We start from the raw sequence: 57,671 nt of genomic DNA, 5'->3' as shown, positions 1-57,671 counted from the left end.
GGCAACAAATGAGCAATCCTTCATGAAATCAAGAAGGTCAGAGGCTACGTCTCGAAATAAAGGAGCATCGGACACATCCTCATCACTGATTCCCGTTAATTCTTGTATAAAAGGACTTATTAGTTGTTCAGGATTTATAAATGTCATATATCGGTCCACAATTTGGTCATTTATGATTTTTACTGCACCAATCTGGATAATCCGATCTCCTCTAGTGGGAGAATGACCTGTTGTTTCTAGATCAAGTACCACGTATTGCTTACTCATCTTTCCACCTCTATCTTACCGTACACATCTTTTGTTAGAACTGTTTCTTTTCTTCGGCTAATTTGCCAAGATGCTGTAAGGATCTTCTTACATGCGGATCATGGGGATGTTCCTTTAAAAGTCGTTTGAAAATGGGCCAGGCCAACCTGAGCTGATCATTTAATGCTAGGTTCCAAGCGAGTCCATGGAGGACCAACACCTCTTCTGCACCTAAATCAATTGCCTTCTCGTAGCATGTAATAGCTAGCTCAAAGAAACCGTACCACTCACTCATTAATGCAAGACGAATAATGTCCTCAGAAGTGGTGTACATATTGAGCGCATTTTCCCATAACTGTTTGGCATGTTCATACTGACTTAAGCGAGCACGGACCAACCCATGAAAACACAACGCTTCAGCATCTTGCTGTACATGTTTCGTATATTGTTCAAAGTGTTCTGCTGATACGTCCATTGCACCTATTAAATAATAACATACACCTAAATTATACACGACATCAGAAGTGGGCGTGAGGGATTTTGCTTGCTCAAATAATCCTGCAGCGCGATCAATCTGATGATTGACCGTGTAATAGCAACCTAATCCCGCAAAGCTAAAATGCCTTACACTCTCATCCTTAGCTGTTTGAATTAGGTACATAAACTGTTCAACCGTTTTGTTCGTTGAGCCATTCATTAAATACGCATAGGCAAGAAACAAACGTCTCCATTCTTCATTCATGCCTTCAGCCTGCTCTTGTTCTAATGAGAGTACGGCTCGTTTTAACTGATTCTGTTCAAAATAAACTGTACCCATCGACTGATAACCATCTAGGCTTGGCTCATCAGCTAGATGTTCTTTAATAAGCGCTAGCTTCTCATCCATAACTGACCACAAATCCAAAACCTTTGCCGACTTTTGCTCTAATTTATTTAATTCGATCCAAACATGGTTCGTTTCACCTTTTTCAATCAATGTACAAATTTCTTTGTAAGCATCTTGCCAATCCGTCATCCATTTGTCCATAAGAAAACCCCTCTCCTCTTGTTTTACTCAGTTTGCATCGGGAGAAGGGTTTTATGCGCTTTATAAGACGGTATAAGCTGGTTCTGTACCAAGCAATTGCTTAACTGTATTATCTTCGTTCATAATCGCTACTTTTGGTTTGAAATCAACTGCTTCCTTGGCATCCATCATGGCATAAGCAATCACAATAATCGTGTCACCAGGTTGAACTAACCGAGCAGCAGCTCCGTTCACGCACATCTGTCCGCTACCTGATTCCCCTTTTATGACGTATGTTTCAAATCTGGCCCCATTATTGTTATTTACAATTTGAACCTTTTCATTTTCAAGAATGTTTACAGCCTTCATAATTTCTTCGTCAATTGTGATACTACCTACATAATTTAAATCTGACTCCGTAACGGTGGCACGATGAATCTTTGATTTCATCATTGTAACAAACATTTGGTTCGTCTCCTTTATAACTCAACTAAAATATGATCAATCAAACGCGCTCGGGTAAAGTGATAAGCAACGGCTATGATCATTGTTCCAGATAATTGTTCAGTTGCCATAAGTTCTGGGTATGTTAACACATCAACATAATCAATCGAACCCAGTTCGAGTTGACTAAGATTTTCGGTAACATACCTAATTAAATCAGTCCTGCTGTATCCTGACTTAGCTAACTCACCCGCCTTTTTCAGGGTGGTATAAAGGCCAGGGGCAAGATTTCGCTCGCTCTCATTTAAGTTCACATTCCTTGAACTTTTAGCCAATCCGTCCTCTTCACGAACGGTTGGACAGGCAATAATTTGAACGGACATGGACAATGTCTGAACCATTTGTTTGATGACAGCGACTTGTTGAGCATCCTTCTGTCCAAAATAGGCAGCATTCGGTTCAACCATATGGAGTAATTTTAATACAACAGTTGCTACTCCATCAAAATGCCCTGGTCTGCTTTTACCGCACAGTACATCAATCCCTTGAACAACTTTAATCTCCACAGATGCCTCATTCGGATACATTTCACTAACAGAAGGATTAAAGAGAATATCGACACCTGCTGCGGCGCACAATTGTTGATCTCGCTCTAAATCACGAGGGTACGATTCAAAGTCCTCTCCCTCTCCAAACTGCAATGGGTTTACAAAGATACTCACAACCACAACATCATGATTCTCTCGTGCTTGGTGAATAAGCGAGAGATGACCCTCGTGTAATGCCCCCATTGTTGGAACAAATCCGACGCTTTTGCGATCAGTTTTAATTAAACGCATATCATTTCGCAAGGACTCCACGGTCTTAATGACTTTCATCATGACCCCCTCCATATAATCCGGAGATGACGTCTTCACTTACTGTAAAGCTATGTTCAGCTGCCGGGAACACACGTTGCTTAACCTCTTGATGGTATTCTTGTAACGAAGCAACGATGGATTCACTTACATTCGTATAAGCTTTTACAAACTTTGGAACGTGAACATCACCATAGCCAATTAGATCATGATAGACGAGAACTTGACCATTCGTTTTAGGACCTGCACCGATTCCAATAACAGGAATAGATAGAGCATCTGTAATGAAAGCCGCAACCTCTGTTGGCACACATTCAAGAACGAGACTAAATGCACCGGCTTTTTCAACAGCTAACGCATCATGTAACAAAGCCTCAGCGCTTTTTTGATCTTTTCCTTGAATCCGGTACCCACCCATCACCGCGACGGATTGAGGCGTTAATCCAAGATGAGCCATAACTGGAACACCTGCGTCCGTAAGCGCACGAATTTCATTAATAACGGTTGCTCCTCCTTCAAGCTTCACGGCATCTGCTCCCGCTTCTTGAATGAGGCGGCGCACATTTGCAAGTGTTAGATCAATGCTTCCGTGATAGCTTAAGTGAGGTAAGTCTGCAACGATAAACGTAGACGTAGCCCCGCGTTTAACTGCCTTTGTATGCATCACCATATCGTCCATGGTTACTGGGATCGTTGAATCATATCCTAGGACAACCATCCCTAAAGAGTCTCCTACCAGGATAGCGTCGATTCCCGCTGTTTCTGCGAATTTCGCAGAAGGTGCATCGTAAGCCGTGACCATGGAGATCGGTTCATTCTCACGTTTTCGTTTCTTAAAATCTGCTGTTGTTTTCATCACACTTCCCCTTTCTGCATACACGCAAAAAAACCTTCTCTGCCTAAAGAAAGAAAGGTGTGAGCAAGTTAAAGATACCTGTTACGTAAACAAGCTTTAACTTGATTCAATTCTTTCTGTCCCTGTCCAAATGGATCAAGGCAGCAAAACCAATAAAAATAATAGACTAGGTATTGTTTACATCTGTAATACAATCCACAACACTTATTATAACAAATGGTTAAAGTGACGACTACTTCTTTGATTGCACGTCTGCAGAGTACACCTTATGTGTGGTTCCCTGCTCGTCTTCAACTAATAAGGCTCCGTCTTCGGAAATACCAACAGATCGTCCGGAAATCGTGCCGTGAATACTCTTCGCTTCAAGGTTTAAACCGATACTAATTGATCTTGCTTCCCAAAGCAGTTTGATTTCTCCTAGCCCATTTTCAAGATAGGACTCGTATAACCATTCGAATTCTTCAAGTATTTTTGCTAAAAGCTCTGCACGATTAATTATGGTTCCCTTCTCTGTAGCAAGAGAGGTTGATTGATTACGATCATCATGGATAAGCTCTTCATCTGTTTGGTTTGCATTGATACCAATTCCAAGGATCACTACGTTGGCTAGTCCAGGCTCAGATTGCATTTCTGTTAAAATACCAACAATCTTCCGCCCATTCAGCAAAATATCGTTTGGCCATTTAATATCAGCATCAAGGCCAGTGACTTTCTCAATTGCTCTTGTAACAGCAACGGCTGCCACTAGTGTGAGCGGAGGTACGTTTTCAGGAGCGAGTGCCGGACGCAATAACAGGCTCATAGATATGCTTGTACCAGGTGCTGAACTCCAATTCCGTCCGAATCGCCCACGTCCATTGGTTTGTTCATCGGCTACAACGACATGTCCCTCCGGCTCGCCAGCTTGAGCTAACTCATGTGCAATAGCCTGAGTACTTGGAACAGATGTATAAAAAGACACTTTTTGACCTAAACGCTTTGTATGCAAATATAAATGAATATCGTGCTCCTGTAATCCATTAGGGCGCCCGATTAATTGGTAACCCTTTTTAGGGGCCGATTCAATCTGGTACCCACTTTTTTTAAGCACGTCAATCTGTTTCCAAATAGCGGTTCTAGATACACCAAGCGATTCACTTAATCGTTCACCTGATACATATTCACCCTGATGTTCGACAAGTTTTTGAACAAGTTCACTTCTCATCATGTCTCCTCCTTTCAATTGCTTCAATAAGAGCTGCCTTCGAATGTGTAATCGATTTACTAATGACTTGTTGTTCAAGCCATTCTAGTTCCTGTTTGATCCATGGCCCAGAAGGAATCGCTCGATTTTCCATAAGATCCCTTCCTGATATTAGTAATTCCTTACTTGAATGAATCGGTAGGGCTTCCCATCTTTTCTGCAACAGTTGATCATTCACTGCAGACTTTTGAAAGATGCTACGTAGCTGTTCAACGTCCCGAACAACAGATAAACCAAATTGATAGAGGATCCAATCTGTTAAAGGGTGTTGTTCACGATGTTCAAAAAGAGTCAAACGGGATTTAATTTGTCTTTTTGTTTCGTTGGACATAGGTAAGCCTTGTGCCGCAGTTTGAGAAGGCTTTTGAATCCATAGAAAATAGAACGTCCATCGATTAACCGAATCTAACTCCTCAAGCCATGGAATAGCCTTCAGTTTTTCCATCTCATTTGGTAACAAACGTAACCCTGGCAGATAGGAATAGAGCTCTGTTTGTTCTAAATAACGAAACGCTTGTTGAATATTGTGACCTTTCAGCAGTTTGTCCCACTCAGCAATCATTCGCTCGCCCGCCACTTGCTGAATTGACGAAGCCTGTTGCTTCATTACTTCTATAAGTGTTGCATCAATTGAAAAGGATAACTCACTGCAAAAACGAATCGCTCTAAGCATGCGTAGAGGGTCTTCCTTCATACGTTCCTTAGGTCTATATGACCGAATCACCTTTTGTGATAGATCATCTTGTCCATTGCAAGGATCAATGACTTCTCCATCAATCGTTTGTGCCATCGAATTAATTGTGAAGTCCCGACTCGTAAGATCCTCCGCTAATGAAAGTCCTCGTTCAGTTGTCACTTCGATCTGTTCGCCATTCATACGAACTAAAACCGTTTGATGCTCCGTATTCATTTGATGCGCTTTTTTAAACAATGTACATATCTCTGCCGGTTTAGCAGATGTTGTAACGTCTATGTCTGATACATCTCGTCGCAATAATCCATCACGAACCGCTCCACCAACCATGTGAGCACGATATCCATGCTCGTTAAGCTTTTGAATGACTTGTTCAGCTGCTTGTTTAGCTAAAGGATTCAAGAGCTACTCATTCCTTTCCGCTAAAACAGCTTGATAAATGGCTTCATACTCAGATACGATCTTATCAGCATTAAAACGTCTAATCACGTCCTGCATTGCAGTTTCTCTAAACTGTTGGAGGGTGCTTGGATCCGCTACAAGTTGAATCGCTCGTCTCATGACATCCTCAACATCTCCCACTTCACATAAAAAGCCGGTTTCACCGTCTTTAATAACTTCAGGGATTCCTCCGATTCTTGTGCCGATAACAGGAACACCACAAGCCATCGCTTCTAAAGCAACTAAACCAAAGCTTTCTTTTTCACTTAATAACAACATCACATCACTAATAGAGAGAAGCTCTGCTAAATGCTTTTGGCTGCCAAGAACAAGCACCTGATCTTCTAAACCGAGCTCAGTGATCAATTCTCTTGCAGCCGGTAACTCCTGACCGTCACCAATTAATAGCAATTTGGCTCGAATGGATTGGTGGATAAGCGAGAAGCTTTTAATTACATCCTGAATTCTCTTTACCGGTCGGAAATTTGAAATATGGATAAAAACAGCTTCATCTGCTTCAATTCCATATCTCTTCTTTAAATCACCAGTTTCCACTGGATGATACTGTGTCTCATCTATAAAATTATAAACGGTTTGAATGTCTTTAGATGATTGAACTAATTCATAGGTTTGTTTAATTAAATCATCTGATACCGCTGTAACGGCATCAGAAGCATCAATCCCATATTTAATTAACGGTTTTAGCGATTGATCCACACCTAAGATCGTAATGTCTGTACCGTGTAATGTGGTAACAATCTTTACAGGATGTGTAGCCATTTGCCTTGCTAAAATGGCACAAATTGCGTGTGGCACTGCATAATGCACATGAAGAATGTCAAGTTTTTCTCGATCAATGACTTCTGCCATTTTACTTGCTAACGTTAAATCATAAGGAGGGTGCTGAAAAACTGAATATTGATTCACTTGCACCTCATGATAATAGACGTTTGGATACACCCGATCTAACCGAAAAGGAATACTCGAAGTGATAAAATGAACATCATGACCTTTGCTTGCTAGCTGTTTCCCAAGCTCAGTAGCTACAACTCCCGATCCACCAACCGTAGGATAACAGCTAATTCCGATGCGATACTTCATCCGTTACAGATTCCCTTCCAGTAAATTAGAGACAACAAATGGTTTAACTGTTTGAAATCCTTCAGCTACCTGAAGACCTGCTTGGCTACCAAATACTTTGTCTCTTGCTTCCACGCTTGCAATATACTCTGAATTAAGTGGTGTTTCCACTGAAGATGCAGAGTGTTCGAACTGACTCTTATAAGCCTGAAGTGCGTTTCGTTTTTGCTCTTTCCATTCCGCAATGTCTACGACGAAGTCCGGCTGCGCTAAACCGTTTATAAAATAAGTGAATACATCGCGAACTTTGTGTGCCGGCAAATTTTTTATACATTGATATTTATAAATACGTGCATTAAAAACAGCTTCTTGAATTAATCGTCCAGCATGGACATGATCAGGGTGTCGATCAGGACTTCCTGGCGCAAATACAATTTTAGGCTTATATGTACGTATGACAGAGGTAATTTCCGCTAAACTCTCGGCTTCATTTAAGCTTAACCCACGATCTGCAAGATCAAGCTGAATTCGTGTTGTTAAACCTAAATGGTTAGCCGCTTCCTCTGCTTCCTTTTGCCGGGTATCCACCGTACCATTTGAAGACAGTTCAGCTTTTGTTAAATTACAAATCCCTACCTTTTTTCCAAAGCTCGCGTATTTGGCAAGTGTACCTGCCATACCAATCTCAACATCATCCGGATGTGCACCGAATGCTAGGATATCAAGTGAATCCATCGTCTCATTCCTTCTTTTACAAAACTTCCCGCCATTTATAATCGCCATTCTTAAGACCTTTTATTAATATATCAGCTGTTCCTAAATTTGTAGCAAGTGGTACCGACTGCAAATCACAAAGTCTAACAAGGGCTGTAACATCCGGCTCATGCGGTTGTGCAGTTAGTGGGTCGCGCAGAAAAATGATTAAATCAAATAAATTTTCAGCAACGCGCGCACCGATTTGCTGATCTCCACCTAACGGACCTGACTTAAATAATGTGACGGATAAACCAGTCGCTTCCGTTATACGGGTCCCTGTCGTTCCCGTTGCATATAGTTCATGTTCAGCTAAAGTATCTTTGTATGCCAGTGAAAACTCTACCATATCATCCTTTTTCTTATCGTGAGCAATAAGTGCAATTCTCATGGTTTATCCCCTCTACTCGATAATATGTTCTAATCCATACACCAATGTATCTAATGAAAGAACCGTTTCCACAGACAGACGAACACCAGGCATAAAGGACGCTCGATTAATTGAATCATGACGAATCGTTAATGTTTGACCTGGTCCACCAAAGATAACCTCTTGATGAGCGACTAATCCAGGTAAGCGAATACTGTGAATGCGCATACCTTCCATTTCCGCACCACGAGCTCCTTGCATATCTTCTGTTTCATTTTCATGCCCTTGCTGTTTCGCTTCTCTTACTTCTGAAATTAATTGAGCTGTTTTATGAGCCGTTCCTGATGGGGCATCGAGCTTTCTGTCATGATGCATCTCAAGTATTTCTACATCCGGCATATAACGAGCTGCCGTTTGTGCAAATTTCATCATTAAGATGGCACCTATCGCAAAATTGGGTGCAATAATCGCTCCAATTCCTTTGTCCTCTGCTTTTGTACGTAAACGATCAATTTCTTCTTGAGTAAATCCTGTTGTACCAATTACCGGTCGTACACCTTGATCGATTGCAGCCTCAAGGTGTACTTTTCCAATTTCTGGCGAAGTAAGATCAATGAGTACATCTGGCTGTTGCTCCGTAAAACATTGCTTAATATCTGTATAAACAGGAATGTCTAGTTCAGGCATACCTTCTACTTCTGATAGACGCTTACCATTATGTTTAGAATCAATTACAGCCACTAATGAGAAATGGTTCGTTTCCTGAGTTAATGTAACAGCTTCACGCCCCATATTCCCTCTTGGTCCTGCAATGACAATTTTTATTTCGTTCATCGTTATCACCCTTCTTCCACAGCTTGCACTTAAGTTGTTTATGTAACGTTTGTTCAATTACCATGTTAGCGAATTACGTGCAATTTCGCAATTGTATAGCTATATAAACCTTATAAGGATATTGAAATCACTAAAAAACCTACCTGTTCCATTAAGTCGGAACATGGCAGGCTATTAAATTGGTTTATGTAAGTAGTGGTATGATTATTCTTTTTCCATAACATGTTCAAAATGAACTAACGTTTTATCAAATGAATCCGCTTCCTTTTTAATAAGTTCTTCACGGATTAACTGAATAAAGTCTTGATCATGATCATTTAGTATAGCTTGCCGATAAGCAGCTCTTAATACTTCGACTGATAAATATTTGTCCACGGTCTAACCTCTCTTCTACAAAAATTTATACTGTCTACTTTCCCAACTTAACATGACTTAAAACCTATTTTCAGAAAATAATATAAATGAAATTAATTTGACATCATTTTGAAATATTATTAGCCTTTTTGTCGACCACGGAGGAGATCTATCATCGCTATCAGATTCCAAAGTCCAAGCACAAAGCATACAACCATCACAACTATTCCGGTATTTTGGTCGACCACTGACCATTTGGCTATGATTACACAAAATACTCCTGCAAAGGCAAGACTGTTTAAGCATAAAATAAGAAATAATGAAATGAGTTGCTTCAAGTGTATACCCCCCTCACTCTCATAAATGATCTATATGAAGGTAACAACTAAGTTAAAACGAAATCAATTCACATGAAAGCTAGCTTTTTTTTGAAATATTTTATAGAGTAATGAAAGATAAAGGAGGAGAATCATGGTCTATCAACATATCCGCAATCTCTTTTTTGTGATTGTCGGATCCGCACTTATGTCTTTTGGTCTTGTTTATTTTAATATGGAAAATTCATTAGCTGATGGAGGATTTACAGGAGTTACCCTTATTTTATTTTATGCGTTTAATCTTAATCCAGCTATTTCGAACTTGGTCTTAAACATCCCGTTATTTTTTATTGGATGGAAGCTACTTGGCAGAACTACCTTTATCTATACGATTGTGGGTACAGTTGCAGTCTCCGTTTTCTTGGACTTATTTCAGCGGTTTCAACTTGTTTACATACCACTTCATGATGACTTAACATTAGCTGCGTTATTCGCCGGAGCCTTTATAGGTGTTGGATTAGGTCTTGTTTTTCGATACGGCGGGACTACTGGAGGCGTTGACATTATCGCGAAGCTTTGTTTGCGTTACTTTGGATGGAGTATTGGACGGACCATGTTTGTATTTGATGCATGTGTCATCGCTACCTCACTTCTTTACATCAATTATCGAGAGGTGATGTACACGTTAGTTCTCGTATTCATCGCCGCACGAGTGATTGATTTTATTCAAGAAGGAGCCTATTCCGCCAAAGCAGCCTTTATTATCTCTGAGCAAATTCCTGATATTTCTGAAGCCATCTTACGAGAAATGGGGCGTGGTGCAACCTCTTTAAAAGGGACAGGGAGCTTTACGGGATCAGAGAAGGATGTATTGTATTGCGTTGTGGCAAGAAACGAGTTAGCACGTTTTAAAAATCTTGTTCAACGAATCGACCCTCATGCCTTTGTCACAATCAGCAATGTGACGGATGTGAGCGGAGAAGGATTTACGTTGGATGAAAACAAGCAACCATTGCATTTATAGAAAGAAAAAAAGACTCTTGGGTTTGCGTTACCCAAGAGTCTTTTCGTAATTAATCGTCGTTCATATTCAAGAACATCAAAACAAAACGCAATAGTTCTAATAAAGCAACTAACGCACCAGCGACATATGTCATAGCCGCTGCATTTAAAACTTTTTTCGTTTCACGTTCTTCATTGTTACGGATAATTCCGGAAGAAACCATCTGCTCCATCGCGCGATTACTCGCATTAAATTCAACCGGTAAGGTGACGAGCTGGAATAATACCGCAGCTGCCATAAAGATAATTCCAACCAGCACTAAGTTTTGAATGGTAAATAACACACCTGCAATCAAAAAGAAAAATGAAGCATTTGACCCTATGCTTGCAACTGGTGCAAGGGCGCTACGGAAGTTAAGGAACGAGTAATTTTCAGCATCTTGAATCGCATGTCCCACCTCGTGAGCCGCTACTGCTGCCCCAGCAACAGATGGTCTGTGATAATTCTCGGAAGACAGACGTACAGTTTTAGCTCGAGGATCATAGTGATCAGAAAGCTGACCTTTTACTTCTTCAATTCGTACATCGTATAATCCATTGTCATCAAGAATTTTACGAGCTACCTCAGCTCCGGTCATATCTGCAGAGTTACGAACCTGAGAGTATTTGTTATACGCTTTTTTCACCCGGCTACTTGCCCATATCGGAATAATGAGCACCAAAGCAAAATAAACAAGAAAACTCATTGACACGGTACACTCACCTCATCCTTTTACCTAGAATTACTATATGATTATAGTGTACTTAAAACGTCAGAGAAAGTCAAAGTATTAACCTTTTTTGCAAATCGTGTTACATTTTCTCTTTTTCTTTTTCCTTTTCCTCCTGTTTCACTTGCGAGGTTGCATATTTTCTCCATCCTACATAGGAGAGAGATACAATAATCATTCCACCAATCGTAAAGATCATCCACCATAGTGACGGATCTGCTTCTTCTCGGTCATATTCTTCATACATTGTTTGAATGTCTTCCTCAAGCTGTGCAGCATAAGCAGCTCTAGCACTCACATCCAACTGCTTTTTTGAAGATAAAAACGTATCCAGTTGCGCATCAATAAAATACAAGTCACTTGCGGCTTGGATGGACAATGCCGGACGAATGACTTGATATTGACGATTAATTTCATTTAATTGTTGATAAAATACGTCAGTTGTTTGATCCCAAGCTACGACTTTAAGCTCTTCCGCTGCTCTAAGTAGCGAGGTTTCACTTAAAAGCCATAGCGGTTGACTATTATTTGATACGGCATCAACAGCTAATCTAAACGTTGTCACACGATCAATTCGTTCTACTTGCTCCATCTCTTCTGATTGCAGTGCTACTTGAGCTTGTTGCAAGGTAAGAGAGATGGCTTGTTCACTCTCTGTATCAAAAAAAGGAGATTGATCATGATTTACGCTTTGCCATGTATGATTAAATGATTCAAGTAGTTGATTGGCTTCAGTTAAGTTCTCTTGCTTTGTTAATTGCAGAACAAGATCTGCTGTTTTACTCACATCGGTCCACTGACTTTCAGAACTTGCTTGTACATTCTGTACACTAAGACATCCAAAACAAACAAGAAAAAGTATCATTCCTTTTACGTATCGCACAGTATCCCTCCCCCATTCCATACATCCTATGAATGGTAGGACAAGAGTAGACCAGGAATTATAAACTCAGGCGGGTCTAGATAGACAGGTGCAAACGATCCTTTCGAAGGCATAACCAATAGATACATCCAACAGAAAACAAGCCAAGCCAGAAAGTAAAATAACCGATTTGCGAAAGGTACGGTAAAAGACCTGATGACAACCAAGGAAACATTCCAAAGACGTAATCGATGATGTCATTATGTACAGTCCAAATTAGTGCGACAATTAAGTGCCAAGGCTTTATTCGGAAATAAGGAGCATAGATAACTGCTTGAATAGCCATTCCAGCATGAGAAAGATTTAACATGATAATATCCGACGTGAGCGGCGCCCCAGCCAAAACAGATGAACTATTCATCACAACTGCCCAAATCCCGTATTTAATCAGTGTGACACCAGCTAACGCTTCAAAAATAGGCCAATTTGTTTTCATCAGAAATGCAATAAGAACAAAAACAAAAAACAAACTAGCTGTTGGACTATCTGGTACAAATGGTGTGAAATACCACGGTGTCGCTTTTAATTGATTTCCATACCAAACAAAACCGTAGATTGTCCCAGGAACATTAATCAACAGAAGTAGGATAAGAACATATGGCTTTCTGAAATAAGATAAAATTGGAAGAAACATAAGGTACCCTTCTTTCATTTTCAGGTAAAATAAAAAGATGCCTACTACAATTACAAGTTAGACGCTAGCTTTTACCAGCATACTAAATTGAATTAAGTCGACATCCTTATTATACCCTTATTCTTCTACATCGCCATGATTTGCAATGTAATCTGCTAAAATTTCAAGCTCTTCTTCTGAACCTTCAAATTGATCAGCAGGCATCGCACCTTGACCATTATGAATAACTTCGATAACTTCTTCCACAGACTTCTCAGTTTCAAGAAGGTTTGGTCCCATTGCCGATCCCGATAATGTTTCCCCGTGACAAGAAATACATGTTTGCTGGCTTTGATAAATTTCGTAGCCCTGAGCTTCCATGTTAATATCAACGTCACCTTCTTCTACTAATTGACCCTGCTGTGCAGCAGCTACCCAGTCATGTTGATCAACAGCTTCCCAAGTTAAAAAGATGGTTGCGATAACCCCTAGCAGCATCATAGATGATGCAATTGGTCTTCTTTGCGGACGACGTTCCTTACCCGTATCAAGCCACGGAGCAAGTAATAATGCACCGAACGCAACCCCAGGGATAATGACCGTTCCGAGAACATTATAATCACCAGAGGCATACGTATATTTCAGTAATTGATACAAAAATAAGAAGTACCAGTCAGGTAACGGGATGTACGCAGAGTTTGTTGGATCAGCTAATCCTTCAAGCGGTGCTGGGTGTGCAACAGTTAAACACAGGTACCCCATTAAAAACACTGCACCTACCATCCATTCACGTAGTAAGAAGTTCGGCCAGAATGCCTCTGTTTTACCAGGATACTCTGAGTAATCCTTTGGAATGTTTGGCTTTCTGCCATTCACTTTTACCCTGGAATCTCCAACAAATTTCATTCCTTTTCCTCGATGCATCTTGTTCCCTCCTTTTGCCGAGAATCACGTGTTTTATTCCTTACAACGGTCCAGAGATCCCTTGTTTACGAATCATAAAGAAGTGAGCTCCAAGTAACCCAAGAAGTGCTGCTGGTAAAAAGAAAACATGGATGGCAAAGAAACGAGTTAATGTTGCTGCACCAATAATGTTTCCACCTGCAAGCAATGTTTTTGTAAAGTCACCGATAATTGGCACACTTTCAGCAATTTGCAGTCCAACGACCGTTGCGAAGTACGCTTTGTTATCCCACGGCAGTAGGTAACCGGTGAAACCAAGACCCAACATCACGAAGAAAATTAACACACCTACAACCCAGTTTAATTCACGTGGTTTTTTATATGAACCTGTGAAGAAGACACGTAATGTATGTAAGAACATCATAACTATGACTAAACTAGCTCCCCAGTGATGCATTCCTCGCACAATGACTCCAAACGCTACTTCGTTTTGTAAATAATATACGGAAGCGTGGGCATTAATAATATCAGGAACATAATACATGGTTAAAAACATACCAGATAAGATCTGAATAACCGTTACAAAAAACGTCAATCCACCAAAACAATAAACAAATGCTGAGAAATGATGAGCAGGATTGACATGCTCAGGCACTTCATGGTCAGCGATATCTCGCCACATAGGCGTAATATCTAGACGTTCATCAACGTAATCATAAATTTTTTGAAGCATCCACTACGCCTCCCACTAAGTTTGCTGATTCACTTGTCCTACTGATACTCGTCCATCCTCAACTAACACTTCAAACCTGTCCAATGGACGTTGTGGAGGCAAATTCGGTACGTTTTTACCGTCTTTCTCGAATCTTCCACCATGACATGGACAAGCAAATTCTCCTTGATCTTCCTGATACGCTACTGTACAGCCTAAATGAGTACAGGAAGAGGATAAGGCAATAACATCATCACCTTGTCTAAATATGTACGCTTCGTGTTGCACTTCTGACTCATACCAGGCGTCTACTTGATCATACGAAAAGACAAATCGTTGTGGTTCATCAGTCAAGTCATCTAGATCACACACATAATGCATGTCTGATTCAGCACTTGCTTTTAAAGCCGGATCAAGGGCAAATCTTGCCATTGGCATTAGCATTCCTGCTGCCATAAACCCACCAACACCTGTAAGCGTATACGTCAGAAATTGTCGTCTTGACACTTTGTGCTCTTTCTCGCTCACGGTTCTCCCTCCTACCAACAGATTGTAAGCCCAATCATTGGACATAAAACGAAATAATACTAGGACAATGTAATGATACTACAACCGGTTTCATAGCGCAATATCTCTTCACGTGAGGTTTGGTTCCGTTTTCATATAAATGTGACTTTATGACCACTTTTTTGTCAAAATTGAAGACAAATCTCGAGCCACATCAGCACTAAGATTCGCCCGATCCTTGGCGCTTAATCCATGTAATTGAATGGCTGGCACCCACTCAATTCGTTCTAATACATCAACATCCCGCCAATTCGAATCACTTGTCAGTAACAAAATATGTTTAGCACCGTCTTTTTTCCAAGACTCTATCCATGATTCTAATCGATTCACCCTATCTTCTACTTTTTCACTAGAAAGATAGGTAAAAGGTAAGCTTGTGAGCAATCGGCCTTGATACATCCTTTCTAGTTCTAATGAGATGGATTCAATATATTCGCTAGCCAAAACAGTCTTTGTTTGTTCTTTTTGAAACCCAAGAGGCATAAGTGGGATTAATACCGTATCAACGTACGCTTTCTCTTTCTGATAGACTTGAATATCTTTCGTTGTCCACTTCATCATTCATTCACTCCTTATTCTATGTAAAAACAAAGAGCCTGAGACAAAACAGTTAGACACTGATGAAAACATGAACATAGCAACAAATCCGCTACAGGTGAATCCCTCGCTTGTTCAATAAAATCACGAATGGTGAATGATTCTCCAATTGAATCATTCACCATTTTCTAATCGATTTTTAGTTTTGTCCAAGGCTCTCTACGTTCTATTATGCTCTGCATCCAAAAGACGAAGTTCTTCTGTATACCGGGAGAACAATATCTGATCTCGAGTATCTAGCGCTTGATCGATCTGTTCTAAAAGCTGTGTCCGGTTAAACATATACAATGAATGCGAGAGCAGTTGCTCTGTTTCATTTTCCATCACTTCAGCCCGTTTTTGATTTTCAGGCAAATACGGGTTATCTTCAAGAACAGCAAGGTATAATGAGTAGCTTTTTGCGCCTTTAAAATGCAGTTCAATATAGATTTCTTCCGTTTGATTTAAACGGATATCGTGAAATGCTTTCTCGGCATCTGTGGTGACATGCTGATTTTTTCTAAACGAGAAGGGTATGGTGCTAACACCTTGCGCTGATATCACAAGAGCTTTAGGTGTTTGTTCAGCTTGCTCAATAAAATGAACTCGTTCCATTAAGTTATCATCACTCATGAGGTAGTTTAACAGCCACGCGCATTCCCGACGCTTCAGCTCATACTGTTTTAAGAAGCTTTTAAGAAAATCCTTCTTCTCAACAACTGGAATCGTATTTCCCATTCCGTCCCCTCCTTTAAGATCAACCTGACAGCTCATTGTTTACTCGAAACAAGTTTCTTAGTATACTCTACATTTCTGTACGGCTAAAAGAAAATCCTCTTTTTTGCTGCGATAATTTAGAATTCCTCAAGCAGTTCAATGATATCCATTCTTTCGGGCTTTTGTTCAAGAAGCTTTTTGAAATATTGATAAGCCAAATCCCGCTTTCCATATTCCATAAGGAAATGAGCATATTCCTCAAGAAAGTCCACATCTTCGCTAAATGCTTGTAATGCTTCTTCATACAATGGATAAGCCTTCTCATACTCATCTAATGAACGTAAAGCAAAGGCCTCATACCAGTCGAGCATTGCGTCTTCTTCGCCATATGATCTAGCATGAGAACAAAGCTCAAGTAATTCCTCAAATTGTTCATCATGGCGAAGATAAGCTGCAAGCGTTTGAAGTGCTTCCATATTAGATGGATTTAACGCCAGAGCCTGACGAAGATTCGTTTCTCCTTGAATCGGATCCTGCTGTTTAAAATTAATCTTTCCTGCCAGTAGGTAAAGCTGATCATTAAACTCATCAGCAGCCATTCCGTCTTTTAGGACCTCTAGGGCTTCTGTTAAACGATTCTCAGATTCATACGCTTTTGCTAAATAAGGATACAAGCTTGTGAAATCAGAATCCAGTGACTTAAGCGCTTCGAGTTGTTCGATGGCAACGGTCATATCTCCTGCTTGATACGCAGTAAAACCAAACCCAAACAACGCATCAGGAGTCATTGATTCATCAATACCTCGTTGATAATAGTGAAGTGCATCCTCAAACTCACCTGTTGCACTAAAGGCTTCGGCAAGTTTAAGTTCAACGGGCACTCCTTTTAAATCTTCTTTTTGATGAACAGCCTTTTTCAAATACGGAATGCTTTTTGCATAATCGCCTCTTTCAAGGTAAAACTCTCCTAGACCGTACGTGATGATCACTTCATCAGGTGCATGCTCACTTGCCGCTAAAAGCTTTTGCTCTGCTACCTCATCTAGTGATTGCATTTGATACAAGTCAGCTAATAAGATTTGTGCCTGCAAGTAGGATTCATCTGTTGGGGCGATGTCAAGAAGCATTTCAATTGCTTCATCTTCTCGATCATCATCAATCATCATCTCAGCCGAGAAGACGGATAAGCTACCCTCATCAGGATACAGAACTAATAGTTCATCAAGTAGGGCTTGTGCTTTTTGTGTATGGCCTAATTCGTAAAAAAGCTCGGCAACTGTAAATTTATCTTCATGATTATCGGTATGACTGGCGCGTTCAAGCTTTTTCAATCCATCTTCGGTCTGTCCTGCTTCAATTGCGCGAATCGCATCATTAATAAGTGTCATGTATTAATCAAATCCTCCGTTTATTGTACTCGATTTAACTCATCCTGTACGTGCTGCGTACCAATTGTAGATGACGCATATTGGATAGATAATAAGCGTCTCGGCTTTACGATGCTTATTGGTTTTCCTTGGTCATTCACTAAATAGGATGGACCAGTCTTTAATACTTGTCCACGACGAACAACAATTGCTGGCTCATCTTTATCATAATCAAGATTCTCACTTGCCGCAACCATTCGAGCTCGCCTAGTCATATAATGATTTGTATGCTGATGATACAACAGATAATCGGCATCGCTTCCAATCAATAGCTCCCCTTTTGTAGGATATAATCCACTTTTTTGTAGGGTTTCCTTTGTCCAGATCTCATCAATAGTTGTTGTAGATATGCCGTATTGCTTACAATATTTCTTCCACTTTTGCTCTACTACTTGGCTTTTAGAAGCTTGTCCTCTAAAATGAGGCAGCAGGATGGTTTGATAGCTCACTAACGCATCCGCCAAGTGACTCCAAGATAAGCTATCTAACGTATCCTCATCAATCATGATTTGTAAAAATGGGATTTTTAAACGGCGACATTGTTGTAAAAGCGACGGTTTTAGCAGACGTATGGGGATGGTCATACCGATTACATAGTCGAGTGTGCTTCCTTTCATTTGATCGTGTGCCTTGTTAAAAGCTTCCGGGAGCCGTCTTTCACTAGGAGCGTCTTTAGCCACTGCAAGTGTTGTCACTCCACGCTTCAACCATTGACGCTCCATCTGACTTCTTTCAATGGATTGATCGGATAGTAAAAAAGAGGATTCAAAGCCTACCTTGCTAGGAGCAAGTACAAAGGAAGATGCCTCAACCCTCCACTTTCTCCAATAAGGCATTCTTTCTTTTATATAATTAATCCTGCCATCTTTGATTACGTAAGAAAGCTTGCATACTTGACCATGCTTAATCCGTGTTGCTTCATTTAACAAATACATCGGCCTGCCTCCTTACGATTAAATCGTTATTAAGACAAGCTATGTCTGAAAAAGAAAGAACAGAACAAAAAAACATGAAAGACTTTTTTAAAGATGTATTGACAATGTAAGCGTTTTCTATATAATAAAGGTTAAGCGTATGGTTTCTCTCCACTCCTATCCATACTATTGAATCAGCACATTTGCTGACCCTGTTCTTGTAAGCGCTATCGCTCATAAGTGCAGGGCTTTTTTTATGCAGAAAAACCTCTGGGAAATAAACCCAGAGGCATCGTTTTATAAAGTATAGCTTTCAAATGTATGAAGACCAAGTTGTTCTCTCGCTTGTTCACGATCTTCCTCAGAACGAAAACTTAAGCGCAGAACACCCATAATATCTTCACGAGTCTCTAAAATTCGAATGTTTGTTAAGCTGATGTCAGACTGAGCAAGAATACTTGTCACATCTGAGATGGCACCTGGATGGTCAGGTACATCAACAAACAAATCGTAGAATGCTGGGATGGCTCCTTTTTTTCGTTCAGGCAGCTTTTCACGAAAATGCTTGGCCCGATCAAAATAAGTAAAAATCCCTTCACTGTCGCTTGACTCAAGTAGAGTCCTAACCTTTTGCATTTCCAGGTCCCACGTATCAAGAAGTCTTAATAAACTAGACTGATTCTGCAACAAAATATCTCGCCACATCTCAGGGCTTGAGGATGCAATTCGTGTAATATCACGAAACCCGCCAGCTGCAAGTCTAGTGACATGAGGATTGCGGTCTTCTTCGGTTTCCACATGGTGTACTAAACTAGCTGCAATAATGTGCGGGAAGTGACTGATCGCTCCTGTAATTTCATCATGTTTCTCTGGAGACATCTCAAGAAATGTTGCTTTTGTGCCCTTAAGCCAATCTTTTAGTGTAGCCATTACTTCAGGTGAAGTCGCCTCATCAGGTGTAAACACATAAAATGCATTCTCAAATAAATGAACTTTTGCTGCGCTCACACCACTTTTATGAGAGCCAGCCATTGGATGGCCGCCTACAAAGGTGACTTTATCCTGTAGTTCTTTTGCTTTTGTACAAATGATTTGTTTGGTACTACCTACATCTGTAATAATGGCGCCCTCTTTAAATGTATAGCTCAACATGTCTGTTAAAAGCTTTTCCGAAGCCGCCACAGGTACAGCAAGTACGATTAAGTCAGCGGTCGCTACAGCCGCTTTTAAGGAATCTGATTTTTCATCTATAATTCCCAACGATACGGCCATTCTGACTTGATCGTCATTGATATCAAAGCCAATCATTTTGACATCATGTTCTTTTCTAATTCCAAGGGCAATGGATCCTCCAATTAACCCAAGCCCAATGACTACTACTTCACGTTTCATCCATTTCACTCCAACATCTTTGTTCCTATGATTCAGATCTTTGTGTACGCTCTTTTATAAGATCTTCTAATGCTTGTAATACTCCCTCGTTTTCTTCTTCTGATCCGATTGAGATACGGATACAAGTTGGGAATCCAAGTGCTTGTCCCGACCGTGTAATATATCCTTTTGATAGAAGAAACGCAAAAATATCATCACCAGGCATCTCTAAATCAATTAAGATAAAATTGGTTTGTGAAGGATAAAAGAACAAGTCATGTTTTTGACAAAATGCCTCGAATTTTTCAAGTTCTACTCGGTTTTTCTTAGCAGATTGTACAACAAACTCTTGATCTTGAAGGGCCGCTACAGCTGCTGCATGTGCATAAGCCGTAGTATTAAAGGCAGGGCGAAGAGGCTCCATTACTTGAATTAACTCAGGGCTCGCGACGCCATATCCAATTCGAAGCGATGCAAGTCCATACGCCTTAGAGAATGTACGCAAAATGACTAGGTTTTTATATTGTTCTAATAATGGAATTGTATCAGGATAATCCTCTGCCACAGCATATTCAATATACGCTTCGTCACTCGCCACAATCACGTGCTCAGGTACTTGGCTTAAAAAGTGTTCAAATTCTTCTTTTCCAATGTAATTTCCGGACGGATTATTTGGATTACACACCCAAACAATTTTAGTATGCTCATCAATTTGATTCAGCATCTCATTTAAATCATGCTCTCCAGCCTTTGTTAAAGGAACTTCTCGAATCTCTGCTCCTTCAATAGCTGCATTTAATTTATATTGAGAAAATGTAGGATCCGCAGTAATTGTATTATCATTTGGAGTTAAGAAAGCACGACAAAGAAATTGAATAACTTCATCTGTTCCGTTTCCAAAAATCAATTGATCTTCGTTAACGTTTAAATGAGTCGCAACCTTCTTTCGTAACTCACCTGAATAACCATCTGGGTAAATTGCAGAATTGGTAACAGCATCAATTATGGCTTGTTTCGCATGTTCAGACGAACCATATGGATTTTCATTTGATGCGAGTTTGATCACTTTCTCAAGTCCTAATTCTTCTTTTACTTCACTAATTGGCTTACCCGGTTTATAAGCGGGCAGTCCGTAGAGCTGTGGTTTAGCCTGCATCATTGCACCTCTTTATCGTCTAAGTATCTACTTAGACTATGTTACTCTGAAATGAGTGCTTTGACAAATGATTTAATACGTTGAAGCGCTACTTCTTTTTCGTTTGGATTCTTTAGACTCTCCCCTTGTTTCTCAATTTGTTCAACAAGCGCACTTCCTACAACTACCCCATCTGCTAACCCTTGAATGGTTTGCACCTGTTCACGTGTTGAGATACCAAATCCAACAGCAATTGGCACCTCACTTGCCTCTCTTACTGTCTTTAAAAATGATTCAATACGTGGATCAAGATCCGTTCGTGCACCTGTTACTCCTAAGGAAGACACACAATACAAAAACCCTTGAGCACGACTAGCAATTTTTTTGATCCGTTCGTTAGATGTTGGGGCTACAAGTGAGATTAACGACAAGTTTTCGTTATCACAATACTGACTAAGCTCGTCACTTTCCTCATAAGGTAGGTCAGGGACTAAGATTCCGTCTACTCCGAATGCGGCTGCTTCTTCCGTGAAGCGCTTTATGCCATATTGGAATAGAGGGTTCACATACGTAAAAATGATGACAGGAATGGTTAACCCTCTATCTCGCATCTTTGGAACAAGTTGGAGTGCACCAGTTAAACTCATACCATTTGAAAGCGCTCGTTTTGAAGCAGCTTGAATGGTTGGACCATCAGCTAATGGATCAGAATAGGGAATCCCAAGCTCAAGGATCGATGCTCCTGCTTCCTGCAATGTAAGCGCAAGATCAATTGTAGACTCAGGAGTAGGATCACCTGCTGTAATAAATGGAATAAATAATTTTTTATCTTTACTTAACTGATTTTGCAAACGTTCACTGCTCATGATTGTCCCCTCCTTGTAAGTGCTTGCGGATGGTATGAACATCCTTGTCTCCTCTACCTGACAAGCAAACGAGAAGGATTTCATCGTTTGAACGAGTTGCAGCATGTTCAAACGCAATCGCTAATGCATGGGAAGACTCGATAGCTGGAATAATGCCTTCCTCTTTCGCAAGTCGACTTAAGGCATCAAGCGCTTGCTTGTCTGTCACTGATTTGTAGTTTACACGGCCTTCACTTGCAAGAAACGCGTGCTCAGGACCTACTCCTGGATAATCAAGTCCTGCGGAAATGGAATAGGGCTCAATGATTTGACCTGCCGCGTCTTGTATTAAATACGTTAACGAGCCGTGAATAACCCCAGGGGTTCCTTTTGTAATCGTAGCAGCATGCTTATCTGTGTTAACACCATGTCCTGCAGCTTCAACGCCAGTAAGGACAACGTCGTCTTCTAAATAGGGATAAAAGGTTCCAATCGCATTGCTCCCCCCACCAACACATGCCACAATTTCAGAAGGCAGACGCCCTTCTACTTCAAGAAGCTGACGTTTTGATTCATCTCCAATGATTCGTTGAAAATCCCGAACCATTTTAGGGTAAGGATGTGGGCCAACAACCGATCCAATTAAATAAAATGTGTCTTCCGCATTAGCAACCCAATAGCGAATAGCTTCATTTGTTGCATCCTTTAACGTCCGGCTTCCAGATTCAGCAGGAATCACCTCTGCTCCAAGAAGTTCCATTCGAAATACATTAAGTGATTGGCGTTCAATATCTTCTGTTCCCATAAATACTTTGCACTCTAAGCCAAAACGAGCCGCAATGGTTGCTGTTGCCACACCGTGCTGACCTGCACCTGTTTCTGCAACAATCTTTGTTTTACCCATCCGCTTTGCAAGCAAAGCTTGACCCATTGCATTATTTAATTTGTGTGCACCCGTATGAAGCAAATCCTCACGCTTCAAATAAATTTTTGCTCCGCCAATCTGCTCACTTATATTTTTAGCATAGGAAAGAGCTGTGGGTCGTCCAGCATATTCACGTAAATGCTCATGGTACTCATCAATAAACGTTTGATCGTTCATAGCCTCTTCTAATGCTTGTTCAAGCTCTTCTATAACGCTCATAAGTGTTTCAGGAACGTATTTACCTCCAAATTCCCCAAAACGGCCATTTGTATCAGGATTATATTTCGTCATCTCTAAACAGCTCCCTCTCTATCTCTCTAATGGCTTCTTGTGACTTTTTACCTTCGCGCTCTAATCCACTGGATAGATCAATGCCATCAGGCTTGTAACGAGCAAGTGCGGAGATATTATCAGATTTCACTCCTCCAGCAATAAAAACGGGAACCGATTGACGCCTTCCCTCACTCATATAATCCGGGATACTCTCCCAGTCAAAGGTTTGCCCGGTTCCTCCCCAGCTTCCAGCTACTTTAGTGTCAATAATGTAGCCGTCTGCAATCCCTTCATATTCTTTCATCTGTAACACTCCGTGATCGTGATGATGAATCACTTTCCACACTTCTTTTTTCGTTACTTGTTTAATCTTAGCAACCGTTGCGCTTGATTCTGTACCGTGGCATTGAATAATATCAATCGGACAGCTATTGCAAATAGTTGTAATGGTATCAATCAACTCATTTACGAATAAGGCAACAATCTTTTGCTGTGTTACAGGGTGTTTTGCTAACCATCTATTGACATCTACAGCCCGAACATAGCGCTTTGTCCCCGGAACAAAAACAAATCCTACATAGTCTGCTTTGCTTCCCTTTGTTAGGATAAGATCGCTCTCACTATGATTTCCGCAGTATTTAAGAGTGGGTTTCATCTACTTTTCTCCAAAAAGGTGTTTGATTCCACGTTCCGGAGACTCCGCACGCATAAGAGACTCTCCCACGAGGACGGCGGAAGCTCCTGCTCGGCCAACTTGCTTAAGATCTTCTGGTGTATGGATTCCACTTTCACTTACAAACATCGTGCCTTCTGGTACCTTTTTTGCAATCTCCTCAGTTTGATGAAGTGAAGTTGAAAATGTCTTTAAGTTCCGATTGTTTATTCCAATTAATTGTGGAGTAAAGACCTTTAATAAGCTTGTTAGCTCTTCGGCAGCATGAACCTCCACTAAACATTCCATCCCTTTACTGTGAGCTGATTGATACAGCCCGTGTAACGCTTCATCCGATACTGTTCCAGCGATTAGCAAAATGGCGTCCGCCCCGATACGTGCACTTTCCTCCACTTGTTGTTCATCTATAATAAAATCTTTACGCATGATCGGAATGCTTGTTTCTTTCTTAATAGCTGTTAAATAATCACGATGTCCTTGAAAATATTGCTGATCGGTTAAAACAGAAATCGCATCAGCTCCAGATGCTTCATATGCTTGAGCGATCTCCACTGGGTGGAAGTCCTCTCGAATTAATCCTTTTGAAGGTGATGCCTTTTTTACTTCTGCAATTAAACCTATTTGCCGATTCGGCTCTCTTAACGCGTTATATAAAGATCGTTTAATCACCTTTTGTGCTGGCGGTAGCTCAAGTGATAATAGCTCTTGTTTTTTTGTTTCCAGTATTGTTTCAAGCATGTTTAAAATCCCCCTGTTGCTGTGAGTGTAAACTAGCCATATAAGCTAACACTTTTTTGGATTGAAGTAATCCTCTGGCTCTGTGAACTCCTTCTTGGATACATGACACATGATTTGCAGCATACAACGCAACTCCTGCATTTAATAACACAGTGGATGTTGCTGATTGATTTGCACTTCCTTCAAATACTTGTTGAATCAATGTGGCACTCTCTTCAACGCTTGCCACCTGTATTTCTGATAATTCACCCTGTTCTAATCCAACTTCCTCAGGATCAAGCTCATATACTTGAATTGTGTCTCCGATTACATCAACAATTTGCGTGGTTCCATGAACAGAGCATTCATCCAGGTTATCTTCGCCCGTTACAAGTACGGTGTGAGTAGTTCCTAGTCTTCGAATGGCTTCACCCATCTTTAATGCATGATCTCTACCCGAAACACCAATTAATTGATGGGCTGCTCCTGCAGGATTGGTAAGAGGACCTAACAAATTAAAAATGGTTCGAAACCCAATTTGTTGTCTAGCTGGTGCAGCATATTTCATAGAAGAATGATAAAGTGGAGCAAATAAAAAGCTCAACCCCTTCTCACTAAGTGCGCTAGCTGCTTCATCTGGTGTTTGTTGGATGTTAATTCCTAAATACTCAAGCACATCTGCACTACCACTTTTCGAAGTCACTGCTCGATTTCCATGCTTTGCAACGGGCACATTTGCGGCAGCTGCAACAAATGATACAGCAGTTGATATATTAAACGTTCCGAGGCGATCACCACCCGTACCACATGTATCGAGAACCCCTTCTATTTGATGAGGTATGGAAATGGCGTGTGCTCTCATGGCTCGCGCGAATCCCACTAATTCATCTACTGATTCACCTCTAAGTCTCATCATACTAATTAAACTAGCAATCTGACTAACTTCAGCTTCGTTCTTCATGATGAGGTCCATCGCCGCGTAAGATTCGTGTTCTTCTAAGAAGTGACCCTCTGCACATTTTTCTAGGAATGATTTAAACATGTTGAGATGCCTCCTTTTTTTGAAACATAGACTCGGCTACTTGAACAGCACGGATTAACGCTTTAGCTTTGTTTTGCGTTTCCTTGTACTCGGATTCCGGATCCGAATCTGCCACTACACCAGCACCAGCTTGAATCATTGCTTTCCCATTTTGAATCGTCATCGTTCGGATAGCGATACAAGAGTCCATATTCCCGTCATATCCTAGATATCCAATGGCACCAGCATAGATACCTCGTTTTGTTGGCTCAAGCTCTTGAAGAATTTCCATTGCTCGAATTTTAGGTGCTCCTGAAACTGTACCTGCAGGAAATGAAGCCATAAGTGCTTCCAATGGTTCTATATCAGCATGCAGTTCCCCTGTCACCTTTGAGACAATATGCATCACATGTGAAAAAAATCCGATTTCTACTAGCTTAGGCGTTTTAACCGTGCCATACGTGGCAATGCGGCCAACATCATTTCTAGCAAGGTCTACAAGCATGTAATGCTCTGCTCGCTCTTTCTCATCAGCAAGAAGCTCCTCTGCTAGCTGTTTGTCTTCTTGAGGTGTATTTCCTCTTGGCCTAGTCCCTGCAATTGGATGGAGTTCAACGTGGCGATCTTGTACTTGAACAAGACGTTCCGGTGAACTACCTACAATCTCAAGCTGTTCGTACCGAAGATAAAACAAATAAGGTGAAGGGTTTATTAATCGTAAAACCCTGTAAATATCTAACGCAGAGACCGTTACAGGCATTGTAAACTGTTGCGATAAAACGGTTTGAAACACATCTCCCGCTTTTATATAATCCTGAATAATCTGAACATCTCGCATAAACGCCTGCTTTGTGTAATTTGAATCTACACCATCGAAGGATACGTCTGTGTGATTTTCAGGAACGCCCATTGGTGAAAAACGCGAAACAGATTTCTCAAGTTGCTTAAGAACGGTTGCTACTTTTTGTTTTCCTTTTTTATAGAGGGACTCAGAATCCGGTTCTCCTTCTACTGGCAAATGCACCATAACAATTAACTCTTTTTGCACGTGATCATAGGCAAGTAAGGTTTCACAGAATAAGAAATGATAATGAGGCACCGCATTCTCACTATCTCTTTTTAATTTAGGCTCAATCGTTTCAATGGCGTCATAACTCATGTACCCTACTGCGCCACCACGAAAAGGAATCGGTAAATCAACGGGCTCTACATGTAGGTAACTCATCGTAGTATCAAGTGCTTTCTTAAACGAATCTTCTTCTAAAATTGGCATTCCATTTTGGTTAAGCGTCTGATATCTGCCAGCTATTTCTTTAAGCTGATAAAGTGGATTTAATCCAATAAATGAATAGCGTGACCATGAAGACTCGTCATCTCTACTTTCAAGTAAGAAGGCTACTTGATCATGAAGCTGCTGGGTGATATGAATCGGTGTTAAGCCGTCCACAAAATAACGTGACGAATAGACAACCGTTTTATACGTGTGATAGGCTTTTTTGAATGTTTCATAGGAAGTATGTTTCATGTCTCTCGCTCCTCAAATTATGAGGGCTGAAGTGGAATAAACGAAGGAGGAATGAGGCAGATTTTATATAAAAACGCCCACTGAGGCTAGCTCAGGGACGTGTCATTAGAAATAGAATCTCGTCTCTGCTCAAGCTCTGCTCTTCTCATCTCAGCTCTTCTCATTATTAGGTAAAACTCAACTAAACTCTCAACTGAAGCTACAGATCCTCTGATCCGTACACTTTTGTAAATTGTACATTGAACACTTTCATCCGTCAACTATTCGTACTTGTTTTTATTAAATCCGGTCTAAGCTTAACGGCTTCATTTAAATACACATGATGGATCTCTTTTTGTGACTTCGATGTATTTACCGTCATTAAAATGCGTACACATTGCGGGAGGCTACCTGGAACACTTAATTCTTTTGCACACGTTACTGGAACAAAGTCCCACCCTGATAGTCTGCGCATTGCTTTTGCAGGAAACGTCGCATTTAAGTCTTCTGTTACAGTAATTAGAACCTGCGCTACGTCCTCTGGATCAATTTCATTTTGATCAGCTATGGCTTCAAATAATTGCTCTGTTTCATTTAAGATGTCGACTTCTTGATTAACCATTACGGTTGTTGCGCCACGTATTCCTCTAATCATTACGTGCCTCCTTACTGCTCGTTTAAGAATGATAGAATGAGATTCTCATCTATTTTTTCAACAGAGGCTTCTCCGACTTTCTTTAAAAGAACCATCCGAATTGAACCTGCTTCTGTTTTTTTATCTTTTTTCATCGCTTCTAGAAGTTTAGAACGGTCTAAACTGCTTGGGATTTTTGTTTCATATCCAAGCGATTCTACCCAATCAACAAACTCTGAAATCTGAAGATCTGTTTGGTAATACTTCTCGCTAATTTTCAAAGCAAATACAATCCCAATAACTACAGCTTCACCATGTGTAAGTGTACCGTACCCAGATACGGACTCAATCGCATGCCCAAGTGTATGACCTAAATTAAGATATGCTCGAATCCCTTGTTCTCGTTCATCCTTTGAAACCACTTCTGCTTTAATGGCAATAGAACGAGCCAATAGTTCGGTCATATAGTGATCCTGAATGGGCAGTTTATGAACATGCTCGCCCAACCATTGATAATAAGCATTATCTAAAATTAATCCGTGCTTAAAGACTTCAGCAAATCCAGATCTCCATTCTTTCTCTGGAAGGGTGGCTAACATCTCAATATCGTAATAAACTGCTTCAGGCTGATGGAAAGCACCAATCATATTTTTGCCAAGCGGATGATTAATGGCTACTTTTCCACCTACACTACTATCTTGTGCAAGCAGGGTCGTTGGCATCTGTACAAACCGAATGCCTCGCATATAAGTGGCAGCGACAAAGCCAGCAATATCTCCCACCACTCCTCCACCTAAAGCAATTAAAACAGACTTACGATCAAGACCAGCTTTTAATGCTTCTGTTAAAAGATACTCATATTCTTTAAATGATTTAGATTGCTCCCCACTTGCAATCGTTACATGCGTGACTTTTAGCTCTTTAGGCAAACCACCAAGAACATCTGCTAAATACAATGGAGCTACTGTTGAATCCGTCACGATAAAGATGGAAGATGGCTGTTCGTCTAAGCTCTCCTTTAATAACTCACCAAGACGAAACCGGAGTCCCTTATCAAGGTAAACCTTGTAAGCATGGTTTTCAATATCGACTGGCACTGTTTTCATCATTAAAAGTCCTTTGCTTCTTCATTATGACGACGAATATTTTCAGCAATAGTGTCAACTCGGTCAGATCCAAATGTTTCTAGAAGAGCATTGGCTACTTCCCAAGCAACAACTGCCTCAGCTACAACAGATGCAGCTGGAACAGCACAGCTATCTGAGCGCTCAATACTGGCCTGGAATGGTTCTTTTGAATCAATATCAACGCTTTGAAGTGGTTTGTATAACGTTGGGATGGGTTTCATTACACCCTTCACAACGATTGGCATACCATTAGTCATACCACCTTCAAAGCCACCAAGGTTATTTGTTTTACGAGTGTAGCCGTCTTCTTTGGTCCATAGAATTTCATCGTGAACACGGCTTCCTGGTAACCTGGCTGCCTCGAATCCAATTCCAATTTCAACACCCTTAAAGGCATTAATGCTCATTACCGCACCTGCAATTTTTGCATCTAGCTTACGATCATATTGAACATGGCTTCCAAGTCCAATTGGCACTCCTTGAACAACAACTTCAACAACCCCTCCGATTGAATCTCCATCTTGCTTTGCTTGATCAATCGCAGCCATCATTTGCTCTGAAGCTTGCTCATCCAAGCAACGCACTTGAGATGCCTCTGAACGTTCTTTTAGATCTTCTACAGACGAATAATCCGTAGCAACTGCTTGGACCCCACCAATTTCAAGCACATGCCCAGCTACTTCAATTCCAAATGTCTTTAGAATTTTTTTAGCTACTGCTCCGGCAGCAACACGAACCGTCGTTTCACGTGCAGAGGAACGCTCTAGTACGTTTCGCATGTCACGATGGCCGTATTTAATGGCTCCATTTAAGTCAGCATGACCTGGTCTCGGGCGAGTCAGCTTACGTTTCACTTCTTTTTCTTCGTCCTCAGAGATAGGCTCTGCACCCATTACTTTTGTCCAGTGCGTCCAGTCTTTGTTTTCAACAACTAGAGCAATCGGAGCTCCTGTTGTTTTACCGTGACGTACTCCACTCGTAATTTGGGCCTGATCTTTTTCAATTTGCATTCTACGACCGCGTCCATATCCTCCTTGACGTCTTGCGAGCTCCGTATTAATATCTTCAGCTAAAAGCTCTAGTTGAGCTGGAAGTCCTTCTATGATTGTTGTAAGTTGTGGTCCGTGTGATTCACCTGCTGTTAAGTATCTCATCTGTACTTCCTCCTATTCAAATAACCAACACTAATTCTTTATCGCTTTTATGCGTTAAATTATAACATATAATCTGTCGGCTGTCTTGTTCGTCTACTTATTCATACGTATTACCTAAATCTTCTCATAGAAAAAGGTTTCCTTACTTTTAAAACCATATGTATCCGGATTAAAAATTTGTTCTGTACTCCCAACAAATAAAATTCCACCAGGACGAAGAGCCTTACTAAATTTTTGATAAAGTTCATGTTTCGTTTCTTCCGTAAAATAAATCATGACATTCCGGCAAATGATTAAATCATAGCCCGGTTCAAATGAATCAGTTAAAAGATTCTGTTGCTTAAATGTAATATGTTTTTTAAGGATAGGGTCTACTTCATAAATAGATTCTTTTTTAGTGAAATATGTATGTAGCATGTTTTCAGGGACTTCTTTTATCGAACGTTCTCCGTATAAACCTAGTTTCGCACGTTCAAGAATCACACGGTCTAAGTCTGTGGCTAGAACAGAAAATTGAGTTGGTGTAAGGTGCTTTTGCAAAATCATTGTCAGCGTATAAGGTTCTTCCCCAGACGAGCACGCTGCACTCCATGTTTTTAGAGACCGAGTAGTTTGTAGCAGCGAAGGAATAATCGTTTGATCTAATATGTCCCAACGAGAACGATTACGGTAAAATTCAGATACATTAATGGTCATTCTCTCCAGACATTCCTCAAGTAACGCCTGGTTGCCCTTCATCGCCTTTACATAGGAGTCAAAATCATCATAGCCCTTTTTCTCTCTAAACGACGTTAACCTTCGCTTCATCTGAGCTTCTTTATAAGATGCTAAATCAATTCCTGTCATTTGTTTAATTGTATGGATAAATTTCTCGTAATCGTTGTGGCTCATGATGTCTCCCTTTTCTTGATCTTTTGCTCATCATACCTTATCTCTATCATCGGCTCAACTAGTCTAATCCATTAAAAAAACCTGTTCTAAAAAAAGAACAGGTTTTGTGCGATTAAATTAAATCCATTGCTTTAAGGTTTTTTCATATGTAATGAGTTCATCACTCGTGAAAAAGAGATCGATCTCTCTTTTGGCACTTTCTTCTGAATCAGAGCCATGAATAATGTTCATCCCAACATGAACACCATAATCCCCTCTGATTGTTCCAGGTGCAGCTTCAGTCGGATTGGTTGCGCCTACTAATGTACGTGAGGACTTAATCACATTGTCACCCTCCCACACCATGGCGAATACGGGTCCAGAGGTAATAAAATCAACAAGTTCTCCAAAAAATGGACGCTCTTTATGCTCACCATAATGAGTTTCAGCTAATTCTCTTGAAATCTGTTTGAATTTTCCGCCTACTAATGTAAAACCTTTTGATTCAAAGCGTGAAATGATTTCTCCGATTAAACCTCTTTGTACACCATCTGGTTTAACCATTAAGTATGTACGCTCCATATGTATACCTCTCTTTTCTGTAAAAAAGTATATTGCATCCGCTTACATAGATTAGTATAGCAAAAGAGCCAGTCATTGACAATATCAACAACAGGCTCTTCAAAAAGTATTAAAATTTACGTCTTCCAATGTATGCAGCTAGTTGTAAGAAATAGGTTTTTGCCTCTACATCAGGTAATGCCTCAAGTTGTTTAAACGCTTTTGCAAGATATTGATCACTAACAGAAACGGCATATTCAATTCCGCCTGATTCTTTAATGCGGTTAATGATTGAATCCATGTCTGCATGATGCTGATCTTTAGATAACGTTTGAACAATCTCTGTTTTTAAATCTGGATCGTGGTGCATCGCATATAATGCAGGAAGTGTAACATTTCCTTGTCTTAAATCACCGCCGGCTGGTTTCCCGATCTGCTCCATTGTACCGACAAAATCTAAAATGTCATCGGTGATTTGAAAAGACATCCCTACATAGTATCCAAACAGATACAATCGCCGTTGAATGTCATCTGGAGTTTCTGCAGCGATGGCCCCTAACTTACAGCTAACCGCAATTAAGAGTGCTGTTTTTCGTTTGATTCTGCGGAAATACGTACGAATATTTTGATCCCAATTAAATTGATCGCGAATTTGTTCTACCTCACCGATACACATTTCCATTATGGCATCTGAAATAATTAAATGGATGGAACGGTTGTCAAAATAAGCTGCTGTTTGAACCGCTTTTGCAAAAATATAATCTCCTGCATACATCGCTACACGATTATCCCACTGCGACTTTATCGTTTTGCGCCCACGACGAAGCTCAGCATCATCAATGACATCATCATGAACAAGAGAAGCCATATGGATAAGCTCGAGTGATACAGCAATATGCTTTAATGCATGAATATCATAGTTTCCAAACCTAGCGGCTAGAAGTACAAATACCGGTCGAATCCGCTTTCCACCTGCATGCAGCAAATCCGTTGAGGCTTTACGTAACACATCATGTCTTGCTTGGATGGTTTCTTCTAATTCTTTTTCAATAACTTTAATATCTGATTGAAAATGTCCATAGATATCTGCTAGTTTCATTCTTTCACCTTATCCTACCCGCCAGGTCAGGAGTGGACCTTACTCCACACACTGATTGAGTGAATTGACTTTGACAAGAATCCATACTCATAAGCCAGCTTATAATAATATAATAATCCGCGTTTGTTTTCTTCATTAAAATGATACCACAAATTCTGAAAATATGATTGCCAAAAGTCAAAGGTTCCCCCTTGTTTTAGGACAAATCGATTTGACAGATCCTTGTAGTCATTTTGATAACTTAACATTTTACTTTGGACAAATGCTTGATAAATGGTGTCAAGCTCATCAGAATGCGTTGAAAGAACCTCATTTCTCACAGCAAACACTGCATAGGACATCGGTAATCCTGTATGCTCATACCATAACGTTCCTAGATCATATTGATAAAGAGCTTTAGCTGTTCGCGCTGCTCGAATAGCATCATCACCAATTAATAGGGCAGCATCATGACCCTTAAGCATTTCTGCTAGATCAGGCTTCATTGTTTCATATTGAACGTGAAGCTCATAAAATGAACGCAAAATGATTTTAAGAAGATGAACAGTTGTAGCTGAACTGGCCGTTAAGGCAACTCGTTTTGCGTCTAGCTGCTCAATTGGTACTTTGGAGAACAAATACAACGAACGAACCTCACCTTTTGAAGACACGGATAAGTCCGGGAGAATAGAGTAATCATCTGCATGCTGAGCATACGAAAATGAAGAAATACCAGCAAGATCCACAGCACCTTCAGAAAGGCGACGGTTCACTTGACTTGGTACATCTGTCATTAATTGAAATCCTTTTTCTGCTAGTCCGTTTCGGTCGAGTTTATAAAAAAAAGGTTGGATATTTGCGTACTCAATTTCACCAATGCGTAGCGTCATGATTCACTTCCCCACCTTTTAAACAATTCATGCTCTACGCCTAACACATCTAATGCTTTCCCGACTACAAAATCGATAAGTTCATCCATAGTAGTTGGGTTGTGATAAAATCCAGGCATGGCAGGAAGGATTGTAGCCCCTGCCTTTGAAAGCGTCAGCATATTCTCAAGTTGAATTTGGTGAAGAGGCGTTTCTCTTGGAACGATAACCAATGGACGTCTTTCTTTTAACATCACGTCGGCCGCACGTTCAATAAGATTACCTGATGCACCAATAGCCATCCCAGAAAGAGAGCCCATCGAACATGGAATAACAATCATTCCTTTTGTTCTGAAAGAGCCACTTGCAATAGGGGCAGCGTAATTATGGAGATCATACAGATGAAGGTACTCGCTATTCTCCTTGAATAAATCGTTTATCACTTGATCTCGATCAGTTGTATCTAACTTCATCTCCGCTTGAAACACTTGCCATGTTGCCTCAGTTAGAACAAGATGAACTTCGTGACCAGTTCGGAGTAACTCCTGAACCAGTCTAATTCCATAAATTCCTCCGCTTGCACCTGTCATTCCAACGATGTACGGACCCTGGGAACTCATAAGAAGATGTCTCCGAGTGTAAAGAGAAACATAACGACACTTAATGTTCCGTTCATTGGAAAGAAGGCAAACATCACTCTTGAAAGATCATCCTTGGATACAAGTGCGTGCTGATAGATCATCATCGCACCAGCAATAATTACACCTACTAAATAAAGCCAGCTCAATAGACCTGTCATAAAAAACAAAGCTAAAAACAGACAGAAACTTACTACATGGAAGCCTCTAGCAATAATTAAAGCTTTTGCCACACCAAAACGACTCGGAATAGAGTATAATCCACGCTCTTTGTCATAGTCAGCATCTTGTGTCGCATACACAGTGTCAAAGCCAGCAAGCCAAAATGCTACAGCAAAGTATAAGGTGATGGCTACCCACGTAATTTCTCCCGATACAGCAATCCAGCCACCAAGTGGCGCAAATCCAATGGTTAAACCAAGTACAATATGACAAGCCCAAGTAAAGCGTTTTGTATATGAATAGAATACTAATAGAAAAACAGCTAAAGGTAAAAAGATCACTGCTAACGGATTTAACTGGAAAGCTGCGATAATAAGTAAGGCAAAGGATGCCACAATAAAGACCAGCACTTCTACCTTCGATACCAATCCTGCCGGAATGGCGCGATCCGCCGTACGTGGATTATGACGATCTATTTTCTCATCTATTAATCGATTAAGCGACATAGCGGCACTTCTTGCACCAAACATCGCTACAACAATCCAAATCCAATCCGTCCAAAGTGGAAAACGATCATTAACGATCAGACTCCCTAAAATGGTACCCATAAATGCAAACGGAAGTGCAAACACCGTATGCTCAAACTTAATCATTTCAAGAATGATTTTTAACTTACGTATCACAATATCTGCTCCTAACTCTTCTGATGCGGACAACAACGACCACGTTTACTATACTCTAGTAATCACTTATTCTTTTTTCCGTAATGCACGGCTGCCGCTCCACCTGAGTAGCTTTTAAAGGTAACATCCTTTAAACCGGCTTCTTGAAACAGTCCAGCTAATTTTTGCTTAGATGGGAATGTCTGCGTTGACTCTTGTAACCATGAATATTCCTTATGGCTTTTCGCAAAAATTCGACCAGCAAGTGGCATTAAATGTCTAAAATATAATTGATAGACTTGTTTGTACACAGGCATCGTTGGATTAGATGTCTCCAGACAAACAACCATCCCACCAGGTTTAACAACACGCTCCATTTCTTTTAGTACTTGGAGATAGTCTGGTACATTACGTAGTCCAAAACCAATGGTTACATAATCAAATTGATTATCTTCAAATGGGAGTTCCATGGCATTACCATGATGAAGCTTTATATATGTAAGATCGTTGTCCTCTAGCTTTTTTTGACCGACATCCAGCATATTTTGGCTAAAGTCTAACCCTTCTGTCCGGCCATTAGCACCGGCAGCTTGTCCCAGAGCAATCGTCCAATCAGCTGTTCCACAGCATACATCTAGAGAAGCATCTCCTGGTTTTACACTCATTAATTTCATGACATCTTTGCGCCACACCTTATGAAGCTGCAGACTAATGACTGAGTTCATTCGGTCGTATTGAGAGGAGATCGATTCAAAGACTTCGTGAACTCGTTCTTCCTTTGTTTGTTGCCCCATTTATCTCACCTTTCTTTCTATTTCCTCCACAGGAGCAAACTGAATGGCTTCATTTAAGAATTGATCCATATGATCAGTAAAATCCGAATGGCTTACATAGAGTCTCTGAATAGACGATTGCAGCGCTTCTTGTTTTTGAATTAACGCGTCCTGTTGCTCGGATACGTCTGTATGCTTAAGGAATGTACGAATTAAGCTGGAGTCTTGATCCCCCACCCATTTATTCCATTCATCCATAAACCGTTTGTAGAAAAACAATTGCTCAAAGATTTCTTTATCCCCTGATAGGTCGTATTCTTCAAGTATCTTCCCGTACAATCCAGACTCAATAAACCTCACATGGTCAGCCATTTCTGCGTAATGAGCATGATTAACCTCGTAAACGTTCATTTTTTGTTCATTAATCTCTTGAAGCGTGTGACTAAAAAGTCGAGTTAACGGCACATGGTCAGCTCCGGCAAGTAAGTGATAATATAAACTGCTGTAATAATCTCCAATTAGCACGTGTAGTTGTCGATTTTTTCTAGCATCATCTGATTGTACAGGATGAAGCGTCACTTCTTCATGTACATCAAGCGCTGCTTGAACAAGCATCGCACATAACGTAATGACAAACGCATCCTCTTTAGACGCTTTTTTTGATAAAGATGCATAAAACAAGCGACATTTCTCTTCATCAATGCCTACAGATGGAATGTATTTCTCTATATAGGGATGATAAGTGAGTTGGTTAAATTTCTCTATAATTGCTGTAACTTCTTTGGCTAGGTGGCTGGGATTCACCATCGTATGTATCCTCCAGTGTATAACAAATTCATAATTTCAGTATAGCATAGTCTTTATGTCCCAACCATGCGTGTTACGACTTTACCTGTCGAGCATTTTTATTCGTTTTCTTGACCAGAGGTAACATTGCCATGAGTCGTTTGGATCTCTGCTTTGCCTCGCACTTTAATAGCTGATGTATGATCAGTAAATTGTGCGACTAATACCTCACCCTTGTCTAACTTCTCAGAGTGATGGAACCTAGTATCTGTACCTCGTGTAAGACCAATCACAGTCACACCATTCTCTTTTGCTTTAATAACGATATAATCCTTTTCATTGCCCATTTCTAATCGCTCCCGACTCTGTTTAAACGAAGCCCGTTTAAACGCTATTCTGCTGTAAATCTTAGCATATCTGGCTTAACAAAAGCAAAAAGGAACTCTCTACAGAGCTCCTTTTCAAATTATAGGATAATCGCAATCAATCCGCCTGAACCTTCATTTATAATTCGTTCAAGCGTCTCTTTTAATTTATAACGAGCATTCTCAGGCATAAGTGATAGCTTAGCAGAAATTCCTTCTCGAACGATAGAATTTAGGGAGCGACCAAAGATGTCTGAATTCCAAATAGATAGTGGATTCTCTTCAAAATCCTGCATTAAATATCTGACAAGTTCCTCACTTTGCTTTTCTGTACCGATAATCGGTGCAAACTCAGATTCCACGTCAACCTTTATCATGTGAATAGACGGGGCAACGGCTTTTAATCTGACACCAAATCGTGCGCCCTGGCGGATAATCTCTGGCTCATCTAGGCTCATATCGGATAATGCTGGAGCCGCAATTCCGTATCCTGTTTGTTTAACCATTTGAAGGGCATCTGACACTTGGTCATACTCTGATTTTGCATGCGCAAATTCCTGCATCAGTGATAATAGATGATCTTTCCCACGAATCTCTACACCAACTACCTCTTTTAACACTTCATCATAAAGTGTATCCGGTGCATAGAGATCAATCTCAGCGATGCCATGACCCATTTCAATGCCCGCTAGCCTAGCATCATCAATAAAGTCAAACTCCGTGAAATGACCAACCACTCGGTCTACGTCTCGTAATCTCTTAATATCTTTGACCGTTTCACGTACGGATTCCTCATAGCTTTGACGTAGCCAGTGATCTTGATGAAGTACCATTACCCAGCTTGGTAAGTTCACATTGACCTCATGTACAGGGAATTCAAACAAGACTTCACGAAGGACATTTTGAATATCTTGATCAGTCATACTTTCGATACTCATTGATAAAACCGGTATATCATGTTCTTCGGCTAATTGTGCACGAAGCTTTTCCGTTTCCGGATGGTATGGTCTTACACTGTTTACAACCATGATAAATGGTTTACCAACTTCTTTTAACTCTTCTATCACTCTTGTTTCGGATTCAACATAGTCGTAACGTGGAATGTCTCCAATGGTTCCGTCACTCGTAATCACGACACCGAGTGTCGAATGTTCTTGAATTACTTTACGAGTCCCAATTTCAGCAGCCTCTTGAAAAGGAATAGGCTCTTCATACCAAGGAGTGTTAATCATTCTAGGACCATTCTCATCCTCGTATCCTTTTGCACCAGGCACTGCGTAACCAACACAATCTACTAAGCGAATATTCACATCTAACCCGTCTCCAACATGAATGGAGACTGCTTGATTTGGCACAAATTTCGGTTCTGTCGTCATAATCGTCTTTCCTGCTGCCGACTGCGGCAATTCGTCTTGCGCCCGGACTTTCTCTGATTCATTTTCAATATTCGGTAAGACCACAAGCTCCATAAATTTCTTAATAAACGTTGATTTACCTGTTCGAACAGCACCTACTACACCTAAGTAAATGTCTCCACCTGTACGTTCTGCAATATCCTTAAAGATATCGACTTTTTCCACGTGATCCCCTCCCGATCATTTCAATATAAGAGTTCTTCCATTTTCGCTTGAAATCCTCACATAGTTCATGCTATGAGCGTTGTCCCAAAAATATGATCTACTTTTTGGATTTCATTCAAATGGTTCACTCTTTTTCGGGAAGGGGAGCCCGACCAATAAAAAAATGCCCCTTCCATTACCGTATATATATCAAATGAAGGGGCTGAATAGACCAATTTCTATTTAATTATTTTCTTCAGGCTCAAACGATGGATCAAGAATGGGTTCTCCAGATTCGGACAGGGTATAGGGTACCGAATGAAATGGAACAAAAGGAGCTTCCTCATATAAAAGCGGACGCAAATCCCCATCTTCATTGATTTCATCCAACTCATTCATACGAATATTAATGTCACTTGCATAGTCGATGACAAGTTCACCTGTGTTTGAGTAGAGAAATGGAAGACTATTACCTGTATATGGGCTTATAATTACTGGTTCTTCTTTATAGGATAACTTTTCATAGTCAATCATAAATAAACCGTCTGCCACAATCTCTTTTACGGGTGCATATGTATACTGAGCTCGATAATTATTTATCTGACTCGTTAATTCTTGAATTGACTTTAAAGAACTTAGATCAATTAGTTTGACGGTTGGAGTTTCTTCAACGTCTACAAGCGTATATTGATACAATCCTCCGTTTTCAAACGCAGTACCTGGCGGCTCCTGCATATATCGTGGCACCAGTTGTCTAAAGTCAATGATGTAACGTTGATACATTGGGGTTGTTTCGTCAAAGGTTTTAATTGGTAAAACAGCGGTATCCTCTTGAAACGAGTCAACAGCTGATTGTACTGAGGCCAATTGATCCAGATACGCTGCTTGAGAAGCTTGTCGCTCATTTTGTGGATAAAAGCACCCTACAAGTAAAAGGAGACTTCCCAAAAACAACGCTTTCAAAAGAAATCGTCTCATTATGTATCTCCTCCTTAGCTTGACGTTGGTCCCCCTACTACAATATAGAAAACAATAATCCCTGAAACCATTAAACAAACAAACGAGATGGATAAAACAATCTTTTGGATAATCCCTTTTAGTTTTGTCCGACTAAACAATGCAAGTCCCGCAGATACAAACATCAAAATCATTCCGGCAAAAGAGATGTACATATGAAGCATAGCTTGAGACATCCTTTTCCTCCTCAATCGACTTCACTTAAGCTTGTCCACGTCAGTAATTAAATCGGAGAAAGTGGGGCCTTTCTCCGATTCATGACATAACCCTAATGTGTAAGCCCTATATTTGTGTTCCTTACAAGTATATGCACGACGCATAGAAGTGCACGAGCATATGCCTAACGGAGTGCTATTTTTTATTAAACATTTTTGAAAGGGAAGCAAAATCAGCAGGCACGTTGTTTTTTATAATTGCTTGAACAAGCTGATCTTCTTTTTCTTTTGTAACGGGCTTACCTGCAAGCTGAGAAACCTGGTGAATTAGCTGTCTTACTGTGGCTTCATCTTTTAAATTTGATTTACTTACAGAGTTTGCTAGTTTTAATAGTTCATCAGGTCGAACCTTCGTATTCTTTTGAATCTGATCAAAGAACGATGAATCTCGGTTTTGAGTCATGTGCTCTCTCCTCCTCCGTACGTAGTATCAACATATCGTATGCGTACGGAGAAAGATGGTGCATGTTAAATGCCTAGAAGCTTTAGTCCGTCAATTTTTCTTCCTCGTGCTTTTTCACTCGGCCCATTAACTCGCCGGCTGCATCTTCTGGCTTAACTCCGTTAAAGAGAACATGATAAATTGCACTTGTTATCGGCATCTCCACTTCAAAGCGGTTAGCCATTTCAAATGCGGCTTGAGTCGTTCTTACGCCTTCAACAGCCATGCCCATTTGTTCTAGCACATCATCAAGTGACAGACCTTGACCAATCAACCTGCCCGCGCGGAAATTTCTTGAATGAACACTAGTACACGTAACAATTAAATCACCTAGCCCTGACAAACCAGAGAAGGTAAGTGGATCCGCTCCAAGTTTTACACCCATACGGGTAATTTCAGCGAGTCCTCTAGTCATAATCGCGGCCTTTGTATTATCACCGTAGCCAAGTCCATTTGTTACTCCACATACAAGCGCAATAATGTTCTTTAATGCGCCTCCAAGCTCAACACCAACTAAGTCTGAGTGAGTGTAAACACGGAAATGCTGATTCATAAATAAATCTTGTGCATATTGAGCTGCCTCGAGATTCGTTGAAGAAACGGTAACAGTGGTAGGCTGACGTCGACTTACCTCTTCAGCATGGCTTGGCCCCGATAAGACAACAACGGAGTGAAAATGGCTATGACCATTCGCTTCTTCTTCAATCATCTCAGAGACTCTTTTCTGCGTTCCAGGCTCAATCCCTTTACTCACATGAATAATAGTAAGTGGACGGTTTGCAACAGCGAGAAGTCTCTTTGTTTCTTCGCGAATGGCTTTTACCGGAACGGCAAGCACAACTACTTCTACAGGTTGAACCGCTTCCTCTAGGCTTGTAAATCCAACCATACTGTTCGGGAGAGTAATCTCCGGTAAGTATTTTTCGTTCGTTTTCTTTGTGTTCATCTCTTCGATTTGTTCAGCACGTCTAGCCCACATTCGAACGTCGTGTCCGTTATCAGCTAAAACCATCCCAAGTGCTGTACCCCAGCTTCCAGATCCTACTACAGCAATCGTAGTCATATGAATCAACCCCTTATCTCACACGTTTTATGCACCTTTTTTAGATCCAAGTTTGTTTTCTGTACCTGTTGTTAATCGTTTAATATTTGTACGATGCTTCCAAAAAGATAAAAGTGCTACAGCTAATGTTAAATAAAAGAATTCAGTTGGAATCGAGAATACATCCATAAACAGCCATGTAGTAAGTGGAGTCAGTCCAACAAATAATAGAGATCCAAGGGAAACATAACGTGTAAAAACAATACTTAGGATCGCAATCACTCCCGCAGTAAGTGCAGGAATTAATACAAGAGTGGCAATAACACCGATTGTGGTTGCTACACCCTTTCCACCTCGAAAACCAAAGTAAATGGGCCAATTATGACCAAGTATTGCTGAGAGACCTGCTAATGCAGGTACCCACGCATTGCCTGCACCTAACCAAACGCCAATCCATACAGCAGCAACACCCTTTGCAATATCTAACACTAAGACGGAGATAGCTGGGCCTTTCCCCATCACTCTTAGTGTGTTTGTAGCCCCAGCATTCCCACTCCCCATTGTGCGAATATCTAGCTTTAGTAATTTACGACCAATGAGATAGCTAAAGCTAATAGACCCAAGTAAATAACCAATAAGTATGGAAACCAGAAGGCCTATTTCCATAAATGTTCTCCTCCCGTTGTCAAAACTTTAATCATTTTTCTTACGAGCGATGATCTTAACAGGTGTTCCCTCTAATTCAAACGTTGCACGTAAGCGATTTTCTAAGAAACGTTGGTACGAAAAATGCATCAATTCTGGTTCATTCACAAAGAAAACAAAGGTAGGTGGACCTACAGCTACTTGAGTAACGTAGTTAATCTTCAAGCGTTTCCCTTTATCCGTTGGCGTTGGATTCATCACAACAGCATCCATCACCATGTCATTTAATACATGAGTAGCAACTCGAAGCGTATGATTTTCTGCTACTTTGTTCACTAGCGGTAACAAATGCTGCATGCGCTGACGAGTTAAAGCAGATAAGAATAAAATAGGTGCATAGGTTAAGAAAAGGAACTCTTCGCGAATCTTGCGCTCAAAGTTTTGCATCGTTTTATCGTCTTTATTAAGGACCGCATCCCATTTATTTACGACAAACAGAATCGCCCGTCCTGCTTCATGAGCATACCCTGCAATCTTTTTATCCTGCTCAATAATGCCTTCTTCTGCATTTAGAACAACCAAAACAACATCTGCTCGCTCAATCGCCTTAAGTGCTCGTAGCACACTGTATTTCTCTGTGGTTTCGTATACTTTTCCACGCTTACGCATACCCGCTGTATCAATAACCACATAATCCTGATCATCTTTTGTAAATGGTGTATCAATGGCATCACGTGTTGTACCAGCAATATCACTCACGATCACTCGGTCTTCTCCAAGCATTCCATTCACAAGTGATGATTTACCAACATTTGGACGACCAATTAATGCAATACGGATCGTATCAGGATCATACTCTTCCTCATCTTGATCTGGAAAATGACTTTTCACCTCGTCTAATAAATCACCAAGACCAAGTCCGTGTGAACCAGAAATTCCAAACGGCTCTCCCATTCCTAAGGAATAAAATTCATATAACTGCTGTTGCATGTCCACGTTATCAATTTTATTCACCGCAAGAACGACAGGTTTTTTAGATCGGAACAACAGCTTAGCTACTTCCTGATCTGCATTAGTAATGCCCTCTCGTCCATTTACCATAAAGATAATCACATCAGATTCTTTAATGGCGAGTTCAGCCTGGGCACGCATTTGCACAAGCAATGGCTCGTCTCCAATTTCAATTCCGCCTGTATCGATCACCTGAAACTCTGTATCTAGCCATTCACCTTGACTATAAATACGATCACGAGTTACACCAGGAATGTCTTCCACAATCGCAATTCTTTCTCCAACAATACGATTAAAAATTGTAGATTTTCCGACGTTAGGACGCCCTACAATGGCCACGACTGGTTTAGTCACAGCGCCACAACCTTTCTCTAAAATGCTGCCCCCTTATGAAAAAAAGAGTACAGTCATTGTTCATACGAAAAAACGACACGAGCTTACACCCTTATAAGTGCATTCTTTGCCGTTTCTAACTTACTCATCTTACTAAATCTAACGGAGCTTGTCGACCCTATCAGAAAAGGTTTTATAGGCTCTCTGTTGTGCTTCGCCATTTCTCTGTCGCATCTTGAAGAAAACCGAGGATTTGTTTTAGGAGAATATGAATGCAGAGAATAACAAGACTTAGAGCCAATCCATCAAAAAACAATCCGTTCCCAATCTCAAAAAGTCCCCAGATCGTTGAAGTCACCAAATGTGATAAGACTTCCCCGTGAATCATTCCAAGTGTAACAACAGTCATCCGTAACAAAGAGTCTTTCATTAATAAAATGGATAAAAGAAAAAGAATACTAGCCATCATCCATTCCTTTTGAACAATCATAATAATGGGATCAAACATCGTCCACAATGAAAACCCTGCGTAGACAGCTGCTATGAACCATCCAAACATAAATGAGAGAAAAAGCTTTTTTCTAGCTTGTCTGTGAAACATCCAATAACAACCGAAAGCGAGCCAAATAAAACCTAAATTAATGGTTCCCTTTGCTAAAGGAATCTCTATGGCAAACATAATAATAAAAAGTAAAATAAAGCCCGCAATCAATATTCTTTTTTGGGACTTTGGCAGTAAGAATGTGACAATGATCCAAGCGACCCAGCTTAGCCAAAACATAAATAAACCTTCCATTTTGTTTCTCCCCCCTAGTTTCATAAGCTAGTATGGGCAGAAATGGTAGGCACTAAACCTCTGTAGAGTAGAAAAGCATAGAAAAATAGCGCACATACCAGTCGATATGCACGCCATTCCTTAGCAATGATTATTTATACTTTTTTAACTGATCGCCAATCATATCCGCTAATGAAAAACCACCAGAATCTTCTTCTCTTGATTTTTCATATTGAGCATAATCCTGACTACCATCTTCATCTTCAAGCAGCTCTCGTATACTCAAGGAAACACGTTTGTCTTCAGCACTTACTTCAAGTACTTTCACTTGTACGGTTTCACCTTCAGATAATACCTCACTAGGTGTACCAATGTGACGATTTGCAATTTGTGAAATATGGACAAGACCTTCGATACCTGCTGCAATTTCAACAAAGGCACCAAATGATACGAGTCGTTTAACTGTTCCGTCTACCACGTCACCTACAGAGAATTGCTCGGCTACTTTTTCCCACGGTCCCGGCTCTGTATCTTTAATAGATAGAGAGACACGCTCGCTGTTTGTATCAACTGAGAGAATTTTCACCCTAACACTCTGACCTTCAGAGACAATTTCAGATGGGGTTTCAACTCGATGATGCGCTAATTGAGATATATGCACCAGCCCATCTACACCACCTACATCAACAAAAGCACCGAAGTTCGTTAAGCGTTGAACGATTCCTTCAACTGTATCTCCAGCTTTTAATGAATCAAGGACCTGGCGCTTATTTGTTTCAACTTCTTCGTCAAGAACAGCACGTTGTGAAAGGATGAGCTTATTATGCTCACGATCAAGCTCCACAACTTTTAATCGAAGAGTCTGACCTTTATAGTCAGAGAAATCTTCAACAAAATGACGTTCAACAAGAGAGGCTGGAATGAATCCGCGAACGCCTACATCTACTACCAGTCCACCTTTTACAACATCAGCTACTTCAGCCTCAATAATTTCCCCTGAAGAATAGGCGTCTTGAAGTCGTTCCCATGCCTTTTCAGCCTGTACAGCTCGCTTAGAGAGGACCAACTCTTCATCAGTGACTTTTTGAATTTTGAGCTCCAGTTCATCATCAACTGCCAGAACATCGCCAACGGTTTCAATATGGAGGCTAGATAGTTCACTAATCGGTAAAATACCATCTACCTTAAAGCCTACATCAACAAAGGCTTGTTTATCTTCAACCTTCGTTACCTTCCCCGTCACAATGTCTCCTACAGAAAATGATTTCAGTTCTGATACTTCATTATTCATATCTTCAATCATTGACATTTGCCTCCTTCAGTACCCACTTAAGTACAGTGGTAATGAAACTATATTTATAAAAAGCTTTCAACTAAAGTGAAAGCATTTTAATCGTGAGGTTGGTTGTGCGTATCTAATAATGCTTGAATTTCACTCATAATCAGTTCTGTGACTTCACCGGAACTTGCTTTTGTTTCTCGGTGTTGTGCTAGATCCAACGGTTTTCCATACACTAACTTTAATCGTTTCCCACGCTTATATGTCCCAATAATGGCACATGGAATCACAACCGCATTGGTTTTTAATGCAAAGAACCCTGCACCAGCTAGCCCCTTACCAAGCTTTCCGTCTTTACTTCTTGTTCCTTCGGGAAACAATCCTAAAATCTCTTGCTCATTTAAATAATTCATTCCCTTACGTAAGGTTTGCTTATCAGCTCCTCCACGTTTGACCGGAAATGCTCCAAGCTTCGGTAACAATTGCTTTAAAATTGGTTTTTCAAAAAGCTCCTGCTTAGCCATATATCGTGTAGGACGCTTAATATAGGCTCCAAGAAACGGCGGATCAAAATTACTAATATGATTACAACAAAGTAACACTCCGCCGTGTTCAGGTATATTTTCTTTGCCTTCAATTTCAATCTTATAAAGTGTCGATAAATAAGTTCGACATACAAACTGACCAAATTGGTATAATCCCATTTAGCTTGTTCGCTCCTTCGCTAAATCAGTAATAGCTTGGGCAACTTCTGAAATGGATAGAGTCGTTGTATCAATTTCAATTGCATCTTCCGCTTTTTTTAGCGGAGCAAATGCTCTTGTTGAATCAAGTTCATCTCGCCTGGCAATATCAATCTTAAGCTGTTCGTAATCCGAAGGCATCCCTTTTTTTAACTGTTCTTCATGACGTCTACGCGCACGTTCTGATACAGAAGCAGTTAAAAACACTTTTAATTGTGCATTTGGAAGGACATAGGTTCCAATATCTCGACCATCTAACACGCTATGCGTTTTTTTCGCTAGCTGACGTTGACGCTCAACCATTTCAACACGCACAGCTTCCCAGCTTGAAACAAGTGACACATTCTGATTGACTTCAAGAGAGCGTATATCTTTTGACACATCTTCATCATTCAGAAGAACACTCGCTCCCTCATCATTTACAACTAATTGAATGCGGCAGTTACTAAGTAATTGGCTTAGATCACTCTCACTATTCATATTAACATCTTCTCTTAATGCCGCAAACGTTAACGCTCGATACATGGCTCCTGTGTCAATATACAGAAAACCTAATTCCTCTGAAACTAACTTTGCTACAGTGCTTTTTCCTGCACCAGCAGGCCCATCAATGGCAATATTCACCGAATCACTCATTTCTTACACCTCGTATTATTTCACAACACATATCAACTGTTCATACTTAATAAAACCCGCTATTTAAACGGATATCTTCTCTTTAAGTGTAGCATATATGCAGATAGTGGTCTAATGAAAATCCAGTCACTAAAGCTTCATTTTCTTTTTTTCCATTAGTTGTTTTTCAAAAATATAAGTCATTATTTTTTCTCGATCACGTTTAGCAAGTTGGAGAAATTCAAACGAAAGGCGTTCCTGTGAATGCTCGGTCGGCTGTATAATTCGGACAATATCGGCTTTCACTTGAAGATAATCAACTGTACCAGAAGGTCGATGTAATACTAAATAAAGCATAACCATCTCACCCGTAGGAGGGCACTGATAATTGCGTGGTAATGTGATGGCACAACCGCCACCGCTAATGTCGACCGTTGTTGAGGCAAATGGATAATAATCTGAATGGAATGGATGCACAGCAACGTCTGCCCTAGCAGAGATTCTGACATATTCCCTTCTTTGTAGCTTAATGATTTGATCAGGCAACGGTTGATTTAAAATTAAGACAGGGATCTCTGATTTCTTTCGTCCTAAAATTGTCGCTTCAAACGAATACACTACATTTTCTTTGGCTACCCACCATGCTTTAAATTGCGTACCATCGTAGAAAAATGCCGGTTTCTTTGTTGTTTCGTTGATAGGATAATCAATCATAATCCGTCCTTCTTCCAGATCAACCACTCGACAGCGATAAACCGGTACTGGCTTTTCCATTTCTTGATGCTTTGCCTCAAGATATAACGTCATTCCTACTTCCACACGTTCGCCATCCTCTCTCTATCTTTTTCCTTTTATTATCGCATGATCTGACAAAATGGCAAGATGTGAAACAAATATCCCAATGCAAAAATGAAGGACCTAAAAGCAACAATCTTCGCTCTTAGGTCCTACTCTACTCATTGAAAAACAGGCTCTGATTGAATGAGGCGTTCTACTTTTTCTTCCTGCCCATCTTCAGCGCTAATGAAGATACGATACGTATCATCATCTAGTACACCAAGGAATTCATAACAAAGAACTTCTTCATTAATATTGTTCTTGATGATTCCAAGGTGTTCTTCCATAATTTTCACTTTTGGATTTACTTTTGTTTGAGCTTCTTCACGACTTAATTTCGGCTTAACAAGATCACGGTTCTCTTTATGGTTAATGATGTAACCTTTTGATTCGTAGCTGACTACATCTCCGTTATCTAATGCTACGCCAATAAGAATCGAATCTGGATAGATTCTGACATCGTCTTGTTTGTACACATATTCAAAGACACCGACTGTATCATACTGTGTACTATCAATTAACTCCATGTTCTCTTTTCCATGTTGCTCTAAGAAATTACTCGCCTTCTCAGTCGCTTCGTTCAGTCCAATTGTTTGTTCACCCATCTCCCGTTCTTGCATAAACCAAATGGGCTCTCCCCCATTTATGCTTATATCCATATAATAGTTGGCTTTATGATCTGGATCGTCAATAACAAGAGTATAAGCCGGATATTCTAACCCTTTTCCAGTCTCAGTTATGTCAACATTTGATTCTTTTCCAACACCAGCATAGCTTCTGCCGATATCCTGTGCTTCTTTCTCACTCACTTCTTTACCTGTTAACGCCTTTTTAAGCTCACCGTTAATATTTCGAATGGAGTCCTTACTTGCACCCCAATCGACTTCACTGAATCCTTCTACTGACTTGTTCATCAATTCAAATTGACCAGGAACGCTTTCTTCGCCTTGCGGAGCATTTTCATTCGCACTTTCGTCCACCCAACGATGCTTGTTGTTCATCGCCTGCGCTTGCAGACTACGCATGCTTTGGCGGATTTCCCCCGCATGCTTATGAAGATCCGTTAACGTCTGATATTCCTTTTCCGTTAATGGTTCTTTATCCAAATCACGAACAGATGTCCGGTAGCTAAAGTCACCTATTTTATAAAGAAATTCTTCCGTGTCACTCGTTTTTACGTTTTGCATAGGGAGCTGTGCTAAATTTTTCTGAGCAAGACTTGTTACACGCCATACCTCAGCTAGTGATGGTGTTAACTGTCTTCTTGTATTCATCGCAAGTGTTTTTCCTAGTTCGTCCTCGATTTGATCAAGGTTAAAGGTTAAATCATGAAATGCTCGTTGGTAGTTGTTCTCTGCCTGAATTCTAAGTTCGTCGCCCTCTGACTTCTGTTGGTAGCCCCATACGCCCGTTCCAATAACGGCTGCGACAGCTACTCCAATAAGTATATTACGTATCAAATCCTCACACCTCCATTAACTAATAACAAAAGATATGCTTCCCTATCTGTTTAATTTGTTCACGTGACCAGATCCAATCAGATGTAGCAGTTTCCGGATTAAAGTAATAAATCGCGTTTCCAGTTGGATCTTGACCATTTAATGCATCAATGACTGCTTTTTTAGCTTGTTCATTAGGCTCATTGTAGATTTGACCATCAGCTACTGCTGTAAAAGCTCTTGGTTCAAAGATCACTTCAGAGACTGTGTTCGGGAATGTTGCACTGTTAATTCGGTTTACAATTACAGCAGCCACAGCCACTTGACCAACATAAGGCTCTCCACGCGCTTCACCATAAACAGCTTGCGCCATTAAACGGATATCATTATCCGAATATCCTGAGGGAACATTATTCGCTTTTTCGATTGTCGGCTGGTTGTTCTCAGGCTTTTGAGGTTGCTCATCCCCACCTCTTCCTTCAATTGTGGTGCCTCCGCCTTGTTTTTTAGGAGCTTGTGCTTGACCGTCATTTCCGCTCGACCCTTTGTTACCAGTTCCACCTTTGCTAGAACCACTTTTGGAACCACCCTTCGCACTTCCTTTAGGGCCTTGCTGCTTCTCTTTTGGTGTTCCACCATAATGCGAGAATTTTCTTCCTTCTTTTAATGCATTTTGAACAAAGCCTTCATCATACTTTGTTGCTTTTTCTAGCCTCGTTTTCATCTTGTCGCCGACTAGTCCATCCACATCCATACCAAATTGCTCTTGGAAATTACGAACGGCCCAATATGTGCCCCATCCATACACTCCATCAATTTTTCCCGTATAAAAACCGTTGTACTGCAGCCGTGCTTGAAGCTCTACTACATCATCCCCGGTTGCTCCTTTTTGGACCACTCGCTCTGAGAAGGCAAGGGCATCTTCTGAGATGACGAAAGGTAAGCAAAGTGCTGCTATGAGAGTTAATAAAATACTTTTAGTAAGCACTGTTCGCTTTAACTTGCTCATTTGTTTTTTCCCTCCTATTACATTTATCCGCTAAATATTTCTGCGTGCGTTTAGTCTTTGTTGGAAAAAAGGTTTTATTCATTTGTTTTTAAAAGACAACATTTAAACAAAAAAATGGATGCTCCGATTATGGAACATCCGTCTTACAAGTTTAGTTTGATTGTTTGATTACATTTGTTCGTTCTTTAATATATTCTGATAACGTAACGGTTAAGTCATAATGCATGAACGGTGTAATTAAATAAATACCGTTAAACCATTCACAAGCCGCATCCACGAGCTCTTTTGCAATCGCCAGCCCTTCTCGTTTTGAAGATTCTGAATCTCCTTCGTGTGTTGCCATCACTTCTCGAATGCCTGAGGTAAGTTTAATACCAGGCACTTCGTTATGAAGAAACTCAGCATTTCTAGAGCTAACTATTGGCATAATACCTATATAAATCGGTTGCTCTAGATGTTTTGTTTCATCATAAATGGCTTTAAGCTGATTGATGTCGTAGACCGGCTGACTCATAAAATAGTCAGCGCCACTTTCAATTTTCTTTTCTAATCGTTTAACGGCTTTATCAATGTATTTCACATTCGGATTAAAGGCCGCACCCACTGTAAAGTCAGCTTTCTCTCCTAGCTCTTTCCCCGAGAAAGATATGCCTTCATTTAACTGCTTAATCATGGATATTAATTGATAAGACGCTAGGTCGTAAACCGAACTTGCACCAGGGAAGTCACCAATTTTTGTAGGATCTCCTGTAATCGTTAATACATCATGTAGTCCTAACGTGTGTAAGCCCATAAGATGCGATTGTAAGCCGATTAAATTCCTGTCACGGCAAGTTAAGTGGACAAGAGGTCTTGCTCCAATTTGTTCTTTTACCATCGTGCCAAGTGCTAGATTATCCACTCTCGGTGAAGCAAGTGAATTATCTGCAAGAGTTAATGCATCTATACCTGCTTCTTTTAATGCTTTTGCACCTTGCATAAACTTAGAAACATTTAACTTTTTAGGAGGATCTAATTCGACAATGATGGAAGAGCGTTTCTTTACAATCTCTGTTAACTTCTCTTCCTTACGAGCCGGACGATCTGTTATAAGCGGCTGACGAATAGCGACTTTAAGCTTTTTTTCATACACTGGCATACGCCCGCTTGCGGCATTCGCGATCGCTTTAATATGTTCAGGCCTTGTTCCACAGCAACCGCCGATTAGACGAACTCCTTGATCGATAAATTTGTCCGTCATTGTTGCAAAGTACTCAGGATTAGACGAGTAGAAGAATCGCCCATCCCGGTAATCAGGTAAACTGGCATTTGGATATACTGCCAGTACATGATCAGTTGGAATTGGAATCTCTTCAAAGGACCTGAGCATATGGGCTGGCCCCATTCGGCAATTTAATCCAACAATGTCTGCACCAGCGGACATTAATTGTTCAAATGCTGTGGCAGCATGTATGCCTCCACTCATAACCCCAATATCTCCTAAGCTAATGTTCATAATAACCGGAAGGGAGCTATGCTTTTTAGCAATAGACGTAACAAGTAATGCTTCTTCTAAATCATAAAACGTTTCAAATAAGAAGCCATCGACTCCTTCATCAATTAAAACAATGATTTGTTCGGTCAACGCATCTTCAATTTCACTAATTGTAGATTCTTCCATTTGAAAACGCCGGATACCACCAACCGTGCCAACAACAAACGCCCGGTTTTCTGCCGCTTGCTTTGCTAACGCCACCGCTCGTCGGTTTATTTCCCCAGTTTTATCTGCTAACCCATATTTGCCAAGCTTAAGTCGATTTGCAGCGTATGTGTTTGTCTGGATGACGTCAGCTCCTGCGAGAAGATATTCCGTATGAATGGCGATGATTTCTTCTGGGTGACTGAGATTTACCTCTTCAAAGCATTGTTGTTCGATTCCGCGTTCATACAAGAGCGTTCCCATCGCTCCGTCACCTACTAATACATCCTGTTTAAGACGCTCTAACAACCCCACTTAAATCTCCTCCCACTTTATTACTGAGTCTAGTTACAACTTGGAAAACGCTTGTTTTAAGTCTTCTATTAAATCCTCAGCTCGTTCAATTCCAACAGAGAATCGAAGTAAACGATTATCAACGCCATTCGCAATTCTCACTTCTTCTGGAATATCAGCGTGAGTTTGCGTTGCCGGATAGGTCATTAAGCTTTCAACGCCTCCCAGGCTTTCTGCGAATGAAATCAACGCAAGATTTTGAAGAATCGGATTAATCCACGCCTCACTACCGACTCTAAAGGAAATCATTCCACCTCTTCCAGGGTAGAGAACATCTTCTACAACATTTGATTCTTCTAAAAAGCTAACTAATTCTTTTGCATTTTGCTCATGCTTTTCCATACGTAATGCTAAAGTTTTCATCCCACGAATTACAAGCCATGAATCAAAAGCTGATAATGTTGCACCAATTCCATTATGAAAATATCCAATTTTTTCTGAAAGCTCTTTGCCTTTTGACACAATTAATCCTGCTATGACATCATTGTGACCACTTATGTACTTGGACGCACTATGAATGACAATATCGGCTCCGAGTTTAATAGGTTGCTGAATGATCGGCGTGTAAAACGTATTGTCCACGATCAGAAGCAGATGATATTTTTCTGCTAGCTTGGCTAATTCAGGAATCGATGCTTCTTGCATAAGTGGATTTGTTGGCGTTTCAATAAATAACGCTTTTGTTTTAGCTGTTATCGCCTCTTCAAATGTTTCTAAATTACGCGGATCAGAATAATGGAACGTAATGCCCCAATGATTCCAGCCTTCTTCAAACAAACGATAAGTGCCGCCGTATAGGTCCTTTGAAGCAACAATTTCATCCCCACTTTTAAAAATAGATAAAACCGTTTGAACTGCGGCCATTCCTGAACTGCATGCAAAGCCTTGATCTCCTACCTCTAGCTCCGCAATGGCTTGTTCTAATATTTCTCTAGTGGGATTCCCTGTTCTTGCATAATCATAGCCAGTCGATTCTCCTATCCCAGTATGTCTATATGCAGTGGAAAAGTAGACAGGTGCGTTCACAGCCCCCGTTCGATTGTCTTTTCGGTTTCCTATTTGCACTAATTTTGTTTCTAACGCTTTTTCACTCATGGTTGTCCCCCCAGGTTTCATTTAAAAGAAAAAAGCGCCTTTCTCAAACATAAGAGAAAGGCGCTTATTGATCATATAAGCTTTCTCTTATCTTAGCAGAATAAACTGCCGGATTTAGCACCTTGCCTATTGAGGCTGGTTGCTGAGACTTCGCAGGGCCTTTCCCTCCATCTCTCTTGATAAGAATACATGTTAAATTATGAATATTCACTTAAACATACAGGATATATGTTTAAAACGCAAGTATTAAATTTATGTTTCTAATGTGGCTTCAATCTTAAGTTGATCTTCATTGCCACATACACAGCGTTTGAATCCTGTTTCATATTCTCCAAACTCATTTTTATGACCTCGAAGAATGTATTTTTCCTTGCACAGTGGGCAACGGATCACAACTTTATAGCGTTCGCCTTGCATGATTTAATTCCTCCTTATTCGTGGTGAGTGTTGATCAAGCCTCCGAGCGAGTTTCATTTTGTAGATAGCGAAAGCCCATAGCATCAGCATAAAAGGAATTAATCCAAAAAACACATAATGATTAAACAAATAGACAATGTAGTCATATAAACTATGTAATAACACAGGGATCCACAATGAATAGGTCAGAAACTTTTTTTTATTGTCTGGTGAGAGCTTTGCATGACTTAGATAATACCCCATTATAATTCCAAAAAGAGCATGACTCGAGACTGGTAACAACGCTCGTCCGACCGCCGTCTCAATACCGTGCGCAATTAAATAGAGGATATTTTCCATGGTAGCAAAGCCAAGCGACAACGATACGCCGTACACAATCCCATCATTACGCCTGTTAATGGTTCCTAATTGATAGGCAAAAATGTAGAGCACAAACCATTTAAAGAACTCTTCAGTAAAGCCGTACAGAATTAACGCCTGTTGCCATTCATATGGAAAAACATTCTCTTCAATAAATGCAAACTGTAAAACCATTACCGGAAACACTAACAAGAACCCCATCAAAAAGGTTCGAATAATGGTTCCATAGATTGCACGACGGTAATCTGTCTTAAGATAAAAGTAAGTTAGCAGTCCGATTGCAGGTGCTATTGCAGCCGTTAGCAACGAAAACATCTACGACCTGCCTTTCCGACGTACAGTTTACCCACTTGCCAAATCCTTCATCAAGGGAGGTGCTGTTCATCGCATTCAGTAAATCCATTATATTCCTCTGTCTCCAACTTGACAAGAAAAAGCCATTAACTTAAGAAACCCTGTGCTATATCCGCGCGAGCGGCTAGCAGTACCATCGTTTTAATACGTGCCTTTTTACTATCATAATCAGAACCTAATATCACGCCACGTTGCTCTAAATCATGGGCACTACCCGCATACTCATAGGTTGGATAGACCTTTCCTTCTTCAGATGAGGTAGTCATAATAATGTGTTTACCCTGTTTTAGTGCCTGATCTAACATAGGTACGAGGCTCGGAGGTACCTGTCCACGACCAACACCTTCAAGTACAATCGCATCAGAATGGGTTACAACACTTTCTAAAATGGAAGCGTCCATTCCTAAATAGATTTTCAAAATAGAGACCTTTGGCAACACATCTTGAATCGCGTATGTATGACGGTTTAACGGCTTCTGATATAAGAAGATCGTATCATTATCGATAATACCTAAATAACCGAATCCAAAAGCATTAAACCCTTGAATATTTGATGCATGCTCTTTTTTAACATACCGGGCAGCAAAAAGACGTTCATTAAACACCACAACTGTACCTACACCTCGAAGTGATTCATGACAAGCAGCATAAATGGCGTGGCGTAAATTAATAAAAGCGTCACTTCCTAACTGTTCCGGACCACGTTGTGAGCCTGTCACAATAACCGGTCGCTCGTCTTCTATAACTAAATCAAGGAAATATGCAGTTTCCTCTAATGTATCCGTTCCATGCGTGACCACAACTCCCGAGACCTCTTCATCCAGAAAGGCATCTTCAATTTCTTTTTTAAGCTCAAGCCAGTCGTCTAATGTAATATGAACACTAGGCTTTTGAAGCATTGAACGGACCGTAACATGAATATCACTTGGCAGGTCGCACAAATTAGCAAGCTCCTCACCTGTTAGTTCACCCGCTACTAATTTACCTGCTTCGTTCTCCGTACTTGCGATCGTACCACCTGTTGTTAGTAACACAACCTTTTTCATTCAGTCATCTCCTTTTGATTGGCACGAATGTCTTCAATTCTTGATGCAATGCCTTTGCCGTGCCAACGCCCATTTTCAATAAAGATTTCATTGGCATTGTTCCCTGCCGCAATTACGCCAGCAATAAATAGTCCCTCCACATTTGTTTCATACGTATCCTGATCAAATGTCGGTCTACCTGTTTCATTATCAACCATTACACCCATACTTTTAATGAACTGATGATCTGGATGGTAACCTGTCATTGCAAACACGTAATCTGCCTTAATCGATTTAGACTCACCTGAAACGGAATAATGAACAGAGTCCGCAGTTATTTGATGAACTTCCGCATTAAATTCAAGATGTATTTTTTGGTTCTTTACGAGCGAAACGTACTCTGGCAAGATCCAAGGCTTCACACTTGACGAATAATCATTTCCACGGTAAAGGGCCGTTACATTGGCACCTGCTTTTTCTAATTCAAGCGCTGCATCTATGGCGGAGTTCTTTCCACCTATTACTACAACGTTTTGTCTGTAATATGGGTGCGCTTCTTTAAAATAATGAAAGACATGAGCTAAGTCCTCCCCTTCAATATTCATATAATTAGGTGAGTTATAGTACCCTGTTGCAATAATGACAAAGGACGCCACGTACGTTTGTTTCTCAGTTGTGACGACAAATGTGCCATCCTCTTGCTTATCAACGTTTAACACGGCCTCACGTGATTGAATTCGTAAGTTTTTTCTCTCTGCTACACTTCGATAATAAACAAGCGCTTGATTCCGATGAGGTTTCCGTTCTTCGGTTACAAAAGCCACATCTCCAATTTCAAGCTTCTCACTTGTACTAAAAAAGGTTTGATGAGTTGGGTACTTATAAATCGAACTGACAATATGATCCTTTTCAATAATAAGTGGTTCAATGCCTTTGTCCTGACAGGCAATGGCTGCCGCTAATCCACATGGCCCTCCACCAATGATGATCACTTCTTCCTTTGTTCTCAAACCAATCACACTCCAATCCTGCTTTTGCTTCCTTATTATGCCGCATTTTAGACAGAAAAAGTATAGCATACTCGCTTGCACTCATGCAGGTTTCACGAATCATAAAAAAAGCAGTGAAATCATCGATTTCACTGCTTGATCAATAAACTTATACCCAGCCTCTAAATCTAGAAGCTTCGGCCATTTTTCTTACGCCAATCATATAGGCTGCTAATCTCATATTAACCTTCCGTGACTTAGAAAGCTGATAGATATTATTAAATGCGCCTTTAATCATGATTTCAAGCTTTCTTTCCACTTCATCATCTGTCCAATAATACCCTTGATTATTTTGAACCCATTCAAAGTAAGAAACCGTCACACCTCCAGAGCTAGCTAGTACATCTGGCACTAAAAGAACGCCTCGTTCAGCCAGTATCTCTGTCGCTTCCATTGTTGTTGGTCCATTTGCTGCTTCAACAATAATAGACGCTTTTATTTGATCTGCATTTTCGTTTGTAATTTGATTTTCAATAGCTGCCGGAACAAGAATGTCACAATCAAGTTCAAGTAGCTCTTCGTTTGTAATCGTGTTTTTAAATAGCTTTGTCACTGTACCAAAGCTGTCCCTGCGATCTAATAAATAATCCACATCTAATCCATCAGGTTCGTATAGAGCACCGTATGCATCACCAATCCCAACAATTTTTGCACCAGCGTCATGCAAAAACTTAGCAAGGAAACTACCAGCATTGCCGAATCCCTGAATTACGACTCTAGCATCTGTTAGCTCAATTCCTGCTTTTTTACAGGCTTCGTTAATACAGATGGTGACTCCTCTTGCTGTTGCTGATTCTCTACCATGTGAACCACCAAGAACCAGTGGCTTACCAGTAATAAAATTTGGTGAATCAAATTCACGGATTTTACTGTACTCGTCTAACATCCACGCCATAATCTGTGAATTCGTAAATACATCTGGAGCTGGTATGTCTTTTGTTGGACCTACAACCTGACTAATTGCTCGTACATACCCTCGACTTAACCGTTCAAGCTCACGGAAAGACATCTCACGTGGATCACATACAATCCCGCCTTTTCCGCCACCATACGGAAGATCAACAATCCCAGATTTCAAACTCATCCAAATCGAAAGTGCTTTTACTTCACGCTCGGTCACGTCAGGATGAAACCTTACGCCACCTTTTGTTGGACCTACTGAGTCATTATGCTGAGCTCTATATCCAGTAAAGATTTTGGTAGAACCATCATCCATACGAATTGGAATTCGAACCGTAAGCATACGTAATGGTTCACTTAATAACTCATACATTTCAATAGGGTACCCTAGCTTCGTAAGCGCTTGTTTAATTACTGTTTGAGTCGATCCTAGTACATCAAGCTGATCAATCTGTTTGTCATAATCATCCATTTCTTTCACCTCTGAGCTGTGTATCGCTTGCGTATCTTTCTACCAAGCAAGCCTCTCCCCTTAACTATAATGAACAATGTGTTAGATTTCCACCATTTTAGGGTTTTTTTCTAGATAATCTATCAAAAGAATGTTCGACAGTTTTATTAGATCGAGTAGGAGGATAATCATTAATTGATTATCCGACCTCTCACACCACCGTACGTACGGTTCCGTATACGGCGGTTCAATATCTTGCGTACGCA

At 40.5% G+C, this 57,671-nt stretch carries 65 protein-coding genes and 1 riboswitch (1 of these 66 running past the window's edge); of the genes, 1 reads left to right on the top strand and 64 read right to left on the bottom strand.

Annotation, left to right across the window (positions count from 1 at the left end; genetic code table 11):
• From dinG to ACQKKO_RS02165, 13 genes are all read right to left on the bottom strand, one after another.
• Positions 1 to 267: the 5' portion of an ATP-dependent DNA helicase DinG gene (gene dinG, locus ACQKKO_RS02225; protein ID WP_498643909.1), read on the bottom strand. It extends 2,547 nt beyond the left edge of the window; only the first 267 of its 2,814 coding nucleotides appear in the window; its start codon is at positions 265 to 267; its stop codon lies off the left edge, out of view.
• 34 nt (positions 268 to 301) lie between these two features.
• Entirely contained in the window at positions 302 to 1,273 is a 972-nt protein-coding gene (locus ACQKKO_RS02220) for a hypothetical protein (RefSeq protein ID WP_498643907.1), read from the bottom strand.
• A 60-nt stretch (positions 1,274 to 1,333) separates the two neighbouring features.
• Positions 1,334 to 1,717: an aspartate 1-decarboxylase gene (gene panD, locus ACQKKO_RS02215; protein WP_498643905.1), complete on the bottom strand. Its 384-nt coding sequence runs from the start codon at positions 1,715 to 1,717 to the stop codon at positions 1,334 to 1,336.
• A gap of 14 nt (positions 1,718 to 1,731) precedes the next feature.
• The gene (gene panC / locus ACQKKO_RS02210; protein WP_498644647.1) at positions 1,732 to 2,574 is read right to left on the bottom strand and encodes a pantoate--beta-alanine ligase; all 843 of its coding nucleotides are present in this window, start codon (positions 2,572 to 2,574) and stop codon (positions 1,732 to 1,734) included.
• On the bottom strand, positions 2,561 to 3,409 hold the full coding sequence (gene panB / locus ACQKKO_RS02205) for a 3-methyl-2-oxobutanoate hydroxymethyltransferase (protein WP_498643903.1): 849 nt from the start codon (positions 3,407 to 3,409) through the stop codon (positions 2,561 to 2,563). Before panB ends, panC begins: the two co-directional genes overlap by 14 nt.
• 232 nt (positions 3,410 to 3,641) lie before the next feature.
• The gene (locus tag ACQKKO_RS02200) at positions 3,642 to 4,613 is read right to left on the bottom strand and encodes a biotin--[acetyl-CoA-carboxylase] ligase (protein WP_498643901.1); all 972 of its coding nucleotides are present in this window, start codon (positions 4,611 to 4,613) and stop codon (positions 3,642 to 3,644) included.
• Complete coding sequence (locus ACQKKO_RS02195; protein ID WP_498643899.1) at positions 4,603 to 5,748, bottom strand: CCA tRNA nucleotidyltransferase; 1,146 nt, start codon at positions 5,746 to 5,748, stop codon at positions 4,603 to 4,605. The genes ACQKKO_RS02200 and ACQKKO_RS02195 overlap by 11 nt, the downstream gene beginning before the upstream one ends.
• A 3-nt stretch (positions 5,749 to 5,751) precedes the next feature.
• Positions 5,752 to 6,888, bottom strand: coding sequence for an N-acetyl-alpha-D-glucosaminyl L-malate synthase BshA (gene bshA, locus ACQKKO_RS02190; protein ID WP_498643897.1), 1,137 nt, complete (start codon positions 6,886 to 6,888; stop codon positions 5,752 to 5,754).
• 3 nt (positions 6,889 to 6,891) lie between these two features.
• Positions 6,892 to 7,602, bottom strand: a complete 711-nt coding sequence (gene bshB1 / locus ACQKKO_RS02185; RefSeq protein ID WP_498643895.1) for a bacillithiol biosynthesis deacetylase BshB1 — start codon at positions 7,600 to 7,602, stop codon at positions 6,892 to 6,894.
• 16 nt (positions 7,603 to 7,618) lie between these two features.
• Positions 7,619 to 8,011, bottom strand: a complete 393-nt coding sequence (mgsA, locus tag ACQKKO_RS02180) for a methylglyoxal synthase (protein WP_498643893.1) — start codon at positions 8,009 to 8,011, stop codon at positions 7,619 to 7,621.
• A 12-nt stretch (positions 8,012 to 8,023) separates the two neighbouring features.
• A complete protein-coding gene (gene dapB, locus ACQKKO_RS02175; protein ID WP_498643891.1) occupies positions 8,024 to 8,824 on the bottom strand; it encodes a 4-hydroxy-tetrahydrodipicolinate reductase in 801 nt (266 codons plus the stop codon).
• A 204-nt stretch (positions 8,825 to 9,028) separates the two neighbouring features.
• Positions 9,029 to 9,199: a sporulation histidine kinase inhibitor Sda gene (gene sda / locus ACQKKO_RS02170; protein ID WP_498643889.1), complete on the bottom strand. Its 171-nt coding sequence runs from the start codon at positions 9,197 to 9,199 to the stop codon at positions 9,029 to 9,031.
• 119 nt (positions 9,200 to 9,318) lie between these two features.
• Positions 9,319 to 9,516: a hypothetical protein gene (locus ACQKKO_RS02165; RefSeq protein WP_498643887.1), complete on the bottom strand. Its 198-nt coding sequence runs from the start codon at positions 9,514 to 9,516 to the stop codon at positions 9,319 to 9,321.
• 133 nt (positions 9,517 to 9,649) lie between these two features.
• Here ACQKKO_RS02165 and ACQKKO_RS02160 point away from each other — a divergent pair, with 133 nt between their 5' ends.
• Complete coding sequence (locus ACQKKO_RS02160; protein ID WP_343130379.1) at positions 9,650 to 10,519, top strand: YitT family protein; 870 nt, start codon at positions 9,650 to 9,652, stop codon at positions 10,517 to 10,519.
• A gap of 49 nt (positions 10,520 to 10,568) precedes the next feature.
• Here the strand turns inward: ACQKKO_RS02160 and ACQKKO_RS02155 are convergent, their stop codons facing one another.
• The 51 genes from ACQKKO_RS02155 to ACQKKO_RS01905 all read right to left on the bottom strand — a co-directional run bounded on the left by ACQKKO_RS02155 (position 10,569) and on the right by ACQKKO_RS01905 (position 57,426).
• Entirely contained in the window at positions 10,569 to 11,243 is a 675-nt protein-coding gene (locus tag ACQKKO_RS02155) for a zinc metallopeptidase (protein WP_498644645.1), read from the bottom strand.
• A 106-nt stretch (positions 11,244 to 11,349) separates the two neighbouring features.
• Positions 11,350 to 12,150, bottom strand: coding sequence for a sporulation protein YpjB (locus tag ACQKKO_RS02150; protein ID WP_498643885.1), 801 nt, complete (start codon positions 12,148 to 12,150; stop codon positions 11,350 to 11,352).
• A gap of 76 nt (positions 12,151 to 12,226) precedes the next feature.
• On the bottom strand, positions 12,227 to 12,823 hold the full coding sequence (locus ACQKKO_RS02145) for a DUF1405 domain-containing protein (RefSeq protein ID WP_498643883.1): 597 nt from the start codon (positions 12,821 to 12,823) through the stop codon (positions 12,227 to 12,229).
• Positions 12,824 to 12,940: 117 nt separating this feature from the next.
• Positions 12,941 to 13,726: a c-type cytochrome gene (locus ACQKKO_RS02140; RefSeq protein ID WP_498643881.1), complete on the bottom strand. Its 786-nt coding sequence runs from the start codon at positions 13,724 to 13,726 to the stop codon at positions 12,941 to 12,943.
• A 40-nt stretch (positions 13,727 to 13,766) separates the two neighbouring features.
• On the bottom strand, positions 13,767 to 14,438 hold the full coding sequence (gene qcrB / locus ACQKKO_RS02135) for a menaquinol-cytochrome c reductase cytochrome b subunit (RefSeq protein ID WP_203086765.1): 672 nt from the start codon (positions 14,436 to 14,438) through the stop codon (positions 13,767 to 13,769).
• A 15-nt stretch (positions 14,439 to 14,453) separates the two neighbouring features.
• Positions 14,454 to 14,945, bottom strand: coding sequence for a Rieske (2Fe-2S) protein (locus ACQKKO_RS02130; RefSeq protein ID WP_498643879.1), 492 nt, complete (start codon positions 14,943 to 14,945; stop codon positions 14,454 to 14,456).
• Positions 14,946 to 15,092: 147 nt separating this feature from the next.
• Positions 15,093 to 15,545: a DUF2487 family protein gene (locus ACQKKO_RS02125; protein WP_498643877.1), complete on the bottom strand. Its 453-nt coding sequence runs from the start codon at positions 15,543 to 15,545 to the stop codon at positions 15,093 to 15,095.
• A gap of 195 nt (positions 15,546 to 15,740) precedes the next feature.
• Positions 15,741 to 16,298, bottom strand: coding sequence for a ReoY family proteolytic degradation factor (locus ACQKKO_RS02120; protein WP_498643876.1), 558 nt, complete (start codon positions 16,296 to 16,298; stop codon positions 15,741 to 15,743).
• A gap of 116 nt (positions 16,299 to 16,414) precedes the next feature.
• A complete protein-coding gene (locus ACQKKO_RS02115; RefSeq protein WP_498643875.1) occupies positions 16,415 to 17,665 on the bottom strand; it encodes a tetratricopeptide repeat protein in 1,251 nt (416 codons plus the stop codon).
• A 20-nt stretch (positions 17,666 to 17,685) separates the two neighbouring features.
• The gene (locus tag ACQKKO_RS02110; RefSeq protein ID WP_498643873.1) at positions 17,686 to 18,639 is read right to left on the bottom strand and encodes a hypothetical protein; all 954 of its coding nucleotides are present in this window, start codon (positions 18,637 to 18,639) and stop codon (positions 17,686 to 17,688) included.
• 276 nt (positions 18,640 to 18,915) lie between these two features.
• A complete protein-coding gene (locus ACQKKO_RS02105) occupies positions 18,916 to 20,010 on the bottom strand; it encodes a prephenate dehydrogenase (protein ID WP_498643871.1) in 1,095 nt (364 codons plus the stop codon).
• Positions 20,011 to 20,035: 25 nt separating this feature from the next.
• Entirely contained in the window at positions 20,036 to 21,145 is a 1,110-nt protein-coding gene (gene hisC, locus ACQKKO_RS02100; RefSeq protein WP_498643869.1) for a histidinol-phosphate transaminase, read from the bottom strand.
• Positions 21,146 to 21,186: 41 nt separating this feature from the next.
• Positions 21,187 to 21,990, bottom strand: coding sequence for a tryptophan synthase subunit alpha (trpA, locus tag ACQKKO_RS02095; protein WP_498643867.1), 804 nt, complete (start codon positions 21,988 to 21,990; stop codon positions 21,187 to 21,189).
• The gene (trpB, locus tag ACQKKO_RS02090) at positions 21,980 to 23,185 is read right to left on the bottom strand and encodes a tryptophan synthase subunit beta (RefSeq protein WP_498643865.1); all 1,206 of its coding nucleotides are present in this window, start codon (positions 23,183 to 23,185) and stop codon (positions 21,980 to 21,982) included. The genes trpA and trpB overlap by 11 nt, the downstream gene beginning before the upstream one ends.
• On the bottom strand, positions 23,172 to 23,822 hold the full coding sequence (locus tag ACQKKO_RS02085; RefSeq protein WP_498643863.1) for a phosphoribosylanthranilate isomerase: 651 nt from the start codon (positions 23,820 to 23,822) through the stop codon (positions 23,172 to 23,174). Before ACQKKO_RS02085 ends, trpB begins: the two co-directional genes overlap by 14 nt.
• Positions 23,823 to 24,578 (bottom strand): indole-3-glycerol phosphate synthase TrpC, encoded by a 756-nt coding sequence (gene trpC / locus ACQKKO_RS02080; RefSeq protein WP_498643861.1) that lies wholly within the window; start codon positions 24,576 to 24,578, stop codon positions 23,823 to 23,825.
• Positions 24,571 to 25,599 carry an anthranilate phosphoribosyltransferase gene (trpD, locus tag ACQKKO_RS02075; protein ID WP_498643859.1) on the bottom strand — a complete coding sequence of 343 codons (1,029 nt, stop codon included), beginning with the start codon at positions 25,597 to 25,599 and terminating at the stop codon, positions 24,571 to 24,573. Before trpD ends, trpC begins: the two co-directional genes overlap by 8 nt.
• A complete protein-coding gene (trpE, locus tag ACQKKO_RS02070; protein ID WP_498643857.1) occupies positions 25,592 to 27,103 on the bottom strand; it encodes an anthranilate synthase component I in 1,512 nt (503 codons plus the stop codon). The genes trpD and trpE overlap by 8 nt, the downstream gene beginning before the upstream one ends.
• Positions 27,104 to 27,359: 256 nt before the next feature.
• On the bottom strand, positions 27,360 to 27,737 hold the full coding sequence (aroH, locus tag ACQKKO_RS02065) for a chorismate mutase (RefSeq protein ID WP_498643855.1): 378 nt from the start codon (positions 27,735 to 27,737) through the stop codon (positions 27,360 to 27,362).
• Between the two features lie 11 nt (positions 27,738 to 27,748).
• Positions 27,749 to 28,822 carry a 3-dehydroquinate synthase gene (gene aroB / locus ACQKKO_RS02060; protein WP_498643853.1) on the bottom strand — a complete coding sequence of 358 codons (1,074 nt, stop codon included), beginning with the start codon at positions 28,820 to 28,822 and terminating at the stop codon, positions 27,749 to 27,751.
• Positions 28,823 to 28,824: 2 nt separating this feature from the next.
• Positions 28,825 to 29,997: a chorismate synthase gene (gene aroC / locus ACQKKO_RS02055; protein ID WP_498643851.1), complete on the bottom strand. Its 1,173-nt coding sequence runs from the start codon at positions 29,995 to 29,997 to the stop codon at positions 28,825 to 28,827.
• 114 nt (positions 29,998 to 30,111) lie between these two features.
• Positions 30,112 to 30,888: a CheR family methyltransferase gene (locus tag ACQKKO_RS02050; protein ID WP_498643849.1), complete on the bottom strand. Its 777-nt coding sequence runs from the start codon at positions 30,886 to 30,888 to the stop codon at positions 30,112 to 30,114.
• A 117-nt stretch (positions 30,889 to 31,005) separates the two neighbouring features.
• Positions 31,006 to 31,449 carry a nucleoside-diphosphate kinase gene (ndk, locus tag ACQKKO_RS02045; protein ID WP_343130361.1) on the bottom strand — a complete coding sequence of 148 codons (444 nt, stop codon included), beginning with the start codon at positions 31,447 to 31,449 and terminating at the stop codon, positions 31,006 to 31,008.
• Between the two features lie 109 nt (positions 31,450 to 31,558).
• Positions 31,559 to 32,527 (bottom strand): heptaprenyl diphosphate synthase component II, encoded by a 969-nt coding sequence (hepT, locus tag ACQKKO_RS02040; RefSeq protein ID WP_498643847.1) that lies wholly within the window; start codon positions 32,525 to 32,527, stop codon positions 31,559 to 31,561.
• Between the two features lie 26 nt (positions 32,528 to 32,553).
• Complete coding sequence (locus ACQKKO_RS02035; protein WP_498643845.1) at positions 32,554 to 33,396, bottom strand: menaquinone biosynthesis protein; 843 nt, start codon at positions 33,394 to 33,396, stop codon at positions 32,554 to 32,556.
• Positions 33,393 to 33,995 carry a UbiX family flavin prenyltransferase gene (locus ACQKKO_RS02030; protein WP_498643843.1) on the bottom strand — a complete coding sequence of 201 codons (603 nt, stop codon included), beginning with the start codon at positions 33,993 to 33,995 and terminating at the stop codon, positions 33,393 to 33,395. Before ACQKKO_RS02030 ends, ACQKKO_RS02035 begins: the two co-directional genes overlap by 4 nt.
• The gene (locus tag ACQKKO_RS02025; protein ID WP_498644643.1) at positions 33,992 to 34,861 is read right to left on the bottom strand and encodes a UbiA-like polyprenyltransferase; all 870 of its coding nucleotides are present in this window, start codon (positions 34,859 to 34,861) and stop codon (positions 33,992 to 33,994) included. Before ACQKKO_RS02025 ends, ACQKKO_RS02030 begins: the two co-directional genes overlap by 4 nt.
• A 59-nt stretch (positions 34,862 to 34,920) precedes the next feature.
• Entirely contained in the window at positions 34,921 to 35,631 is a 711-nt protein-coding gene (locus ACQKKO_RS02020; RefSeq protein ID WP_498643841.1) for a demethylmenaquinone methyltransferase, read from the bottom strand.
• Positions 35,632 to 36,417: a heptaprenyl diphosphate synthase component 1 gene (locus tag ACQKKO_RS02015; protein WP_498643839.1), complete on the bottom strand. Its 786-nt coding sequence runs from the start codon at positions 36,415 to 36,417 to the stop codon at positions 35,632 to 35,634. It abuts the gene before it with no gap.
• Between the two features lie 98 nt (positions 36,418 to 36,515).
• The gene (gene mtrB, locus ACQKKO_RS02010) at positions 36,516 to 36,743 is read right to left on the bottom strand and encodes a trp RNA-binding attenuation protein MtrB (protein WP_498643837.1); all 228 of its coding nucleotides are present in this window, start codon (positions 36,741 to 36,743) and stop codon (positions 36,516 to 36,518) included.
• A 119-nt stretch (positions 36,744 to 36,862) separates the two neighbouring features.
• Positions 36,863 to 38,341 (bottom strand): stage IV sporulation protein A, encoded by a 1,479-nt coding sequence (gene spoIVA, locus ACQKKO_RS02005; RefSeq protein WP_479827995.1) that lies wholly within the window; start codon positions 38,339 to 38,341, stop codon positions 36,863 to 36,865.
• Positions 38,342 to 38,563: 222 nt separating this feature from the next.
• On the bottom strand, positions 38,564 to 39,298 hold the full coding sequence (locus tag ACQKKO_RS02000; RefSeq protein ID WP_498643834.1) for a YphF family lipoprotein: 735 nt from the start codon (positions 39,296 to 39,298) through the stop codon (positions 38,564 to 38,566).
• Positions 39,299 to 39,312: 14 nt separating this feature from the next.
• The gene (locus ACQKKO_RS01995; RefSeq protein ID WP_203086737.1) at positions 39,313 to 39,513 is read right to left on the bottom strand and encodes a DUF2768 domain-containing protein; all 201 of its coding nucleotides are present in this window, start codon (positions 39,511 to 39,513) and stop codon (positions 39,313 to 39,315) included.
• Positions 39,514 to 39,688: 175 nt separating this feature from the next.
• Complete coding sequence (locus ACQKKO_RS01990) at positions 39,689 to 39,955, bottom strand: stage VI sporulation protein F (RefSeq protein WP_498643831.1); 267 nt, start codon at positions 39,953 to 39,955, stop codon at positions 39,689 to 39,691.
• Positions 39,956 to 40,037: 82 nt separating this feature from the next.
• Positions 40,038 to 41,057: an NAD(P)H-dependent glycerol-3-phosphate dehydrogenase gene (locus tag ACQKKO_RS01985; RefSeq protein WP_498643830.1), complete on the bottom strand. Its 1,020-nt coding sequence runs from the start codon at positions 41,055 to 41,057 to the stop codon at positions 40,038 to 40,040.
• A 27-nt stretch (positions 41,058 to 41,084) separates the two neighbouring features.
• On the bottom strand, positions 41,085 to 41,702 hold the full coding sequence (plsY, locus tag ACQKKO_RS01980; RefSeq protein ID WP_498643828.1) for a glycerol-3-phosphate 1-O-acyltransferase PlsY: 618 nt from the start codon (positions 41,700 to 41,702) through the stop codon (positions 41,085 to 41,087).
• A gap of 27 nt (positions 41,703 to 41,729) precedes the next feature.
• On the bottom strand, positions 41,730 to 43,046 hold the full coding sequence (der, locus tag ACQKKO_RS01975) for a ribosome biogenesis GTPase Der (RefSeq protein ID WP_498643825.1): 1,317 nt from the start codon (positions 43,044 to 43,046) through the stop codon (positions 41,730 to 41,732).
• Positions 43,047 to 43,218: 172 nt separating this feature from the next.
• On the bottom strand, positions 43,219 to 43,821 hold the full coding sequence (locus ACQKKO_RS01970; protein WP_498643823.1) for a YphA family membrane protein: 603 nt from the start codon (positions 43,819 to 43,821) through the stop codon (positions 43,219 to 43,221).
• 130 nt (positions 43,822 to 43,951) lie between these two features.
• Entirely contained in the window at positions 43,952 to 45,103 is a 1,152-nt protein-coding gene (rpsA, locus tag ACQKKO_RS01965) for a 30S ribosomal protein S1 (protein WP_498643821.1), read from the bottom strand.
• Positions 45,104 to 45,189: 86 nt separating this feature from the next.
• Positions 45,190 to 45,783: a lysophospholipid acyltransferase family protein gene (locus ACQKKO_RS01960; protein ID WP_498643819.1), complete on the bottom strand. Its 594-nt coding sequence runs from the start codon at positions 45,781 to 45,783 to the stop codon at positions 45,190 to 45,192.
• Positions 45,784 to 46,458, bottom strand: a complete 675-nt coding sequence (cmk, locus tag ACQKKO_RS01955) for a (d)CMP kinase (RefSeq protein WP_498643817.1) — start codon at positions 46,456 to 46,458, stop codon at positions 45,784 to 45,786.
• Positions 46,459 to 46,587: 129 nt separating this feature from the next.
• Positions 46,588 to 47,256 (bottom strand): flagellar brake protein, encoded by a 669-nt coding sequence (locus ACQKKO_RS01950; RefSeq protein WP_498643815.1) that lies wholly within the window; start codon positions 47,254 to 47,256, stop codon positions 46,588 to 46,590.
• 137 nt (positions 47,257 to 47,393) lie between these two features.
• Positions 47,394 to 48,734 carry a germination protein YpeB gene (gene ypeB, locus ACQKKO_RS01945; protein WP_498643813.1) on the bottom strand — a complete coding sequence of 447 codons (1,341 nt, stop codon included), beginning with the start codon at positions 48,732 to 48,734 and terminating at the stop codon, positions 47,394 to 47,396.
• 19 nt (positions 48,735 to 48,753) lie between these two features.
• Positions 48,754 to 49,722, bottom strand: a complete 969-nt coding sequence (gene sleB, locus ACQKKO_RS01940; protein WP_498643811.1) for a spore cortex-lytic enzyme — start codon at positions 49,720 to 49,722, stop codon at positions 48,754 to 48,756.
• Between the two features lie 151 nt (positions 49,723 to 49,873).
• On the bottom strand, positions 49,874 to 51,715 hold the full coding sequence (locus ACQKKO_RS01935; protein WP_498643809.1) for a bifunctional homocysteine S-methyltransferase/methylenetetrahydrofolate reductase: 1,842 nt from the start codon (positions 51,713 to 51,715) through the stop codon (positions 49,874 to 49,876).
• Between the two features lie 33 nt (positions 51,716 to 51,748).
• Entirely contained in the window at positions 51,749 to 52,849 is a 1,101-nt protein-coding gene (locus ACQKKO_RS01930) for a methionine biosynthesis PLP-dependent protein (protein ID WP_498643808.1), read from the bottom strand.
• 84 nt (positions 52,850 to 52,933) lie between these two features.
• Positions 52,934 to 53,035, bottom strand: a riboswitch (SAM riboswitch).
• A 66-nt stretch (positions 53,036 to 53,101) separates the two neighbouring features.
• Positions 53,102 to 53,266 carry a hypothetical protein gene (locus tag ACQKKO_RS01925; RefSeq protein WP_498643806.1) on the bottom strand — a complete coding sequence of 55 codons (165 nt, stop codon included), beginning with the start codon at positions 53,264 to 53,266 and terminating at the stop codon, positions 53,102 to 53,104.
• A gap of 3 nt (positions 53,267 to 53,269) precedes the next feature.
• A complete protein-coding gene (prsW, locus tag ACQKKO_RS01920; protein WP_498643804.1) occupies positions 53,270 to 53,941 on the bottom strand; it encodes a glutamic-type intramembrane protease PrsW in 672 nt (223 codons plus the stop codon).
• 125 nt (positions 53,942 to 54,066) lie between these two features.
• Complete coding sequence (locus ACQKKO_RS01915; RefSeq protein ID WP_498643802.1) at positions 54,067 to 55,026, bottom strand: asparaginase; 960 nt, start codon at positions 55,024 to 55,026, stop codon at positions 54,067 to 54,069.
• Positions 55,023 to 56,015, bottom strand: coding sequence for a YpdA family putative bacillithiol disulfide reductase (locus ACQKKO_RS01910; protein ID WP_498643800.1), 993 nt, complete (start codon positions 56,013 to 56,015; stop codon positions 55,023 to 55,025). Before ACQKKO_RS01910 ends, ACQKKO_RS01915 begins: the two co-directional genes overlap by 4 nt.
• A gap of 148 nt (positions 56,016 to 56,163) precedes the next feature.
• On the bottom strand, positions 56,164 to 57,426 hold the full coding sequence (locus ACQKKO_RS01905) for a Glu/Leu/Phe/Val family dehydrogenase (protein ID WP_498643798.1): 1,263 nt from the start codon (positions 57,424 to 57,426) through the stop codon (positions 56,164 to 56,166).
• Positions 57,427 to 57,671: the final 245 nt, after the last annotated feature.

It is taken from the genome of Alkalihalobacillus sp. NPDC127517 (assembly GCF_050276055.1).
Lineage (GTDB): Bacteria > Bacillota > Bacilli > Bacillales > Bacillaceae_D > Alkalicoccobacillus.
Note: the sequence above shows the minus strand (reverse complement) of the source record. Positions and strands in the feature narration are given on the sequence as shown.

Coding starts and splice junctions, on each gene's coding strand:
- ACQKKO_RS02220 (WP_498643907.1), bottom strand. CDS start 1,273: ATGGACAAATGGATGACGGATTGGCAAGATGCTTACAAAGAAATTTGT.
- panD (WP_498643905.1), bottom strand. CDS start 1,717: ATGTTTGTTACAATGATGAAATCAAAGATTCATCGTGCCACCGTTACG.
- panC (WP_498644647.1), bottom strand. CDS start 2,574: ATGAAAGTCATTAAGACCGTGGAGTCCTTGCGAAATGATATGCGTTTA.
- panB (WP_498643903.1), bottom strand. CDS start 3,409: ATGAAAACAACAGCAGATTTTAAGAAACGAAAACGTGAGAATGAACCG.
- ACQKKO_RS02200 (WP_498643901.1), bottom strand. CDS start 4,613: ATGAGAAGTGAACTTGTTCAAAAACTTGTCGAACATCAGGGTGAATAT.
- bshA (WP_498643897.1), bottom strand. CDS start 6,888: ATGAAGTATCGCATCGGAATTAGCTGTTATCCTACGGTTGGTGGATCG.
- bshB1 (WP_498643895.1), bottom strand. CDS start 7,602: ATGGATTCACTTGATATCCTAGCATTCGGTGCACATCCGGATGATGTT.
- mgsA (WP_498643893.1), bottom strand. CDS start 8,011: ATGAGAATTGCACTTATTGCTCACGATAAGAAAAAGGATGATATGGTA.
- dapB (WP_498643891.1), bottom strand. CDS start 8,824: ATGAACGAAATAAAAATTGTCATTGCAGGACCAAGAGGGAATATGGGG.
- ACQKKO_RS02160 (WP_343130379.1), top strand. CDS start 9,650: ATGGTCTATCAACATATCCGCAATCTCTTTTTTGTGATTGTCGGATCC.
- ACQKKO_RS02155 (WP_498644645.1), bottom strand. CDS start 11,243: ATGAGTTTTCTTGTTTATTTTGCTTTGGTGCTCATTATTCCGATATGG.
- ACQKKO_RS02145 (WP_498643883.1), bottom strand. CDS start 12,823: ATGTTTCTTCCAATTTTATCTTATTTCAGAAAGCCATATGTTCTTATC.
- ACQKKO_RS02140 (WP_498643881.1), bottom strand. CDS start 13,726: ATGCATCGAGGAAAAGGAATGAAATTTGTTGGAGATTCCAGGGTAAAA.
- qcrB (WP_203086765.1), bottom strand. CDS start 14,438: ATGCTTCAAAAAATTTATGATTACGTTGATGAACGTCTAGATATTACG.
- ACQKKO_RS02125 (WP_498643877.1), bottom strand. CDS start 15,545: ATGATGAAGTGGACAACGAAAGATATTCAAGTCTATCAGAAAGAGAAA.
- ACQKKO_RS02120 (WP_498643876.1), bottom strand. CDS start 16,298: ATGGGAAATACGATTCCAGTTGTTGAGAAGAAGGATTTTCTTAAAAGC.
- ACQKKO_RS02115 (WP_498643875.1), bottom strand. CDS start 17,665: ATGACACTTATTAATGATGCGATTCGCGCAATTGAAGCAGGACAGACC.
- ACQKKO_RS02110 (WP_498643873.1), bottom strand. CDS start 18,639: ATGTATTTGTTAAATGAAGCAACACGGATTAAGCATGGTCAAGTATGC.
- ACQKKO_RS02105 (WP_498643871.1), bottom strand. CDS start 20,010: ATGAAACGTGAAGTAGTAGTCATTGGGCTTGGGTTAATTGGAGGATCC.
- hisC (WP_498643869.1), bottom strand. CDS start 21,145: ATGCAGGCTAAACCACAGCTCTACGGACTGCCCGCTTATAAACCGGGT.
- trpA (WP_498643867.1), bottom strand. CDS start 21,990: ATGAGCAGTGAACGTTTGCAAAATCAGTTAAGTAAAGATAAAAAATTA.
- trpB (WP_498643865.1), bottom strand. CDS start 23,185: ATGACGAAATATAATCCTGATACAAATGGCCGTTTTGGGGAATTTGGA.
- ACQKKO_RS02085 (WP_498643863.1), bottom strand. CDS start 23,822: ATGAAACCCACTCTTAAATACTGCGGAAATCATAGTGAGAGCGATCTT.
- trpC (WP_498643861.1), bottom strand. CDS start 24,578: ATGCTTGAAACAATACTGGAAACAAAAAAACAAGAGCTATTATCACTT.
- trpD (WP_498643859.1), bottom strand. CDS start 25,599: ATGTTTAAATCATTCCTAGAAAAATGTGCAGAGGGTCACTTCTTAGAA.
- trpE (WP_498643857.1), bottom strand. CDS start 27,103: ATGAAACATACTTCCTATGAAACATTCAAAAAAGCCTATCACACGTAT.
- aroH (WP_498643855.1), bottom strand. CDS start 27,737: ATGATTAGAGGAATACGTGGCGCAACAACCGTAATGGTTAATCAAGAA.
- aroB (WP_498643853.1), bottom strand. CDS start 28,822: ATGAAAACAGTGCCAGTCGATATTGAAAACCATGCTTACAAGGTTTAC.
- aroC (WP_498643851.1), bottom strand. CDS start 29,997: ATGAGATACTTAACAGCAGGTGAATCACACGGACCACAACTTACAACA.
- ACQKKO_RS02050 (WP_498643849.1), bottom strand. CDS start 30,888: ATGAGCCACAACGATTACGAGAAATTTATCCATACAATTAAACAAATG.
- ndk (WP_343130361.1), bottom strand. CDS start 31,449: ATGGAGCGTACATACTTAATGGTTAAACCAGATGGTGTACAAAGAGGT.
- hepT (WP_498643847.1), bottom strand. CDS start 32,527: ATGAAACTAGCAGATATCTATGGACATTTTCAATCAGATATTAAAGTT.
- ACQKKO_RS02035 (WP_498643845.1), bottom strand. CDS start 33,396: ATGACGCTACGCATTGGTGAAATTGAGTACGCAAATATCCAACCTTTT.
- ACQKKO_RS02030 (WP_498643843.1), bottom strand. CDS start 33,995: ATGAGTTCCCAGGGTCCGTACATCGTTGGAATGACAGGTGCAAGCGGA.
- ACQKKO_RS02020 (WP_498643841.1), bottom strand. CDS start 35,631: ATGGGGCAACAAACAAAGGAAGAACGAGTTCACGAAGTCTTTGAATCG.
- ACQKKO_RS02015 (WP_498643839.1), bottom strand. CDS start 36,417: ATGGTGAATCCCAGCCACCTAGCCAAAGAAGTTACAGCAATTATAGAG.
- mtrB (WP_498643837.1), bottom strand. CDS start 36,743: ATGGGCAATGAAAAGGATTATATCGTTATTAAAGCAAAAGAGAATGGT.
- ACQKKO_RS02000 (WP_498643834.1), bottom strand. CDS start 39,298: ATGAGACGATTTCTTTTGAAAGCGTTGTTTTTGGGAAGTCTCCTTTTA.
- ACQKKO_RS01995 (WP_203086737.1), bottom strand. CDS start 39,513: ATGTCTCAAGCTATGCTTCATATGTACATCTCTTTTGCCGGAATGATT.
- ACQKKO_RS01990 (WP_498643831.1), bottom strand. CDS start 39,955: ATGACTCAAAACCGAGATTCATCGTTCTTTGATCAGATTCAAAAGAAT.
- ACQKKO_RS01985 (WP_498643830.1), bottom strand. CDS start 41,057: ATGACTACGATTGCTGTAGTAGGATCTGGAAGCTGGGGTACAGCACTT.
- plsY (WP_498643828.1), bottom strand. CDS start 41,702: ATGGAAATAGGCCTTCTGGTTTCCATACTTATTGGTTATTTACTTGGG.
- ACQKKO_RS01970 (WP_498643823.1), bottom strand. CDS start 43,821: ATGGAAGGTTTATTTATGTTTTGGCTAAGCTGGGTCGCTTGGATCATT.
- rpsA (WP_498643821.1), bottom strand. CDS start 45,103: ATGATTGAAGATATGAATAATGAAGTATCAGAACTGAAATCATTTTCT.
- ACQKKO_RS01960 (WP_498643819.1), bottom strand. CDS start 45,783: ATGGGATTATACCAATTTGGTCAGTTTGTATGTCGAACTTATTTATCG.
- cmk (WP_498643817.1), bottom strand. CDS start 46,458: ATGAGTGATTCGGTGAATATTGCCATTGATGGGCCTGCTGGTGCAGGA.
- sleB (WP_498643811.1), bottom strand. CDS start 49,722: ATGAGCAAGTTAAAGCGAACAGTGCTTACTAAAAGTATTTTATTAACT.
- ACQKKO_RS01930 (WP_498643808.1), bottom strand. CDS start 52,849: ATGAGTGAAAAAGCGTTAGAAACAAAATTAGTGCAAATAGGAAACCGA.
- ACQKKO_RS01925 (WP_498643806.1), bottom strand. CDS start 53,266: ATGCAAGGCGAACGCTATAAAGTTGTGATCCGTTGCCCACTGTGCAAG.
- prsW (WP_498643804.1), bottom strand. CDS start 53,941: ATGTTTTCGTTGCTAACGGCTGCAATAGCACCTGCAATCGGACTGCTA.
- ACQKKO_RS01915 (WP_498643802.1), bottom strand. CDS start 55,026: ATGAAAAAGGTTGTGTTACTAACAACAGGTGGTACGATCGCAAGTACG.
- ACQKKO_RS01905 (WP_498643798.1), bottom strand. CDS start 57,426: ATGGATGATTATGACAAACAGATTGATCAGCTTGATGTACTAGGATCG.